This window comes from Streptomyces sp. NPDC019396, from assembly GCF_040632375.1.
Classification (GTDB): Bacteria; Actinomycetota; Actinomycetes; order Streptomycetales; family Streptomycetaceae; genus Streptomyces.
Genome location: NZ_JBEYBS010000023.1, coordinates 56,557 through 113,453, shown reverse-complemented (window position 1 = coordinate 113,453; position 56,897 = coordinate 56,557). Strand labels below are relative to the sequence as shown.

The following is a 56,897-nucleotide window of genomic DNA, read 5'->3' as shown; positions in this document are numbered from 1 at the left end:
TCGGCGCTCGACCCCGCGGCAGCCGAAGAGGTGCTGGCCGTGCTCCAGCGGCTGGTCCATGACCTCGGCACGACCGTGCTGATGGCAGAACACCGGCTGGAGCGGGTGGTGCAGTACGCCGACCGGGTCGTGCTGCTGCCCTCACCGGGCGCGGCTCCGATCACCGGCTCCCCCGCCGAGGTGATGGCGCACTCTCCCGTGCACCCTCCGGTGGTGGCGCTCGGGCGGCTGGCGGACTGGGAGCCCCTTCCTCTTTCTGTACGTGACGCCCGGCGGCGGGCGGGAGAGGCGGGAGGGCTGCGGGAACGGCTGGCAGGGATGAGTCCGTCCCAGGCTCCATCGGCTGCCTCAGCCGACGAGACCGTCGCCGGTCCGGTCACCGGCTCCGTCACCGGTCCCGTCACGAGGTCCGTCTCCGAACCTGCCGCCGAACCACTCCCCGAGCCCCTCGCCGCGGCGCCGGGAACCACCGGGCTGCGCGGGGTGCTCGCCCGGCTGCGGACCTCCGCCACGCCCAAGGCGCCCGCCCGCGCCCCGGGCTCCGCCGCACACCGCGCCACCCCGGGCCCCGCCGCCGCCCTCGTCACCGCCCAGCGGCTCTCCGTGCGCCGTGGCCGCGTGGAAGCGCTGCGTGACGTGCGCTTCGCGATGGGCCCCGGGGAGACCGTCGCCCTCATGGGCCGCAACGGCGCCGGGAAGTCGACGCTGCTCGGGACGCTCGTCGGGATGATCGAGCCCGCGTCGGGCGAGGTGCTCGTCGGGGGGCGCGTGCCGCACCGTACGCCCGCCCCTGAGCTGATCCGCGAAGTTGGCCTGGTGCCGCAGGAGCCCCGGGACCTGCTGTACGCGGACACCGTGGGCGCCGAATGCGCCGCAGCCGACGTGGACGCGGGCGCCGAGCCCGGGACCTGCCGGGCGCTGGTCTCCGCCCTGCTGCCCGGCGTACGGGACGACACGCACCCCCGCGATCTGTCCGAGGGACAGCGCCTGGCGCTCGCCCTCGCGCTGGTGCTCACCGCCCGGCCCCCGCTGATCCTGCTGGACGAACCGACCCGTGGCCTGGACTACGCGGCGAAGACCCGTCTGGCGTCCGTGCTGCGCGGTCTGGCCGCCGACGGCCACGGAATCGTCATGGCGACGCACGATGTGGAGCTGGCGGCCGAGCTCGCGGACCGTGTGGTGATCCTCGCGGACGGTGAGGTCGTCGCGGACGGTCCGACCGCCGATGTGGTCGTGTCGTCGCCCGCCTTCGCACCCCAGGTGGCGAAGGTGCTCGCTCCGGGCCCCTGGATGACCGTGGCCCAGGTGGGGGCCGCCCTGTGACCGCGCCCCGGACTGCCCGCACGAACCGCGTGCGAGCCACCCACGCCATGCGGCTCGGGCCCCGTGCCATCGCCGCGCTCGCCCTGGTCAGCGCCCTGGGAGTGGTCGCCTTCGGCTGGCCGCTGCTCGCCGGCGCAGGGTCAGGGCTGACCGCGCACGCCCAGGACGCGCCCTGGCTCTTCGCGGCGTTGCTGCCGCTGCTCGTGGGGGTGGTCGTCGCGACGATCTCCGACGGGGGCGTCGACGCGAAGGCCGTGGCGATGCTCGGGGTGCTCGCGGCGGTCGGCGCCGCACTGCGCCCCCTCGGTGCGGGGACGGCGGGCCTGGAGCCCATGTTCTTCCTGATGGTGCTGAGCGGCCGGGTGCTGGGGCCGGGCTTCGGCTTCGTGCTCGGGTCGGTCACGATGTTCGCGTCCGCCCTGCTCACCGGCGGGGTGGGGCCCTGGATGCCGTTCCAGATGCTCGCGATGGGCTGGTTCTCGATGGGGGCGGGGCTGCTGCCCGGCCCCGCCCGCCTCAGGGGCCGTGCCGAGCTGCTGATGCTCGCGGGATACGGTTTCGCCGCGGCCTTCGCCTACGGCACGATCATGAACCTGTACGGCTGGACGATCGTGCCCGGCCTGGCCTCGGGCATCTCCTTCCGGCCGGGCGACCCTTTGCACGAGAACCTGGTCCGCTTCCTGGCCTACTGCCTGACCACCTCGCTCGGCTGGGATCTGGGACGTGCGGTCCTCACCGCCGTACTGACGCTGACGATCGGCGCCACGCTCCTCAAGGCGCTCCGGAGGGCGACACGGCGGGCCGCCTTCGAGGCCCAGGTCACATTCGAGGCCCCGGAAAACCCCTCGCAGGGGTGAAGCAGCCCACAGGACCAAAGTCCCGAAACTACCCGTCTTCGTAGCCATTGCCCGAGGACGGGTTTTTTGCCGACACGACCACTGAGCTGCATATAAAACCCATATGTCTACTTAGGGACTTTGGTCCCGTACTCACCCTTCCTACTCGTATGTGGTAGGTGAGCCCGGTCACGGCGCAGGCCTTCAGCCCCCGGTTACAACTGTTCCCGTCGCAAGGCGCCGCAGGGCCTCGAGCCCGGCACACAGCCACACTCGGCCCCGCGCTTCGTGACCGCCACGCCCCCGACGTTAGGTATCGCCTTGTCTCGCTCGCTGTTCACCCGCTTCGCCGCCCGCAACAAGTCCGTCGTCGCCGGCACCGCCGTGCTCCTCGGTGCGGTCGGTGCGGTGATGGGGACGACGACGACGGCTTCCGCCGCGCCTTCCACCCCGAAGGACATCGCCAAGCAGATGATGTCCACCGCCGAGTTCCAGTGCTTCGACAAGATCGTCACGCACGAGTCCAACTGGGACCACACCGCCACCAACGCCTCCTCCGGCGCCTACGGCCTGGTCCAGGCTCTGCCCGGCTCCAAGATGGCCAGCGCCGGCGCCGACTGGAAGACCAACCCCAAGACACAGATCAAGTGGGGTATGGACTACATGAAGGAGCGCTACGGCAGCGCCTGCGACGCCTGGAACTTCTGGCAGGCCAACCACTGGTACTAAGCCACTGGCCGGGCGCAAGGCCACGGGAGCAGGGCGCGACTGACGTCGCAGGGCCCCGGAGCGACGACCACCGTCGCACCGGGGCCCTGTTCCCGTTTCTGCCCGGATTCCGCGACCCTGCCTTCCGGGCCGGGCCCGGTTCAGAAGCCCTGATTCCGTGCTCAGAGCCGCTGGATGATCGTCCCCGTCGCCAGCGCACCACCCGCGCACATCGTGATCAGCGCGAACTCCTTGTCCCTGCGCTCCAACTCATGCAGCGCCGTGGTGATGAGCCGCGCCCCCGTCGCGCCCACCGGGTGCCCCAGCGCGATGGCCCCGCCGTTGACGTTGACCTTCTCCAAGTCCTGCTCGAAGACCTGGGCCCAGCTCAGCACCACCGAGGCGAACGCCTCGTTGATCTCCACGAGGTCGATGTCGGCCAGCGACATCCCCGCCTTCCCGAGCACCGCGCGGGTCGCGTCGATCGGCCCGTCCAGGTGGTAGTGCGGGTCCGCCCCCACCAGCGCCTGGGCGACGATCCGCGCGCGGGGCCGCAGCTTCAGCGCCCGCGCCATCCGCTTCGACGCCCACATGATCGCCGCGGCCCCGTCCGAGATCTGCGACGAGTTCCCCGCCGTGTGGATCGCGGTCGGCATCACCGGCTTCAGACCGGCCAGTGCCTCCATCGAGGTGTCCCGCAGCCCTTCGTCACGATCCACGAGCCGCCACATCCCCTGCCCCGCGGCCTGCTCCTCCTCCGTGGTGGGCACCTGGACCGCGAAGGTCTCGCGCTTGAACCGCTCCTCGGCCCAGGCGACACCCGCCCGCTCCTGCGACAGCAGCCCCAGCGAGTCGGCCCGCTCCCGGGTCAGCCCGCGGTTGCGCCCGATGCGCTCGGCGGCCTCGAACTGGTTGGGCAGGTCGACGTTCCACTCGTCCGGCCACGGCTTGCCCGGACCGTGCTTCGACCCGCTGCCCAGCGGTACGCGCGACATGGCTTCGACACCGCAGCTGATACCGATGTCGATGACCCCGGCCGCGATCATGTTCGCGGTCATGTGTGCGGCCTGCTGCGACGAACCGCACTGGCAGTCGACGGTCGTCGCGGCGGTCTCGTACGGCAGCCCCATCGCCAGCCAGGCGTTGCGGGCCGGGTTCATGGACTGCTCGCCGGCGTGGGTCACGGTGCCGCCGACGATCTGCTCGACGCAGTCGGCGTGGATGCCGGTGCGGCCGAGCAGTTCACGGTAGGTCTCCCCCAGCAGATACGCCGGGTGCAGATTGGCGAGCGCGCCGCCGCGCTTGCCTATGGGTGTGCGTACGGCTTCGACGATGACGGGTTCCGCGGCCATGAGCTCGTCCTCTCCTCACGCCCGGCGGAGGTCGTCCCGGTGCCCCCGCAGGGCGACTGACGCACAGCGAAGAACTAGTACGCGTTCTAGTTCTCCGTTCAGTGTCGTGAGACTTACCCCCGGTACGCAAGGGTCTTGCACGGCTCCGGCCGGACTCGACCCACCCACGGCCGATCCCCGAGCGCAACAGTTCCCGCCGTATGCCTTGCCAGTTGCGGAGCCCGTTACTACCTTGCCGACAATTCTGATGGATCGTCAGATGCTGTCGGGCCGTTCGTCAGACACTTGCCAGACCGTTCGTCAGACCATGGAGCCGCCCCATGTCCTGTCCAGCGCTGCCCGAAGGGTTCGACGCCACCGACCCCGACCTCCTCCAGAATCGCATCCCCTTCCCGGAGTTCGCCGCACTGCGGCAGACCGCGCCGGTCTGGTGGTGCCCGCAGCCTCGCGGCATAACCGGCTTCGACGACGAGGGCTACTGGGCCGTCACACGGCACGCGGACGTCAAGTACGTCTCCACGCACCCGGAGTTGTTCTCCTCGACCGAGAACACGGCCATCATCCGCTTCAACGAGCACATCAACCGCGACCAGATAGAGGCCCAGCGGCTCATCATGCTGAACATGGACCCGCCGGAACACACCCGGGTCCGCCAGATCGTCCAGCGCGGATTCACCCCGCGTGCGATGCGCGGCCTCGAGACGGCACTACGCGAGCGGGCACAGAAGATCGTCGACGAGGCGAAGCGGGGCGCGGGAGCCGACGGCCGCTTCGACTTCGTCACCAGCATCGCGGTCGAACTCCCCCTCCAGGCCATCGCCGAACTCATCGGTGTGCCCCAGGAGGACCGGGCCCGGATCTTCGACTGGTCCAACAAGATGGTGGCGTACGACGACCCCGAGTACGCCATCACCGAGGAGATCGGCGCCGAAGCGGCGATGGAGCTGATCGGCTACTCGATGAACATGGCCGCCGACCGCAAGCAGTGCCCGGCCAAGGACATCGTGACCCAGCTCGTCGCGGCGGAGGGCCAGGGCAACCTGTCATCCGACGAGTTCGGCTTCTTCGTGCTGCTGCTCGCCGTCGCGGGAAACGAGACCACCCGCAACGCCATCAGCCACGGCATGCACGCGTTCCTCACCCACCCCGAGCAGTGGGAGCTCTACAAGCGCGAACGCCCGGTGACCGCCGCCGAGGAGATCGTCCGCTGGGCCACGCCGGTGGTCTCCTTCCAGCGCACGGCGACACAGGACACCGAACTCGGTGGCCAGAAGATCAAGCGGGGTGACCGGGTCGGACTCTTCTACTCGTCGGCCAACAACGACCCGGAGGTCTTCGACCGCCCCGAGTCCTTCGACATCACCCGCGACCCGAACCCGCACCTCGGCTTCGGCGGTGGCGGCCCTCACTTCTGCCTGGGCAAGTCCCTCGCCATCCACGAGATCGACCTCATCTTCAACGCCGTCGCCGACACCCTGCCCGGCCTCCGTCTCGCCGGCGACCCGCGCCGACTGCGCGCGGCCTGGCTGAACGGCATCAAGGAACTCCAGGTCAGAGTGGTCAGCTCCTGAGCCGCCGGGCACGTCGCCCGGTCCGCCCAGCCGACGCGTACGGACGCGAGAGCGGGTCCCACGCGTGTACGCACGAGTCCCTCGGCACGTACGGGCGGCAGGACGGCCCTGGCGTAGAGGACGTCACGGCACGTCAGGAGGGCAAGGGGGTGCCCTCCTCCAGGTGGTTCGGCTCTTCGGGCTCCAGGGATGCGGCCCGCACCCGAGCACGGTCAGGACCTCGACGGCCACGTGCCGCCGCCACTGCGCTCCGTGCCGTGCATGCGTGGCGAGCCGTGCATGCGTGGCGTGCCGTGCCGTGCCGTGCGTCCACACGATTCGCGATACGCATGTGTCCTGGGGGACGGCGCGTGGCGGTCGCCCCGACGGATTGTCAGTGGGCTGTGCTGAGATGAATCGCGGCTGAAGGAGCCGATGAAACGCGGGGATCGGGGGCGTGTGATGACGCACGTAGAGGCTGAGCTGCACAAGCCTCAGCAGCGGTGGGAACGACCGGCGGGGGCACTGGACTCGGTGCCCTCACCGCGTGCGCCGGCCACGCCGCACCGGGCCAGGCAGCGGGCCGCGCTCAGCGCACTCGATCTGCTGCTGTCGCTGGCGCCTCCCGGCGCGCCGCTGCCCGACGACCCAGGCAGCCTGCGCTATCTGGCCCGGCACGACCACGACGACGCCCCGGGCCTGGAGACTCCCGACTGGCTGATCGAGGCGTGCGAGGCCCATGGGATCGAGCCGGAGGGCGGCTGGTGCGGAGCGCCCACCAGGGAAGGGGCGCGGGAGACCAGGCCGCAGAGCTGCGCGAGCTGTGAGTCGACCGTGGAGAGCGCGTACACCCACGGGATCCTCAGCCCGGAGGACCTGCTGGACATCCTTCCTGCGCATCTGCTGCTCGCCCTGCCGCACAACTGGCGGCGGCGGGCCTTCGCCGGTGCCTGGCGCCGGGTCGTCGCCGGACACCTGGAGCGGGAGCTGGGCGCGGACACGGACGCCTGGCTGCGGCTCGCCGCGGCGGCGACGGAGGCCGAGCGGTCGGGGCGGACCTCCCCGGACCACCGGTGCGGGTCCGGCGGGGGTCCGGGTGGCGGGGCGACCTGGCCTGAGCTCGTCGCCCGTTCCCGTACGGGCGCCCCGACGGCGGCCGACCCGGCCGACGGCATCGCATCCGCCGAGGGCCTACCACCGCGGACCCCCGCACCGGCGACCCCCGAGGAGGCGCTGAGGCTCCTCGGGCATGGCAACCACCTGTGGAGCTGGCCGGCCGGCACACTGCTGTGCCTCGCGGAGCCCGAGGTGATCGCCGCCCTGCTGCCGCGGCTCGGACCCGACGCCCCCTGGCTGCTCGCCGCGTATCTGCTGCGCCACGACCGGACTCCGCCGGCCGCGTTCGAGCAGCTGCTGAAGCTGCGCGATCCGGCGGCGTTGCGGGTGCTGGCGACGCAGTCGCGCTGGCTGAGCGACGCGTACGCTGCCCGGCTGGCCGACCTCCGCGACCCGGAGGTGGACCTGGCTCTGCTGCGCAACAGCCACCGGAGCCACCTCCTGCTGAGCATCGCCATGCGGCCTGGTCCGCTGGTCCCCGTGCTGCTCGGGGCGCTGCGGTCCGATCCGGCCGCCCTGCCGCCCGGGGGCACCCTCTGGCTGCGGTCGACCGAACCCGACCTCATCGAGGCGGTGTTCGCCCGGACGGGCGGGCAGCTGAGCCTCGCCCAGCAGCTCGTCGGCTGCCTCAACCTGCTGCGTTCCGGGGGCCCCCGACGGCTTTCGGCGCTGGTGACCGCCGGTCACCTGGGCCGCGCCGCCACCCGCCTGTGCCAGAAGGCCCTGGCCGGACCCGACCCGCTTGCCGTCATCCGCGCGCGAACCGCGCTCGAACTGTCAGCGGCGAAGCTCGCCAAACGTCTGCGGCTGTGCGAGCGCCCGTGGGACACGGCCGAGGTGCTCCGCAGACTGGCGGCCGAGCCCGACTGGGATGCCCTGGAAGCCGAGCACAAGCGCGATCCCCTCCCCCACTGGGACCAGGTGGTCAACCTCCCGGATGCACCGCTCGCACTGAAGCTGCGTCATGCGCGGCTGCTTCCGGAGCCGGCCCACGACAGGCTGCCGCTCAGCCTGGAGCTCACACGGGCCCGGCTGCGGCACGGTGTGGGAGGACCCCACCACCAACCGCTGACCCGCCAGCTCGACGTCCTGCTGGAGGCGGGTCACCTGTCAGGCCACTACCTCGTCCACGAGGCCGCCCCGGCCACGCTGGTGCTGTGGTACCTCAACGCGGCGCTGCGCCGGGCCGACGCACCGGCCCGGATACCCGCCGCCGTGGAAGCCGCCGCCGCCCTGGTCCGCGACCGGCTCGGTACGGACCGCGAGGCCTGGCGCAGGGTGACCGCCCGGCTCACCGAGCGCGATCCGGACTGGGATCCCCTGGCACCGGTCGCCTCCCTGCTCACTCCCTGACCACTCTCCCCGTGACACACCACCTAGGGTTCAGATCATGACCACGACGTTCAGCGAGCCGTTCCTCCGTCTCACCGAGCAGCACGCGGCCTGGGGCGCCGAGCAGCTCGACGTGCTCAACGAGTACCTGCCCATGGGCGACTGGAGCGCGGATCTCGGGCAGTGCCTCTATCGTCAGGGCGGACGCGGGCTGCGGATATCGCTGCTCGGTACGTTTGACACCAACGAGCAGTCCTGGCTGTGGTCCTGGGCGAACCCGGGCTTCCAGGACACACCGGTGGTCGCCGCTGCCGAGCGGCTGAGAGAGTACGGACAGGCTTACGGGCTGCCCGAGTTCGCCGAGGAGCTCGTCCCGCTCTCCGGGCACGCCGATCCCCGGATCGCGGCCGAGACCCTGGCCTTCACCGCGATGGGGGTGCTCGGGGCACCCGGCTACATAGGGGTGCAGGCGAGCCCCGACGCCCGGGCCTACTTCCTCCCGGACGACCCCCGGGTCCCGCGGGCCGTGCCGAGCGCCGTCACGCTGCCGCGCGTGCTGCTCACCGGCGCTCAGCTGCTGGGGCGTTCCGCGCGCAGGGTGGTCGAGGGCTACTTCGCGCACCACGGGCTGCCGCAGCGAGCGACGGGGGACCAGATCAGCGCGGGCCTCGCCGACGGCGGCGCGGTCGACGTGCTGTTCGACGCCGACGACCGTATCGCCGAGGTGAAGGTCAACACCGGCGGAAATCCGGTGGCTTGAGGCGGCTGGGCGGTGGTTCCATGCCCGTCGTGACTTCTCGTGATCATGACGACGACACCCCACCACCACAGCGGCTGCTGGACCGGATCGAGGGCTACTACGACGCGGTACCGCGCACTTCTGCCCGCGCCGAGGACTTCGGCGCGCTGACCCTCTTCGTCAGGGAGGGGCAGGGCTGGCCCTTCTACGCCCGCCCGACCCTGGGCAGCGGCGCCGTGCCGAACGCGGACGACGTGGAGCGGGTGCGTGCCCGGCAGCGGGAGCTGGGGGCGCCGGAGAGCTTCGAGTGGGTGGCCGAGACCGCGCCTGGGCTGCGGGCAGCGGTCGAGGCGGCGGGGCTCGTCGTCCATGAGCACCCGTTGATGGCCCTCGCCGGCGACACCGTGGCCGGCCCGGCCCCTGTCGGCGCCCGTGTGCGGATCATCGGCCCGGAGGATCCGGTGCTGCCGAGCGCTCTGGCCGTGCCCCACCTCGCCTTCGCGGAACCGGGCACGGGCATCGGTACCGCCGGCGCCGACGAGCTCGCCCAAGCGGCGCGGACCGCCGCGGGCGATGGCACGGTGGAGCGCGTGACCGCCCGGATGCGGGCGGGGCTGACCGTCGTCGCGGCGGCGGTGTCGGAGAGCGTGGCCCTGTGCTCGGGCCAGCACCAGCCCGTGGGCGAGGTCACCGAGGTCGTCGGTGTGGGCACACTGCCGAGCGCCCGCCGGCGCGGCCTGGGCATCGCGGTCACGGCGGCTCTGGTGGAGGACGCACGGGCGCGGGGCGTCAACACGGTGTTCCTGTCCGCCGGGGACGAGGACGTGGCCCGGATCTACGCCCGGGTGGGCTTCCGGCACATCGCCACGGCGCTGATCGCGGAGCCGCCCGCGTAGGACTGCGCGACCGCGCCACGTGGACATCGTCACCCTCCGCTGCCGAATGCGCGCACACAGCCGATTGATCGACTGGCGGAGCCGGGACCGCGGGCGGATCCTGACTGGACGCGGCGATCCACCCGAGGGGGCGCCGGGACAGCCGGTCCCGGCGCCCCCTCGGGCCGTGAGCCGTGATCCATTCGGCGTCGTCGCGGTAGGTTTCCCGTATGACTGACAGCCAATGGAACGCCGTGGACGCCTACTTCACCGAGCACCTCTCGCCGAACGACGAGGCACTGTCGGCGGCGGTCGACGCGAGCAGGGCGGCCGGCCTGCCCGACATCGCGGTCGCCGCCAACCAGGGCAAGCTGCTGCACCTGCTCGCCGCCGCCCAGGGCGCCCGGAAGATCCTGGAGATCGGCACCCTCGGCGGCTACAGCACCATCTGGCTCGGCCGCGCGCTGCCCGCCGACGGACGGTTGGTCTCGTTGGAGTACAACCCCGGCAACGCCGACGTGGCCCGGGCCAACATCGCACGTGCGGGCCTCGACAAGATCGTCGAGGTGCGCACCGGCGCGGCACTCGATTCCCTCGCGCGCCTGGAGAGCGAGGACGCCGGCCCGTTCGACTTCTTCTTCATCGACGCGGACAAGGTGAACAACCCCAACTACGTGGAGTGGGCGGTGAAGCTGGGCCGCCCGGGCAGCCTGATCGTCGTGGACAACGTGGTCCGCGGCGGCGAGGTGGCCGACGGGTCGAGCGAGGACGAGGCCGTACGCGCCACCCGCCGCATGGTCGAGCTGGTCGGCGAGCACCCGAGGCTCAGCGCCACGGCGGTGCAGACGGTGGGAGCCCGGAGCTACGACGGCTTCCTCCTCGCCCGGGTGCTGGACTGACCGTCCACCCGGCCGACCGCCGGTGCCGTCCAGTGGCACCGCCGACCTCCTGTTCGCGGCGCCCCGCGAACCTCCTCACGCCGCTGTGAACGGCGGATGTGACGGATGTAGGAGACTGCACGCATGTGATCAAGGCCAGGCGCGGTGCCCGGCCGGTGATTTCCGAGAGGTGTCATGTGCCCAGCGTGGTAAAGATCAACGTCCTCACCGTCCCGGCCGAGCAGCGCGAGACCCTGGAGAAGCGTTTCGGGGCCCGTGCGGGCATGGTGGAGTCCTCCGACGGCTTCGAGTGGTTCGAGCTGCTCCGCCCCGTGGAGGGCACCGACCAGTACCTCGTCTACACGCGCTGGCGTGACGAGGAGTCCTTCCAGGCCTGGATGGAGGGCCCGATGAAGGCCGCCCACCAGGGCGGCGGCGAGGGTGGCGAACGACCCCGCCCGGCCGCGAGCGGATCCGAGGTCTGGTCCTTCGAGGTGGTCCAGCAGGCTGCTCCCAAGAAGGACTGACCCACCAGAGCCTGGTTTCCGGGCCGCTTCCGGGCCGCTTCCGCGGCGCGGGGGCGGCCCCGGAACCGTTCGCTCACGAATGCGGCGTGCCGTAGTGGCGGGAGAACTGCTCCATGGCGAACGGGTCCTCCCCTGGAGGCCCGTACGGGGGCGCCTCCTTGATCTGCTTCTTCGTGCAGTCGACATACACGATCCGCTCGTCGGCATCGATGCGCGTGATGACCCCGGCCGGCAGCAGGGCGTGCTTGGTGAAGATCCAGTGCCCCGTGTCGACCACGATGTACGACCTGCCCACGTCCTCCGAGTGCTCGCCGATCGTGCCGATCTCGCCTTCGCCGGAGAAGGCGGCCTCGACGGCGAACCCGACGAGACTCGTCCCCGGGCGATGGCCGGATTCGGCCGAGTGGGCCCAGATGTGGTGTTCCATAGCGTGCCTCCGGGCGGTGGGATACCCGTTCTCTGCGTCTACCCGTGGTGTACCCGATATTCGCTCGCCATGCAGCGCGGGCCGGATTACACAGAGCGCATGACGAACTGGTCCGTACACCCCGAACGCTTCGACACCGCCGATGCCACCGCCCTGCGCCGCGACTACTACGACGAGGTCGCGAGCCGCTACTGGGGGCGTCCGGCGACGGCGGCGGAGGTCGACGAGGGGCTGGCCGGGGACGGTGTGGAGCGGCTGGCGGGGCCCACCGGGGCGTTCGTCCTGGGGCGGTACGGCGAAGAGGCCGGGCAGAGCGCGCCGGCCGGCGAGGCGGGTGCGTGCGGCGGTGTGCTGCTGCTCGACGCGGACACCGCCGAGCTGACGCGGGTGTACATCCGGCCGGGACTGCGCGGTACGGGCGGCGGTGGTTTGCTGCTGGGCGCCCTGGAGGACGCGGCCCGGCGGCTGGGCGCGCGGCGCATGGTGCTCAATACCCGGCTGGATCTGGTAGAGGCTCGGGCGCTGTACGCGCGTCACGGGTACGCGGAGATACCGGCGTACTGCCAGGGGCCGTACATGGAGGTCTGGTACGGCAAGGAGCTGTGACACGGCTGCCCCGGCAGCCCGACTGCCCGGCACGGCGGCGCGCACGGCTCCGTCTCAGGGCGGCGGATCAGTGCGGCGGACGCGGCGGGCGGTCGTAGTGCCACGCCTCGTGGTCGCGGTGCGGCTCGCCGCTGTACGGGCGCTCGCCGTCGGAGCCGCAGAGTTCGGCGGTGAGCTCCTTCAGCAGCAGCGCCAGATCCGTGGGCCGGTCCGGGCCCCACCAGTCGCCGAGCAGCCGGGCCAGGGACTCCTCCCTGGCCGCCGACAGCTTCGCCGTCGCCTCGACGCCCTTCTCCGTCAGCATCAGCGACATCCCCTCGCGCCGGGCCAGCCCCCGCTCCTCCACCTGCCGCGAGGCCTCGGTGATCGCCTTGATCGGCACGGCGGTGACGTCGGCGAGCCTGGACGGTTCGACCATTCCGTGCCGCCTGATCCGCAGCAGCAGCCAGCTCGCCGCCGGGGACAGATCGAGCCCGGCGACCCGGGTGATCTTCACGTAGATCGCCCGGCGTCCCTCCCGGGATCCGAGCACCGAAAGCGCCCGGGCGCACTCGTCGTACGAGGAGCGCTCGACGGGGTTGGAGGCCAGGGTCTCGGTGCCCTCCGGTGCGGTGACCGAGCCGCGCAGCTTGTCCTCCTTCAGACAGCAGGCGAACACGAAGGCGATCAGGACGATCGGGGCCGCGTACAGGAACACGTCCGTGATGGCGGTCGAGAACGCCTGCAGCGCCTGCGGCCGCATCGCGGCCGGGAGTTCCGCGATGGTGCGCGGATCGGCGGCGAGCTGGTCGGGGGTGGGTCCGGTGCCGGGCGGCAGCGGGTGGGCGACGAACGCGTTGGCGAGCCGCTCGTTGAGCAGGTTGTTGAAGATCGTGCCGAACACGGCCACTCCGAACGACGCGCCGATGGACCGGAAGAAGGTCGCACCGGAGGTCGCGACGCCGAGGTCCTGGTAGGTCACGGCGTTCTGCACGGCCAGCACCAGCACCTGGATGACCATGCCGAGCCCGCAGCCGAACACGAAGAAGAAGATGCCCGACTGCCAGACCGGTGTGTCCACCTGGAGCTGGTGCAGCAGGAGCAGTCCGAGCGCGGTCAGCGCGGTGCCGAGCACCGGGAACACCTTCCAGCGCCCCGTACGGCTGACGATCTGACCTGACGCCGTGGAGGTGAGCAGCAGCCCGGCGACCATCGGGAGCATGTGCACCCCGGACATGGTGGGGGTGACGCCCTGGACCACCTGGAGGAACGTCGGCAGGAAGGTCATCGCGCCGAACATGGCGAAGCCCACGATGAAGCTGATCACCGAGACCAGGGTGAAGGTGCGGATCCGGAACAGCTTCAGGGGCAGTACGGGTTCGGCCGCGTCCCGTTCGACGTGGATGAAGAGCACGAGGAGCACGACCCCCAGCACCGCGAGTCCGACGATCTGCACAGAGCTCCAGGCCCAGGTGGTGCCGCCGAGTGAGGCGACGAGCACGAGGCAGGTGGCGACGGCGGCGATCAGGAAGGTGCCCGGGTAGTCGATGGTGTGGTGGGTGCGGCGGGCCGGGATGCGCAGCGCGACCGCGATGACGAAGAGGGCGACGATGCCGACGGGCAGGTTGATGTAGAAGACCCAGCGCCAGCTCAGGTGCTGGGTGAACAGCCCGCCGAGCAGCGGCCCGAGCACGCTCGTCACGCCGAAGACCGCGCCGAACAGCCCCTGGTAGCGCCCGCGTTCGCGCGGAGAGACGATGTCGCCGACGATCGCCATCGACAGCACGATGAGACCGCCGCCGCCGAGGCCCTGGAGGGCGCGGAAGACGATGAGCTGGGTCATGTCCTGGGCGATTCCGCACAGCGCGGAACCGATGAGGAAGATGACGATCGCGATCTGGAAGAGCCTCTTGCGGCCGTACTGATCACCGAGCTTGCCCCACAGGGGGGTGGCGGCGGTGGCTGCCAGCAGATACGCCGTGACGACCCAGGACAGATGCTCCAGCCCGCCGAGATCGCTGACGATCGTCGGCAGCGCGGTGGAGACGATGGTCTGGTCCAGGGAAGCGAGCAGCAGGCCGAGCAGCAGCGCGCCGATCGAGACGAGCACGCTCCGGTGGCTGCGTTCCGCGCCGGCGCCGGGTGTCGGGCCGGGATTCACGGCCGGGCTGGTCAGATCCCGCGCCATATGACCTCCTCAGGTCCGGTCCACCGGGTCGCTCGCCCTCCCCTCTGCTCCCGCACGTCCCATCGTGGCGGTTCCGTCCCGTTATGGCCTGCTGAGGCTGCGCCCAGGGGCGCGGGAGCTGGACACGGGCTGCATAATCGCTGGCAGCTCAAGGGGAGGGGACCCACGATGACGGGACGCGTCTGTCCTGAATGCGGCGACGCATCGCCGTCACGGAGATGCGGCTGCACGGTGCGCGCCGAGCGGGCGGCGGAGCGCACGGCGGAGATCGCCGCGGCCGAGGACTTCGATCCGCTGCGCATCCGCCCGTATGTGACGCTTCCGGCCCCGCGCAGGTCGGGCCCGGACAACCCGCCTTCGAGCAGTTTCGGCGGCTTCCGCGAGTTCGACACGCAGGAGATACCGCGGATCACGCACGAGTACGAGATCCCGGGCGCGGGCATGGCCGGCTTCGCCACCCGGTACGAGGAGCCCGTTCGCCGTCGCGGCCCCGGAGCGCTCATCGCCGCAGCCGCCGCCGTGGTCGCTCTGGGCACCGGGGCGGCGTTCGCCGGCGGACTGTTCTCCGGCGGCCAGAGCGAGCAGGACCAGGCGCTCCCCGACATCGAGAGCATGGCGCCCTTCCTGAGCGCGGCCCCCAAGGGTCCCTCGTCCGGCACGCCGTCGGCTTCGAAGAAGCCGGGCAGCTCCCCGTCCGCTTCGCTCTCGGCGCTTTCGGCTTCTCCTTCGGCTTCCGCGTCGACCGCCCCATCACCCTCCGCGTCCGCGGCCCCGGGCTCCGGTGCCTCCGCGTCCCCGTCCGTCACGGCATCCGCCGCCCCCCTGGCGTCGCGGGGCCCCGCCTCACCCGCCACGCCGGTCACCCTCCAGCGGGGCGACAGCGGCTCCGAGGTCGTCGAGCTCCAGGAGCGCCTCGCTCAGTACGGCCTCTACGACGGCCCCTCGGACGGCCGGTTCGACAATCACGTGGAGTGGGGCGTGGCGTACTTCCAGGCGATCCGGGGCATCACGGCCGACGCCCAGGGCGTCTACGGGCCGACGACCCGTGAGGCCCTGGAGGCCGAGACGCAGTATCCGTCCGGCAACGACTGGGACGACGACTGGAACGGCGGTAATGGCGGGGGGCACGGCCACTAGCGGCGGCCTCAGAGTCGCCTCGTCACCGCACACGCCAACCCCGTCTCCCTGGCTCAGGGGGGCGGGGTTGGCGTTTGGCCGCCATCTTTTGTATCGTGAAAGAACAAAGTGGTTCCCGCCCGTACTCCCTGACCGGCGGGCGGGGACCGCTCTGTCTTCCTTCGCGTTCCCTACGCGCCCGGAGCTGGAGTACGCCGATGCCGGCCACCCACACCCCGTTCACCCACACCCCGGCCGCCCTGAGCGCCCGAGCCCTGCTGCTCGACATGGACGGCACCCTCGTCAATTCGGACAGCGTCGTGGAGCGCGTCTGGCGCGACTGGGCCCTCAGGCACGGACTGGACCCCGCCGCAGCGCTCAAGGTCGTCCACGGCCGCCAGGGCTACGCCACGATGGCCCTCCTGCTGCCGCACCGCCCCATGGCCGAGAACCACGCGGAGAACCGCGAGCTGCTCGCTCTGGAGACCGCCGACATGGACGGGGTCGTCCCGATCGCGGGCGCCCCGGGCTTCATGAAGGCCATCGCGGACCTGCCGCACGCGCTGGTCACCTCGGCGGACGAGCCCCTCGCCCTGGCCCGGATGGGCGCGGCGGGTCTGCCCGTGCCACCGGTGCGGGTCACCGCGGAGTGCGTCGGTGCGAGCAAGCCGGACCCGGAGGGGTTCCTCAAGGGTGCGGCTGAGCTCGGCTTCACTCCGGAGGACTGCGTGGTCTTCGAGGACTCCGAGGCGGGTATCACCGCGGGCCGCGCCGCGGGGATGCGGGTCGTCGGGGTGGGCCCGCGCGCGGGTGCGTTCGCGCCCGACGTGCACGTGGCGGACCTGAGCGGGGTCGCGGTCACCGCTGGCCCCCGCGGCGCGTTCACGCTCACTTTCGCCTGAGTCACTTTCACCCCGGCCCGCCCGACGGCCCCGGGCGAGGCCCTGAGTCGAGGACGGACAGCCCGCACGGGCACCCCCGGACACCCGCTGGACGCCCCGGACGCCCGGGTACGCCCCCACGCGCGGCGGTCACCCCGCGACGGCCTCGTACAGGCTGAACCCCGCCAGCGCGAGCATCAGCCCCGCCGCCACCTTGGTGATCAGCCGCAGCGGCACGTACTTCATCAGGGTCCGCCCGCCCACGATGCCGAGTCCCGCCACCGCCCACAGCGCCAGCACCGCGCCGAGGCCCACCGACAGCGGGTTGTCGTACCGGGCAGCAAGGTTCGCCGTCATGATCTGGGTCAGATCACCGAACTCGGCGATCAGGATCAGCATGAATCCGGCCCCTGAGACCTTCCAGAAGGACTGGCCCGCCGGGGCCTTGATCTTCTCCTCGTCCTCGTCGCCCTTCTTCAGCAGCAGCATCGCCGCGCCCGCGAGGAACAGGATCCCGACGACCGCCTGCACGAGCCGGTGCGGCAGCAGCGTCAGCACGCTGCCCGCGGCGATCGCCAGCATGACGTGCACGGTGAACGCCGCCGCGACTCCCGCGAAGACATACGACGCCTTGTAGCGCGCGCCGAGCATCAGCCCGGCCAGGGCGGTCTTGTCGGGGAGCTCGGCGAGGAAGACGACGCCGAAGGTGATCGCCAGGATCGTGAAGCTGAGCACAGATGCGGTCCTCTGTCGGTGGGGCTCCGCCGCACCGAGGGGACCTGACCTGTCCGGGTCGTTCCGTTTCCGGGGTCGCTTCGGCACGGCAGGACCCCTGAGTGGTCACGGGTCACTGCTGGCCGAAGGTCTCGCTGGCGGGCCGCGCTGGGCGGCGGTCGCCTCCGGGCGCCGGCCGAGGCGAGCTCGGCAGTATGTCGACGTTCCGGCGAAGAGCTACTCCCCTTCCGCTCCTGACAGGGTACGCGACGCCCCCGGCGTCCGAGGAGGGCGCGGTTCCCGGTGCAGCAGCCCCCGCGCCACCAGCTCGAGCACCAGCGCCACCGCGATCGCCTGCACCGCCATCAGCCCCACCAGGACGAACAGCTGCACCGCCCCCGCCTGAAGCGGTGAGGCACCGCCGAGCAGCATCCCGACGAAGGCCCCCGGGAGCGTGACCAGACCCACGGTCCTGGTCTGGTCGAGGCCCGGCAGCAGCGCGTCGGACGCGGCGTCCCTGGCCACCTCCATCCGGGCGTCGCGGTCCGGCAGCCCGACGGCCATCCCCGCTTCCACCTCGCCATGGCGGTGCGCCAGCTCGTCGAGGGCCCGCCGTCCTCCGAGCACGGTCGCGGTGAGCGCCCCGCCGATGAGGATCCCGGTGACCGGGATGAGCGTGATGCCCTTGACCGGGACGAGCCCGGTGAGCAGCAGCACCGCGACGACGGGCACGACACCGGCACCGATGGGCAGTGCCGCGCGCCACCAGGTGCCGTTCGGGGTGATGCGGCGCCCCGCGGTGCGTACGGCGACGGCGTACATCAGCAGCAGGAAGGCGAGCAGCAGGGGGACGGCCCGCACCACCCAGCCGATGAGGAACGAGACCGCGGCGAGCTGCACCGCGGCCCGCAGCCCGGCGACGGCGATCTCGCGGGAACGGCGCGGGCCGAGGTGGGCGAGCGCCGCGACGGTGGCGGCGGCGACCAGGAGCCCGGCGAGTACGACTCCGAAGGTGACGTCGACCGACAGCAGCACGTGTCAACCCTAAGTGGGACAAAGCGATCTGGCGGCCTGTCAATCCGGCGACTGGACCCCTTGATCTGACGTGTCCATGTCGCCACTCTGTTACCTGGCGCCCACATTGCCGCAATCCGCGGGCGCCACGATGTCCCGGGTCCTGCCCCGCAGCAGGGTCCGGAAAACCCTCAATACCCCCCACTTCCACGGGAGTTCGCATGTCCGGTGTCTACGCGCGTCGCGTGTCACGTGCCACCGTCCTCGCCGCGTCCGCCGCGCTCGCCTGCGCCACCACACTGCTCACCGCCCCCGCGGCCAGCGCCGCTCCGCCCACCCCCGTCAGCGCCGCCACGGCCCGTTCGTACCTGGCCCAGCTGACGGTCAAGGCGGAAGGTTCCTCCACCGGTTACAGCCGCGACAAGTTCCCGCACTGGATCACCCAGTCGGGCTCCTGCAACACCCGCGAGGTCGTCCTCAAGCGCGACGGTTCCAACGTCGTCACGGACTCGAGCTGCGCCGCGACCAGCGGCAGCTGGTACTCCCCGTACGACGGCGCCACCTGGACCGCGGCGTCCGACGTGGACATCGACCACGTGGTGCCGCTGTCCGAGGCGTGGCGTTCGGGCGCCAGTGCCTGGAGCACCTCCTCCCGGCAGTCCTTCGCCAACGACCTCACCCGCCCTCAGCTCATAGCCGTCACCGACAACGTGAACCAGGCGAAGGGCGACCAGGACCCGGCGGAGTGGATGCCGTCGCAGTCGTCGTACGAGTGCACCTACGTCCGGATGTGGGTGCATGTGAAGTACTACTGGAAGCTGTCGGTGGACTCCGCCGAGAAGTCCGCACTGCAGTCGGCCCTCAGCTACTGCTGAGGTTCCCGACCGAGGTCCGTGGGCACCGAGGTCCGTGGGCATGGGCCGAGGCCTGTGGTCATGAGCCAAGGCCGGTAGCCGTAAGCCGAGGCCCGCGGTCCCGATCCGAGGCCCACGGCCCTTACCTCGGACCCGCGGCGCCTGACCCAGGGTCCTCAGCACGGAACCGCGCTACCCTCCCCCGTCGTTCTTCCGTACCGTACGGGGCGGCGACGGAGGAGGGCACGCATGGCAGCCGGGCTGCGCCTTGGACCACTACTGCGGCATGTCGACTGGGAGACGGCCGACCGCGCGACCGTCTGGGTCGAGGCCGACCGGCCCTGCACGGCCGAGGTGCGCTGCGAGACGTCCGGGGCCGGGGGCTCGGCCCGTACGTTCCAGATCGAGGGCCACCACTACGCGCTCATCCCGGTGACCGGGCTGACTCCCGGGTCGTCGACGGCGTACGAGGTGTTCCTGGACGGCCGCCGGGTGTGGCCCCTGGCGGACACCGAATTCGCGGAGTTTCCGCCGAGCACCATCCGTACGCCCCCCATGGGCGCGGACGATGTCCGGGTCACGTTCGGCTCCTGCCGCTGGGCGGCGCCGCCGGCCGATGAGCACGACCCGATCGGCCCGGACGCCCTGGACGCACTCGCCGCACGGCTGGCCTTCGACCCCACGGCCGAGCGCCCCGACGTGCTCATACTCCTGGGCGACCAGGTGTATGCGGACGCCACGTCCAAGGCGACCCAGCAGTGGCTGGCGGCCCGCCGCGATCTGAGCGAACCGCCGGGGGTGGAGGTCGCGGACTATGAGGAGTACACCCGGCTCTACGACGAGTCCTGGCTGGACCCCGAGGTCCGCTGGCTGTTGTCCACCGTCCCCAGTCTGATGATCTTCGACGACCACGATGTGATCGACGACTGGAACACCAGCGCCGCCTGGCTCGCCGAGATGCGCGCCACGGCATGGTGGCGGGAGCGCGTGGTCAGCGGGCTGATGTCGTACTGGGCGTACCAGCACCTGGGCAACCTCTCCCCCGCCGAGCTGGAGACCGACGAGGTGTACGCCGCCGTCCGGGAGACCCCCGACGGGACCGACGCCCTGCGGGCCTTCGCGGCGCGCGCGGACAACGATCCGGCGTGTGTGCGCTGGAGCTACCGGCGCGATTTCGGCCGGACCCGGGTGCTGATGGTCGACACCCGCGCGGCCCGCGTCCTGGACGAGGACAAGCGGGCGATGCTCGACGCCGAAGAGGCGCGCTGGCTGCGCGAACAGGCCCTCGACGGGAAGGCCCTCGCCGGGGAGTCCGTCGAGGGGGAGGCCGCCGCAGAGGAGGCCGGGACACCCGGCCCGTACGACCATCTGCTCATCGGGACCTCGCTGCCCTGGCTGCTGCCACCGGCCATCCATGACGCCGAGAGCTGGAACGCGGCGCTGTGCCGCGGCGAGCGGGGCCCGCGCTGGGCCCGATTCGCCGAGGACCTGCGAAGACGGGCGGATCTCGAGCACTGGGCGGCGTTCCCCGCGTCGTTCGACGAGCTGACCCGGCTCATCGCGGAGGTGGGCAGCGGCCCCGGGGCCCCGGCGACCGTGTGCGTACTGTCCGGTGACGTCCACCACGCCTATGTGGCGGAGCCCGTGTGGCCGGACGGGGGCCCGGACTCCCGGGTGCTGCAACTGACGTGTTCGCCGGTGCACAACGCCATCCACGCGTCGGTGCGGATGGGTTTCCGCTTCGGCTGGAGCCGGGCCGGGCGGCGGCTCGGGCACGCACTGGCCCGGCACGGCAGGGCCGGGCGGCCGGTCATCGACTGGGAGCGTACGGGCGGCCCGTGGTTCGGCAACCAACTGATGACCCTGGCACTGCGGGGGCGCGCGGCCGATCTACGGCTCGAACAGGCGCAGGCGTTCGGGAAACGGGCGGAACGCAGGCACGCGGATCGCGCCCATACGCGCATCGTGACCGTGGACGAGAGGAATCTCTCGAAAGGCCCCTGAGCCTCCCCTGATGCGCGGTACAGCACTGGCTGAATACGGCTTGAGCAGCACAAACTGGCCTGATGTTGAACTTGCAAGCATTGCTTAGGTCCGCCTAACTTGGTGTGCCGATCGGTTTCACGTCCCCAAACCGAAGGAGTCACCCCATGGCCACCAGAGCGCTTTCCTCGCGGCTGAATCAGGCCCAGCCGTATGTCCTCGGCCTGTTCCGTATCGTCATCGGCCTGCTGTTCACCTGCCACGGAGCCCGCTCGCTCTTCGGTGTCCTCGGCGCGGAGGCCGCCGGCGGCACGGCCCCGACCGGCGCATGGCCCGGCTGGTACGCGGCCCTGATCGAGCTCGTCTGCGGCAGCCTGATCCTGGTCGGCCTGGGCACCCGCGCCGCCGCGTTCCTCGCCTCGGGCGCGATGGCGTACGCGTACTTCTCGGTGCACCAGTCGGCGGCCCTGTTCCCCATCCAGAACAACGGCGAGCTGTCCGCGGTGTACTGCTGGGTGTTCCTGCTGCTGGTCTTCACCGGCCCGGGCGCGCTGGCGCTTGACGGGTTGTTCGGCGGCTCACGGGGCAAGGACGCGCAGCCCGTGAAGCGTTCGGAAACCAAGGAGACCGTCACGGCGTGACACGTTCAGGCCACACGCGCGTCCGGGCCCGGTGCACAGACACCGGGCCCGGAGCCGTTTCCGGTGTTTGTCCACCCCCTGTGGATCTCGCCCCGCAGACCCGGCGTACGCTGGGTCGCTGTCTCTGACTAGGGGAACTCGGGGAGTCCAGGTGCTCGACAGTCTGGGGCTGCTGACCGGCAGCCCATGGATCTACGCCGTGGTGGCGCTGTCCGTACTCCTGGACGTCTTCCTGCCCGTGCTGCCCAGCGGTGCGCTGGTGATCACCGCCGCGACGGCCGCCGCCGCGGGCACGGCCACTGCCCCCGCGGGCGCCGTCGGTCAGGTCCCGCCCCAGGACGTGCCGTCGCTACTTGCGCTGCTGCTCTGCGCAACCACGGCTTCGGTGCTGGGCGACCTCGTCGCCTACCGGGTGGCCTGGCGCGGCGGGGAGCGCCTGGACAGGGCGATCGCCCGGTCACGGCGGCTGTCGTCCGCGCAGGAACGTCTCGGCAAGGCACTGGCGCGAGGCGGTGGCCTGCTCGTGGTCATCGCGCGCTTCGCCCCGGCCGGCCGCTCGGTGGTCTCTCTCGGCGCCGGTGCCGCGCACCGCAGGGTCAAGGAGTTCCTGCCGTGGTCCGCCCTGGCCGCCGTGGCGTGGGCCGGCTACAGCGTCGGCCTCGGCTATGTAGGCGGCCAGTGGCTGGGGGCAACCTGGGTGGGCGTGGCGGTGTCGGTCCTCGCCCTCTTCGCGGCGGGCTCCCTGGCGGCGTACGTCATGCGACGCCCGGGGACGACGCCTCCGGCTACGTCCGCGACTCCGACGGGGACCCCGTAGCGGGCTTCCCTCCGCGCACCTCGAGGCTCCCCAGCAGGGCGAGGGTCGCCTCCGTGATCTCGTCGACGGCCCGCTCGAACACCTCCCGGTTGTGCGCGGCAGGCGCCCGGAAACCGGAGACCTTCCGCACGAACTGGAGGGCCGCTGCCCTGGCGTCCTCCTCGGTGGCCTCATGAGGGAGAACGGGCGGCCGGAGGGTCTTGATGCTGCGACACATGCCTCCAGTGTGGGCCACCGCTCGCCGGGCACACAGGGAGCGGGCGCTATGCGGCGTCCGGGACCTCTCCGTCCCGCGCCGACGCGGCTTTCACCGCCGCCGCCCACTCCACCAGCAGCCGCTGGTACGCGGCCTCGTCCACTGACGACAGCCGACCCCCGGAACGGGCCCAGAGCGCGCGGATCTCCGCGTTCACCACGGCGGCGGACCGCACGGAACCAGGCTTGCGAAGGTCGGGGGACATATACACAAGGCTACGGCTCCCCACTGACAATGGACGCCCATAGGCCACGTTGGTGACGGACACCATAGTGACGGAGGCCACGAGGTCCAGGCGGGCGACGCGTTCGCCGTCCGGTGACCGAGCCGGAAAGGGCGGCCGGGCTGTGCCGACCGCCGTCCCCGGGCGAGCGCGGTGCCGACATGGACCCTGACGGTCCCCGGAGTGTCGAGGGACGCGTGGTTCGGTGGGTCCGCCGGCAGGCAGGCGCCCCGAGGCGCCGCACACTGGCGACGAGAGCCGCCCCGAGCCCACCGTTGCGGAGGGGGCATTCGGTGTCCCTCTGAACCTGCCGGCGATGGTCCGTTCCCTCCACGGTGACGAGACGTGCGTGCGGTCCCGGCGGTCCGTCGCATACGGGCACGAGCCGCCACCGGCACCAGCGGGCCGGCCAGGGCCCTTGGCACGGCCCCTCGACGCGGTCGGGCAGAGGCGACGCGTTCTCCATCGGGTCACGACAACTCCGTTGAGCGGCCACGTGCGATGGCGGTCGGGCTCCGGCTCCACCTCGTGCAGTCCCCCGAAGGGGTGGGCTGCCCGGGTACGCACCACGATCCACCGGCCGACGCACCACGCTGAGCATGACCCGAAGGAGAGCCGCATGGTGCAGCAGCCGCCTCAGTGCCCCCAATGCCCCGCCCACCCGTCGCTCTGGAAGGACGCTTCCCGTACTGCCCCCGGTCACGAGGACCGTTGGCAGTGGTACTGCGCCGGATGCAGGAGACGATGGGCGCCGACTTCCGCGCAGAGACTGACGTTCACCCATGGGACACCGAGACGGCAGGCCGGCGCCCTGCGCTAAGCCTTGTCTCCGACGGCAAGCCGAGTGGTTCGGCGAGGACGACCTCTACCCGGGCATCCGCTCCACCCTCGCCGCGCTCGCGAGGCCGGCCCGCTGGGCCGCCGGCTCCAACGGGGGCGCTGGCGCTGAGCGAACGCGATCACTCGACAGGGCGTTCCGGGAGGGATGGCAGGATGTCAGGATGGCGACGAATCAGCCGTGGACGCACGTTCACGGTGACCTGCTGGCGGCGAAGACATCGGTGTACGACCCGAGTGGTTTTGCCTGCTCACAGCCGGTACCCGAGCCGGAGAGCGCCGAGTACGCAGCCTGCGGTTTCACACTCGACGGGTTGTCGACCAGGTTCCGCGTGGCCAGGACCACTCCGACGAAGGTCGGCCAGTTCGTCACCGTGTGGCAGCGATCCACAGAAGGCCCGATCCGGCCTTTCGATGCCGGTGACGGGGTTGATCTCTTCGTCATCAGCAGCCGCGACAGCGGCCACTTCGGACAGTTCGTGTTCCCGCGAGAGGTGCTGTGCGCGCGTGGCATCGTGTCCCGGGACGGCATCGGCGGGAAGCGGGGGTTCCGCGTCTATCCGCCGTGGGTGACCACGACCAGTCGTCAGGCTTCCAGCACCCAGGCGTGGCAGGTGAGCCACTTCCTGTTCCTCGGGGAGGGCGGGCCTGTCGACATGGCGCGCGCCCAAGCCCTTTACCACCCGTAGCTGCCGCCCCTGCCGTTCCTCGGCGGAGCCGGACCAGCAGGCTTCACCGGTGTGGGACGACGGAGTTCGCGAAAGCCCCGCCGCACGCATACAGCACAGGCCCACCCGATGCGGTGAGCCTTCGCGAATCCCCCCACACCACAGCTCCCTGGGTGTCACGATGCCCCTACAGGCAACAGCCTATGGGGGACCATGCGCAACCACACCACCGCCGCTCTCGCCGCAGCGACACTCCTGGCCTTGACCGGCTGCAACGACACCACGAGCCCGCCCGCCGGTTCGGCGCCCCGGGCCACCTCCAGCGAGGCGAACCCCGGAGAGCCCACCGACGAGAGCAAGACCAAGCAGCTCGGGAACTTCGTCGGCATGGGGCTCCAGTCCGCACAGGACAAGGCCCAGGAATCCGGGTTCTTCAGCCTCTCCTCACACGACGCCCTCGGCCGCGGCCGGAACCAGGCACTCGACCGGAACTGGAAGGTCTGTTCCCAGACACCTCAGCCTGGCACCCCGCCTCCACGAAGATCGATTTCGGGGCAGTCAAACTCGAAGAGACGTGCCCAGTCCGGGACAAGGGTGACGAGCCGCAGGCTGCCGGTGCCACGATGCCCGACTTCAGGGGCAAGTCGGTCAAGGTCGCACGCCAGACACTCGACTCGTCCACCAGCCTCACCGTCAATGACGCGTCGTCCGAAGACCGCATGGTCCTCGTCGAGTCGAACTGGCAGGTCTGCGCCCAGTCTCCGAAGGCAGGCGCCGCACTCACCGGCCAGCCCGTGACGTTCACCGTGGTCAAGTTCGACGAGGCCTGCCCCTGATCCACCCTTGAACCGGCCCGGCCGCTCACCCCCGTGGCGGCCGGGCCTTCCCACGTCGTCCGGCTGCGACCCCGGCGCTGGTGGCCGCATCAGGCAACGTGCGCCTCACTGATGGAGCACGGAGCGGTAAATCGGTGGGGTGGGTGCGGGGGAAACTGCCACGATCAGCGGAATGGGTGCATTGGATGCAGTGGCAGGCAGGGTTGCCGGCGGGGCCACCGTGACGTTCCGTCCCAGCGGCTCCTCGATGGTCCCGCTGATACGCAGTCGGCAGCAGGTGGTCGTCGTTCCTGTCGACCCGTCGAAGCTGGAGGTCGGAGACATCGTCCTCGCCCGCGTCGCCGGGACGGTCTACCTGCACTTGGTGTCGTCGGTGGACCCCGCCAGGAAGCGGGTGCAGATCAGCAACAACCGTGGCCGCGTCAACGGCTGGACCAGCCACGAAAGGGTCTTTGGTATCTGTGTGGCAGTCGACGGCGTCACCCGGTCAGGAGTCGTGGGCAAGACGCTCGTGGCCAACTCCGGTGACTCTTCCAGAACCTGACGCTCCAGCGGCAGCGGGCCGCCAAGCGGTGCGGATGGCGGAACGAGTGCGTCGGGCTTCAGGCCGGGGGCTGTTCGCCCAGCGCAACGCGTAGCCAGTCCAACGGCCCCTGGGACAGCAGTTCGTCCGCCAGGCGCTGGCCCGACTCCGTGACGATGCGGCGGCGGCTGTTGTCGACCCACCGCTGGGCACTATCCCTGCGATCTGTATTCCAGCCCCTGGAGCATGCATTCCAGTTTGTCCGCGTCCCGCGCGCAGATGGCATCGCGCGAGTCCTTGGCTTCGTACTCCCCTACGAGGTCGCGGACCATCGACGCCAGGCTCTCGGGCATTTCGCCCACCTGGTCTGCCGTCACAGCCTGCGGGTCGGCATCGGTGGAGTGCTTCTTGCCGAGGTGGTTCACATCGCCGGTGCGGGTCTCCTGCGAGTCGTGCCACACCGCGAGGAATGCAGCGCGGGCGGGGTCGGCCCCTTCCAGTTTCGCGATAATCGACGCGATCAACGAGGTACGCCAGGAGTGTTCGGCGACTGTCTCCGGGTCGCGTACCCCGGCCATCCACCAGCCCGTGCGGCGTGTCTGTTTGAGCGTGCCCGCCTCGTACAGGAAGCGCGCCACCCCGGCCAGGTCATCAGCTACAGCTGGTCTCCTCTCATGCCTCGGCGAGGCGCATCGCGTACCGAACGTTCTCAAGCTCACGGCGGGCTCTCGCCGACAGCACTTGGCTATCCAACATCACCGGGAGTCGATCTCATAAGGCCCGGCTGCCACCGCTGGACCGCAAGAGGGCTGGGCGGATTGCGAGCAGCGCCCACAGGGTGTGGACGTTGAGGTCGACGAATCCGTGGTCAGGACTGAGCCCGCGGATGAGGTGGTACAGGAGCTTCTCTCCGGGCCAGATGCCCGGGTCTTCGGTCGCGATGAAGCTGCACGTGGGCGGGCCTCGCCGATCCAATACGCCCAGTATTCGACGCTGAGGATATGGCCCGCCAGGTGCGAGCGGGTCAGTGTACGGTGCCGTCCCACTGCCAGTCCGCGCTCCGGGGCCGTCCGGGAAGCGGGGCGCGGCCGGTACACCACAGCAGCGTGTCGGACGGGCGGTGCCCGGAGGGGGCGTTGGGGAAGAGGCGAGCCAGGACGGCGGTGCTGGTGTCGTCGGGCGGGGCCCAGGGGAAGCCGAGGGCGCGGGTGATGTCGTAGGAGTGGACGGCCAGTTCGGTAATCCCCATGGCGGCGAAACCGGTGGCGTCGGAGTGGCCCCAGGGGTGCCAGGCCCGTACGTCCGCAGCTGTGTCGCGGACGGTGGAGGTGAGGAGGGACGCGGCGATGCGGAGGCCGTCCAGGCAGGCAGAGATGGGGGCGTGGGGGTCGAGAGAAGCGAAAAGAGTGACGTAACGGTCGACGGGGCGGGCGATGAGCAGGCCCGCGTAGCCGGTCAGGCCGAGGGCGAGGTGGTCCAGGGTCTGGCGGCAGGTCCAGTCAAGGCCATGGGCGAGGCGCGACCAGTCCTGGTCGGCTCCCTTCTGGAGGGCGGCCAGGCAGTCGTCGGTGGCGGTGGCGAGCAGGTCCGTCCATCGTGGGGTGGTAGCCGGAGGGGCCGGCACGGGAGCGGTGGTGGCTGTCGGGCCCATGGTCATTTGCTGTCCGCCGGGTTCTTCAGGACTTCGATCACGCTCGCGTAGCTGTCGGAGCCGTGGCCTGCGGCCCGGGTCCGTTCCATGGCGGCTTTGAGGAGTTCGGGCAGGGCGTTGTCGATGCCGCGGGCCGCCGCGGCGTGGAGGAGATGGTCGATGGCCGCGATCTGTACGTCGACGGTGGCGTCGTCGCCCGGGTAGTGGCCGGCGTCGACCTGGGGCGCGTAGGTGGTCAGGAAACCGGCCACGGCGCTCAGCCAGCGGATCGCGACGCGGGTAAAGGCCGTGGCCTCTGTCTCCTCCGCGCCGACCAGTGCAGTGCCGTGCAGCCAGCCGGTCATGGTGGACCACATCAGGCCGAGCAGGGCGGCATCGTAGAGGGAGGCCAGGCCCGGGTCCGTGCCCAGGTGCAGGGGGTCTCCCAAGGACGCCAGTGTCGGACGATGTGCTTCGAAGACGGTGTCTGAACCGCTGTAGAGGAACATCCTCTCGGGGTTGCCGACCCCCGGCGGGGTGGTCATGATCGCGCCGTCCAGGTAGTCGGCGGCATGTGAGCGGGCCCATGCGGCGGCTTCGTGGGCCTGCTCCGGGGAACCGGAGGTGAGGTTGACCAGAGCCTTGCCCGCCAGGGAGCCCGCGGCGGGGTCGAGGGCGAGGTGCAGTGCTTCGTAGTCCAGTACGCAAGCGATGATCAGCGGGCTCGCAGCGATCGCCTCTTCGGCTGTCGCGGCCAGCTGGGCGCCTCGGTCGACCAGCGGCTGCGCTTTGTGCGCCGAACGGTTCCACACGGTGGTCGCGTGGCCCCGCTCCAGCAATACGGTGGCCAGCGCCGAGCCCATCGAGCCCAATCCGATGACGGTCACGGCCGAGCGATCGAAATCCATGCCTCAACTCCCTGTCTGTCCCGCACCTGGCGGGTGATCACGTACGCACCACGCTCGCAGCGTGCGGCGACCGGGAACAGTGACACCGGTGACGACAACCACCAAATTCCTGCCATACGCTGCGAGGCATGAGTGCTGGTTCTGTCGCCGTGGTCGTGACCGAGGAGATCGGGGTCCCCTCATGGGACCTGTACGAGTTGAGCATCCCCTGCACCGTCTTCGGGAAGCCGCAGCCCGACCTGGCCGACCCCTGGTACGACCTGCGGCTGTGCAGTACGCAGGAGCCCCTTCAGGACGGTCCCGCGAACGGAACCGGACTGTCACTGCGGACCCGCTACGGACTCGACGACCTTGTCAGCGCCGACACGGTCATCGTGCCCTCGGTACCCGACCCCTGCGTCGACGAGGGCAGACCGCTGCCCCAAGAGCTGATCACGGCCCTGCGCCACGCCTACGACGCAGGCGCCCGCATGGTCTCCCTGTGCACCGGCGCCTTCGCACTCGCCGAGGCGGGGCTGCTCGACGGCCGCCGAGCCACCGCCCACTGGATGCACACCACTCAACTGGCCGCGCGCTACCCGAAGGTACAAGTCGACGACTCGGTGCTGTACGTGGACGACGGCGATGTGCTCACCAGCGCCGGCCTGACCGCCGGACTCGACCTCTGCCTCCATCTGGTACGCCGCGACCTGGGCCCGCATGTCGCCAACCAACTGGCCCGCCGCATGGTGGTGCCCGCTCACCGGCCCGGCGGCCAGGCGCAGTTCATCGACCTGCCCGTACCCGCCACCGACGACAGGGGCCTGGCCCCCGTACTGGATTGGGCCCTGGCGCACCTCGACCAACCACTGACGGTCGAGGGCCTGGCACAGCGGGCCGCGGTGAGCCCGCGCACTCTCTACCGGCGACTCCAAGCAGCCACCGGAGCGACTCCGCTGCAATGGCTCCTCAGCCAGCGTCTGCGACGGGCCCAGAGCCTACTGGAATCGACAGACCTGCCGATCGCCAGGATCGGGGAACTGAGCGGCCTCGGCACAGCGAACAACCTCCGCCACCACTTCCTCAAACAGATCGGGGTGTCGCCGAGCGACTACCGACGGGCCTTCCCTCGGACGTAGCAGGCCACGACACCCGGGATGCGGGCCTCCCAGGACCACGCAAGAGCCAGTCGCCTCTGATGCCGAGTGACTCGAGTAGCGCCCCGGCCCGACCGTACATCGTTCGCGGTCCACGACGAGTGGGCTGATTTCGAGTTCATAAACACCGGCAAAAACGGCGCGCCCCGGGGCATGAATTCGCAGAACCCGCTGCGGACGCCTGCGACGACAGAACCCGAAGCCCGAACGATGCGCACCTCAGGGGCTCACCGTAGATCAGGGCAGTCGGAGAGGAAAAGTCTGGCGATTCACGCCCACTGGAGAGCGAGTAAACGCAGGAGAAGAACAGCGGCGCACCCCCGCGCTCAAATAGATGCATTCGAAGTTAGCATTACAATCACATAAGTCTCTGATGCTCCGAATACGCTCTGTTGGTGACGGAATTCATCGGGTTGAATCAGATTCAGGCGGGACGGACCGCCTAGATCAATCGATCGTCTGGATCTCCGATCCGTCAGGATCAATCGATCCGTCGGCAACTCGCTCCGGGTGGCCGGTCCCTACACGAGGAACAGCAGACCATCCCGGCGAGACGCGGACCGTTCCCCCGTTCGAGGCCTGCCTCACGGCTTCGTGACACCCCACTCGCCCACCACAACCGACCCCGCTGCGCACGCTCGAAGCGCTGTGTCAGCCCATCGGTTCCACCCCCTCGGCTTCGCATCCCGCCGCTAATGCCCGGGACGTGCCGTGAAGCCGCTGACTCGTACCACACACGGTCAGCCGCACGCCTCCTACCACGGGAGCACCACGAGCTAAAGGAGACCCGCCATGGCAACTCTCACCTCGCTGACACCCACCCAGAGCCACAACGGCATCACTCTCACCCTCACCGGCACGGGCCTGTCGGGTACGACCAAGGTGAACTTCGGCACGAAGAAGATCAACCCCGCCACGGTCGGCGCCACCACTGTCACCGTCGTCATCCCGGTGCTGTGCCCCGGTCAGGTCAACGTCAGTGTCAGCGCGGGGACTTCGACCAGCAACTCGCTGTCGTTCTTCTATATCGATCCCCCGGCACCCACCGGCCTCAGCGCCAGCAACGGTCCGGCGACCGCCACTTCCCTGAGTGTCTACGGCAGCGGTCTGCTGACCGCGACCGGGGTGACGTTCGGTGCCGTTGGCGCCGGCACCGCGCTGACGGTGCTGTCGGACAGCGAGCTGACCGTCACCTGCCCCGCGCACGGCGCCTTCGGCGGTGCAAGCTTCGACACGGTCGACTGCACCGTCACCACCGCCGGAGGCACCAGCATCTCTCTCGGCGCCCCGACCCAGTACACCTACTACGACGCCCCGACCGTCACCAGCCTGGCTCCCACCTCAGGTCCGGTCGGTTCGGACACCACTGTCACCGGAACGAACCTGGTGGATGTCAGCACCGTGACCTTCACCCCAACGGGCGGCGGTGCCGCGGTCGAGGCCGACTTCTCGACCTTCTCCCCCACCACGCTGGTCGCCACCGTCCCCCCGGGCCTCGCCACGGGCACGTACGACGTCCGGGCCACCACCCCGGGCGGCCAGACCGCGATCGTCGCCGGTGACGTGTTCACCGTCATCTGACCTCCCTGCCCCGCCGGCTCAGCGCCAACGGGTCGTCAGTACCTCCCCGGCCGGTCGGGCACAAGCTGACGACCGCCGAGTGTGAACCCGCTGCGCCCTGGCCGACGCACGTCAGCCGGGGCGCAGCACCCTGAGCAGCGCAGGAAGGAACAGGTCTCATGGCTCCGGTAGTGAGCAGTCTCAATCCCAACACGGGACCGACCGCGGGAGGGACCGCGGTGACGATCAACGGCAGCGGCTTCACCGGGGTCACCGCCGTGAGGTTCGGAACCGTCCCGGCCGCTTTCACGGTGATCAGCACCAGCCAGATCACCGCCACCTCACCGGCGGGCTCCGGGACGGTCAACGTCACCGTCGTGGCGACTTCGGGCACGAGCAACGGCGTCGCCTACACCTACGTCGCAACCCCGGTGCTCAGCTCCCTGGCACCCGGCCGCGGCCCGACCTCGGGGGGAAACACGGTCATCCTCACCGGCAGCGGCCTGTCAGGGGCCACCGCAGTGAAGTTCGACGCGAGTCCGGCGGCCATCATCGGCAACACCTCCACCCAGGTCACCGTCACCGCGCCGGCGGGGCCGGCGGCCCCCGCCGATGTCACAGTCACCACGCCGGGCGGTGTCAGCAATCCATTGCCCTACTTCTACATCCCGGCGCCGGCCATCAGCGAGGTAGGCCCGGACAAGGGCCCGCTCGCCGGCGGAAACTCCGTCACCATCACCGGCAGCAACCTGACTCTCACCAGCATCGTCCGCTTCGGAGCCAGTACGGCCACCAGCGTCAGCATCGGCTCCGACAGCCAGGTCACCGCACTGGCCCCCAGCGGATCGGGCACCGTGGCGGTCACCATCACCACCCCGGGCGGCACCAGCACAAACGGGCTGGGAAACGCCTACTACACCTATCTCGCGAACCCGTCCCTCAGCAGCCTCACCCCCTCATCGGGCCCCACTCTCGGCGGAACCATCGTCACCATCACCGGCAGCAACCTGGCCTACGCCGACGAAGTGCGCTTCGCGGGCGTTCCGGTGCCCTTCGCCACGGTGTCCAACACCCAGGTCGTCGCCATCGCCCCCGCAGGGACTGCGGGAGCGGCGACGGTTGTCGTGCGCACCCCGGCAGGCACCAGCCCAGGCCTCCCGTACCAGTACGTCACTTGAACCAGTACTCACCGAACCACGGCACCGCCCTGGCACGCACGAGCCCGGTGGCGGCCGTCGCCGATGGACACCCCAGCAGCCACAAGCCAAGTTGCTCCGCCGCGGTGACGGCCATTCAGGTTGTAGTCGGATACACGCGAGTCTTGCCTATTTTATGACGGTATGCAGTAAGTGTGGCTCGTCGTGGGCCGGCCGCGGACCTGTGCCGCGGCCGGTTCCGTCCCTCCCGCACGCCTGATGCGACGTCTGCCCGCGGGATGCTGTGTAGAGAGGTGGACCGGGCATGATTCCTGGGGTTCGGACGGATCGTCACCGGCGCCCGCTAACCGGCGGGCGGGCAGCAGCCCGCACCGCACCGGGCCCTGTGGGCCGCATGGCGGCCGCCCTGGTCGCCTTGGTCCTGGCCGTCCTCTCCACGGTCCTGCACCCCCAGGTCCGGGCGACGGCCGCCGAGCCCGTCCCTCCCGGGACCTACGCCTACGTCACCAACCAAGTCGACAACACAGTGTCCGTGATCGACGTCGCCAGTCCGGCCTCTCCCGTTGCCGGCAGCCCCGTGCCGGTCGGCTCCGGACCGGTCAGAGTGGCACTCGCCCCCGACGGCGCCAAGGCCTACGTCACCAACCAGAACGGCAACACGGTGTCCGTGATCGATACTGCGACCAACACGGTCACCTCCACCATCCAGGTCGGGGCGCTCCCCGTCGGTGTCGCCGTCTCACCCGACGGCACCAAGGCCTACGTCACCAACGCGGTCGACGGCTCCGTCTCGGTGATCAGCACAGCGACCGACGAGGTCACCACCACCATCCCGGTCGGCGCCGCACCGCTCGCGGTCGTGGTCTCCCCGGACGACACGAGGGCTTACGTCGTCAATTCGAGCAGCGACAACGTGTCCGTGATCAACACCGCGACAAGCCAGGTCACCACCACCATCCCGGTCGGCGCGGCGCCGTTCGGGGCAGGGATCACTCCCGACGGCACGAGGCTCTACGTCACCAACTCGATCGGCGGTTCGGTGTCGGTCATCGACATCGGGACCAACCTGGTCACCGCCACCATTCCGGTCGGCACCGGACCGCTCGATGTCGCGATCACCCCTGACGGTACGAAGGCCTACGTCACCAACGGCAACGACAACACGGTGTCGGTCATCAGCACAGCCACCGACCAGGTCACCACCACCATCCCGGTCGGCACCGGACCGCTCGGGGCCGCGATCACCCCTGACGGCACGAAGGCCTACGTCACCAACGGCAACGACAACACGGTGTCGGTCATCGACACAGCCACCGACCAGGTCACCACCACCATCCCGGTCGGCACCGAACCGCTGGACGCCGCCTTCGGCACCGTGCGCGGCGCGGCCATCCCGACCACGACCACGATCGCCTCGAATCCCCTTCCATCCACGTGCCGTCAACAAGTGACCCTCACCGCGACCGTGTCCGGCGCAGGCGGCGATACCCCAGCCGACGGGGCGGTCACCTTCTTCGACGGCACCACCGCCCTGGGCACCGTCCCCCTCGGTGATGGCAGGGCCGTCCTCGTCATCCCCGCCCTGCCCCTTGGGGAGCACTCCCTCACCGCCCGCTACAACGGCGGCGCGACATACGCCGAATCCACATCCCCCGTCCTCGTCCACATCGTCGTGCCGAACGACTGGACAGGCCATTGCGAGGACCGTCCTGCCCCGCCGGACCGCCCGGACTACGGGGGCAACCCGTACAAGCCGGGCCGTCCTGACTACTCGGACCACCCGCACCGTCCTTACCACTCGTACCACCCGAGCCGTCCTGACCACGGCCATGGGGCGGGACACCGCCCGACAGACTGATGCCCACAGCACTGAACGCGCGGCGACCACCGGCCGACGGAGCCGGTGGGAGAAGCAGCCCCGGACCGACCGCCTCCTCGGCCTGCCCGGCCCCGTTCGAACGGTGCTGACCGGGTCCAGCGGACCTGCCCACACACGACGAAAGGGCCTCTGCACGTGTTTCCACTGGTCAGAAGCTTTGAGGGGCAGACGAGTCGGGCTGTACGCCGGCTGTCACCCGCAGACCTCGTGGTCGCCGGGGAAAAGGCAACCCATCTATTGATTCCCAATCATGTTTGTCAAGCGGTCTGGTGACGTGGTGTGAGTCGGTCAAGCCGGTGCGTGATCGCTTGACAAACATGATTGGGAATCAATGCTCCGATCTTCTGCCGGACCGTCCAGAGGCAACGGACCAAGAAGGGGGCGCCCTGAGGGAAGCTGTCCGACTCCGCGTCCAAGACCATGATCGACACCAGCCGGGGGAAGGCGCCGGGACCGCCCGGTGTCGGCAGCATCCAGACGTCCTCGACCTCGAAGTCGGGGGTGAGCTCGTGGATCCGCCAGGGACGCTACGTGTGCGCGGTGTTGGGCAGTTTCATTCGTGAACCTCCGGGACTGGTGGCAGGTTGAGCACGCCTCGGACTGCTCTTTCGGCGAGTTCGACGTCGTAGGGGGCGTGGCCGGCGAGCGAGATCCCGACCGCTTCGACGATGCCGAGATAGGCCGATGCCGTCTCGGCGGGCGGCGGCCCTGGCGGGATGGCCCCGCTGCTGCGCCCGGCGGCGATCAGCCCGGCGCAGTCGGCTTCGAGCCGGTCGACGATGTCCGTGATCGCCTGGCCGACGGGATGGTCCTGGCCCGCGAACTCGACTCTCAAAGTCATCATGATGTTGGCAACGTCGCGGCGGCAGTAGACGGCGTGGCCCCGCGCGAGCGCCAACAGCGCCTCGACAGGGTCGGATTCAGCAGCGACAGGACGGCCCACCTCGGTCTCCCAGGTCTCCTCGACCCACTTCACCACCGCGAGCGCCAGTTCCTCTTTGTTGGCGAACAGGTGATACAGGGCGCCGCGCGTATAGCCCGCCTCGCCGGCCACGCGGTCCAGGATCAGATTGGCGTACCCGTACGTGGACAGCCCGCGCGCCGCGGCCTCCAGCAGAGCGGCCCTGGTCTGGGCCCGCCGGTCTGCCTGCGTCCGGCGAAGCCCCTCCGGCTTACCGGTCATCACCATCCCACCCTCTTACATACGTACATGCATGTAGGTTAACATCGTTGTGCCACTGAGCAGTCAAACCGCAAGGGGAGGCCGTATGAACGTCGAACCAGGGCGTGACTTGAGCGTGGGCATGGCTTCCTTCCCCGCCGTCCGCCAACAGCAGCCGGTCCCGGAGCGGATCCGCACCCTCAGCACCATGACCGATTCCGACTACGTCGATCTCTTCACCATGAGCGGCGGGCAAACGAACAGCTCACCGGACCAGTGGGCGAGAGTCCTGTTCGAGGATGTGGCGGGCCGTGCGGGGCAGTTCATCTGGCGCGCACTGCTCGGCCTGCGGCTGACAGCGTCACCTGACCGGGTGGCCGGATGGCGGATCGCCGGCCGCGGCGACGACTGGATCAGGCTCGAAGCCTGTTCCTGGCACCTGACCGGGCACCTCGTCGTCCAGGCCGATGACGAACGGGTCTCGCTCGCCACGTTCATCCGCTACGACCGCCCGGTGGCCTCGCGCATCTGGCCACCGCTGGCCAGGTGGCACCGCAAGCTCGCCCCCGATCTACTGCGCGACGCACACCGGCGCATCAGCCCCCGTTCCACCCGGACGGACGAATAGTTACCTGCCTCTCATAGCTCAGCTGACAACAGAGCCGGCTGGGAGGTGCTCTCAATCGGCCGTCGCATCCGCCCCATTCCTGAGAATGCCGTACGGTTTTGAAGCGTCGGCACCTGCTTTGTAAGCCTGGCATCGGCCGCGCAGCGGCCTTGGCTGGCCAACGGACGGATTACGGACTGCGGCTTACCGAGCTCGCTGACACCGCCGCACGCCGCCGTTGACCGTGGCTGACTGCTCGATCTGGCACGCGGACCGTCGACACCTGCCTTGTAAGTTCGCCCGGACGCCCTATGCCGCTGGCGCTCCCCTGGCAGCCCGTCTGCAAGGAACCGCACAAGGCTCCTCTGATCGCGGGCGTTGATGTCAGCTGTAGATGTCACTCCGCCGGACCGACGCGACACGCGTCGGGGCCGTTTGTCAGATACCGAAATCCTGCGGGGGCAGGCCGAGCACCGAGCACGCCTCGCGCAGGACCTGCTCCTCGGCCGGTGCGACGAAACCGTCCGCACCGGCAACGACGAACCCGGTCTGCACGACCGCCCTGGCCTCCGTCGGCTTCTTCGCCGCCTTGGCGATCTCCTGCATGGCCTCAGCCTTGCCCTGCTGGAAGTTGAACGCCAGCTGGTCGACATGCTTGTTGAACCGCTGCCGCAACTGGTCGGACGGGAAGTTCTGCAGAACCTCGTTGTTCAGGATGAGCGATTCCACATGCTGCCGCTCCGCCGGGTCGACCTGCCCGTCGGCAGCCGCGACCAGAGCACACATCGCCATGCTGGCGTCTCGGTAGGCGCCGCTCTTCAGCTCCGCCTTGAGGGACGTGAGCTGGGACTTGAGCGTGTTCACCAGCTGAGCCCGCGATCCGCCGGTGGACCCCGCACCCGGTCGCCCGTGTCCGCCGGCGCCCCGCGTCCCCTGCGGCTGCTGCAGACTCTTGGCCTGGTCCTTGATCCGATCCCACATCGCCACGCGTGCCACCTCGGCTTCTGCCTGTGTCATTCCGGTCGTCCGCGCGCATTCACGCGTCCTCCCCCCAACGCCTCCCGGCAACCCGAAGTTCCTCAGCCGGTCGATCGACGCCCAGTGCGCCAACTGCAGCCGTCAGGCGTGGGGGACCAGTCCCGTTGATGTGAAACGTTCATGTCAATGCCAGCCTTGATCGGCTGGAGGCCCTTCTCCGGTGGGCGTGGACGGTTTCGAACCGCCGACACCTGCTTTGCAGGTTCGACCGGTTGGCCCGGGCGCCTGCGGTGCCGTCACAGCCCTGCGGCACAGCGACCGCACGGCCATGCGCTGGTGCGCCTACGTTGCCGCTGCGTCCGCCACTGCAACCCACGAGCAAAGGCACTCCGTGTGCCGGCCCCTGTCAGTGGACATCCGCTGATGAGGCTCTTCGAATTTCCCCACCCGTCGCTCCGGTGCTGGCCGGCCTGCTCCCTTCGATTCTCCACGCTGGAACAGGCGGTGGGTACACCGATGGCGTGAACGGAGTTCGCCGCTGGGCAGGTTGGGGAGGAGAGCAGCCATGTACGGCCTACCTGACAAATAGCCATCTGGCGGGTTCGTGGGACCAGGAGCGCGGCCAGGGGTCGGCCTCGACGCAGAACCGCCGGCATGCTGGATACGGAGAGCGAGCCGGTCGGCGGTTGCCCGGCTGCCGATGTACTCGTCTCTGATCGTGCGGAGATCGTGAGTTCGAGCTCTGACCAGGTAGACGGTCGGCTCGGCGACGCCCCGAGGCCGCCTCGCGGGTTTGACCGGGTGCCGCGACTGACGAACCTGGCGAGGAGTTGTGCCCTACCGGCTCGGGGCGCGGCCAACCGCCCCCGCTACGTCCTACTCCTCCGGCTCCCAGGCGCGGAGCAGGTCGAGAAGCCCTGCGTCTCCGTCAACGTGCAAGGAGCCGGCCGGGATACGGTCGTACAAATAGAGGATCAACTCACTGGCCGTGCCATGGATGGAGACGCCGGCTGCGTCCGAGTCCTCGCTGGTCGCAGCAGTGGCGGTGATGCGGGTGGAGCGTGCGCCGTCGCCGTCGACCGTGAGGCGCCAGGAGCGGCCCTCGGCGGTGCGGAAGTCGAAGGCCGTGGGCTTGTGCGGCCAGGCGCTGGGCGACGCGACGCAGGTGAACAGGAACTCCTCGACACCGTCGAGGGCGACCGCGGCCGGCAGCGGCTGGGGGGCGCCCGTGGCGAGCTGGGCGTCGTAGGTGTGCACCGCGCTCTCCTGGACCCGGTGCCGGGCGACTCCGCCAGAGGTCCGCGGCGTCTGCAAGTCACTCCACCACGCCCAGCAGCGGGCGTCCGGGCCCGCCTCCCGCAGGGTGCTCAGCAGAAGCTGCGTCGACGCGGCCAGCCAGGCCAGCAAAGCCTCACGCTCCCGCGGCACTTCCAGAGCGGCGCGCGCAGCGGCGGCCTCGGCAGGGGGAGCGTCGGCAGGGCCCGCTCCGACGATGGCGGCCCAGAAACGGTCTCCCCCACCCAGGTGCTTCACCAGATCGAAAAGCGTCCACTCGGGGCAGGTCGGCACCTGTGCGTCGAGACTGGGCGCGGCGCCGACCGCAGCGCGGAAGGCGGTCGACCGTTCATCGATCAGTCGCAGCAGGTCAGGGAACTCGAGGTTCTTTTCCACGCCGGATGTCTATCACCGTGCTCCGATGATCGGACAGCGATTTTCACAGTCGCCGCCGGTTGGCCATTGCGGACGTCGTCCTCGCCTCCGGGTGGAGCGGGACCGCCCTCACCGCGGGCGACGTGCCGCCGGACCCTACGGGGACGGTCTACTCCGGCCTGCGATGCACGCGCAGGCGCGACAGTGCGCAGCCGCGCATGTTGCACGCGTGGCCAGCAGTCGACCGACAAAGACCAACTTGCGCTTCGCCCCGGCGCCGCGGCCGCGAGGCAAGCACCGCCTGATGACGTTCGTGCCACAACGGGCCAACCTCGGCAACGAGTTCAGCAATCACCGCGGGCGTCAGCCCCGTGATCTGCCGACACCGGATGATCCCTGCACGTGCCCGGTTCCCCACCACACAGGCCATGATCAACGATCAAGGGTCCGACGCGCCAACGCCAACCATGCACGAACTTGTCAGGGAACGAGCAAGGCCCAGGCTTCCGGTTCTATTACCCGTGACCTGGACCTTCGTCGTCTTCACGACTGGTGGGCGCGGACGGTTTCGAACCGCCGACATCTGCTTTGTAAGAGCAGCGCTCTACCCCTGAGCTACGCACCCGGAACGAGGCAACAGCGTACATGGCACATGGGTGGGTGCCGCAAACCAGATCGGCTCCCCCGGCGGGGAGAGGTGGCGAGAGAAGCGGGGGGTAACCCCACCACGCAGCCGGTGGGCCGCCGGATCGTGCGGTGCGAGGGGGCCTCCTACCGTGGGGCATCGCAGTTCGGAGCTCTGGGGGACGAAAACCATGGACACACGCCGCACCGGCACCCGCACCCGTACCCGCGCAGCCCTTGGCGTCGTCGGCGCCGTGGTCGTCGCGTTCGCTGTCACCGGGTGTGCCGATGCCGAGGACGGGGTGGTGGAACGGAAGACGTTCGCGTTCGGTGGGAAGGAGCTGGTCATCGAGGCCAGGGGCTCCTCGGTGGAGCTGGTGCCTGCGGATGTGGCGGACGTGGAGGTCGAGCGGCGGGTCGACGGGTGGGTGTTCGTCGGGAACGGGCCGGAACCTGTGTGGGAGATGCGGGACGGGACGCTGACGCTCGACGTGAAGTGCGAGGGCCTGGCGGCCGACTGCGATGCCCGGCATTCGGTGAAGGTGCCGCGCGGGGTCGCCGTGACCGTGCAGGGGGACAACGGGAGTGTGAGCGCGAGCGGGTTCGAGACGGCGCTGGCGCTGCGGGCGGACAACGGGGAGGTGACCGTGCGGGACTCCGGTGGGCCGCTGGAGCTGACCAGCGACAACGGGGAGATCACCGGGGAGCGGATCACGTCCTGGACGGTGTCGGCCCGGTCGGACAACGGCTCCGTGAGCCTCGCCTTCGCCGAGGATCCGAGCCTCGTGGACGGTGAGAGCGACAACGGCGAGATCACCATCGAGGTGCCGGGGGCGCAGGCGTATCGCGTGACGGCCTCGGCGGACAACGGGGACACCTCGGTCGACGTGCGGCAGGACGGCCGGAGTACGCATGTCATCAACGCGAAGAGCGACAACGGCGAGATATCCGTACGAACTGCGAACTGACGGGCTCGTGTGTTCGTCCATACCTGGTGGGAGAATGAACCGGTAGGGCGGACACGGCACGGGAGAGGGATGTGAGGGCGACACACACACGGGCGTACGCCGGAGCGAAGGCCCATGCGAGTGTCGCGCGCGATGTGCTCGCGCTGGTGCTGTGGCCTGTGCCGTTGCTGGTCGTGGCTGCCGCGGCGCTGCCCGCGTCGCTCTCCGGGGGCGGTACCCGGCGCTGGTTCGGCGGGCGGGCGGAGAGTCAGCGGGCGGAGGCGCAGGCGGCGAAGGACGACGCGGCCGCCGCGTTCTACGAGCTGGACACGGCCCAGCGGGATCTGCGGATCTCCATCGAGACGATCACGGCTGTGGACAGCTCGCCCGGTGCACGCCGGGTCGGAGAGGAGTTCGCCGCGCTGGGCCGTCGGATCGACGAGGTCAGCCATGGGTACATCACGGCGGTCGACGCGCACGATCTGGACCGGGACGACCTCGATGCCTCCGTCGCGGCCCGCGCCCGTGGTGAGCTGACCAGGGCCAAGGACGAGCTGGTACGGGTCAAGGTCGAGCTCGACCGGTTCGCGCAGGGGCTCGGGCCGCTGCTCGACACGGCGGAGACCCAGCTGGCCAGGCTCGCGCCCGCGGTGGAGCGGGCCCGGCAGGCGCTGCTGGGGGCGAGCAACGCACTCGACGCGGTGCGCGGATCCGGGCTGCGTGCCGACGATCTCGCGGCGCGGCTGGCCTCTCTGGCGCCCGAGCTGACGAAGCTGAACGAGGGGGCGGGGCGGCACGGGGTGACGGAGACGTTGCAGCGGGCGGACCGGGTCGTACGGGACGCGGAGGCGGTACGGGGTGAGGCGGAGCGGCTGCCCGAGCGGGCCGCCGAGATCGACAAGCGCCTGGTGTCGCTGCGGACCAGGGCTCAGGCGCTGACCACCCGTGCGAGCGGTGTCGAGCCCGTGCTCAGTGAGCTGCGCCGCCGTTACAGCGCTGCCTGCTGGCAGGACCTCCAGCCCGTGCCCGCCCAGGCCGTCGAGCATGTGAGGATGGCCGAGGAGAAGCTCACGGAGGCCGCCAAGGCGCGCACCGAGCAGCGCTGGCCGGATGCGACGGCTCTTCTGGGGACCGTCCGGGCCCTCCTGAACAGCACCGACGAGGCCGTTTCGGCGGCGGGTGACCGTCTGCGGCGGCTGGACGCGGTCGCGAAGGACCCGAAGCAGGAGATCGAGCGCACCCGGTTCGCGATCCGCGACGCCCAGCGGCTCGCGATGCAGGGGCGCTCCACGCCCGACCCGCGGCACGCCAGGCCGCTGGACGAGTCCGTGGCCCGGCTTGACCGTGCCGTCGCCGGTCTTGAGGGGCGTCACCCCGACTACTGGCACTTCCTGACCGAGACGGAAGCGGTGCGGGGGGCCGTGACCCATGTGGTCGAACAGATCCGCGAGGAGCGCGGCGGCGGGGCGTGACGGTCCCTGCCCCGTGCCGGGCTGATTTGTCGGGGCCTGAATGCGGGCGGATGCTGTAGGGAGCATGGAGGAACGTACGTACGGCCGAAGGGGGCCGATATGGCATCCACTCACGTGCAAGGGACCTCGCAGCACAAGGGCGGCATCCGCGTCGTGCTGGACGAGCATCTGCCCGCCGACCACCGCCTGAGCAAGGTCTACCGGGTAGGCGCCGGTGTCATGGGGCTGGTCCTCGTGGCTTTCGGGATCCTGGGCCTGACCCACAACATCGGCTTCTTCGACATCGGCGACTCGACCGTCGCGGGACTCAACACCAACGGCGCACTGAGCGTGCTGTCCATCCTGGTCGGACTGCTGCTCTTCGCCGGCATGATCGTCGGGGGGAACTTCGCCTCCACGCTGAACATGGTGCTCGGCATCCTCTTCATCCTGAACGGCTTCATCGGCCTGGGAATGCTGGACACCGAGGTCAACTTCCTGAACTTCAAGATCCAGAACGTGATCTTCAGCTTCATCGTCGGGATCATGCTGATGTGGTTCGGGATGTACGGCAGGGTCGGCAGCGCCCTCCCGCACGACAACCCGTACTGGAAGGCCCGCCATCCCGATGAGGCGGCGGCAGAGGAGCGGCTGCGCCGGGAGCGGCAGGGCCAGGGAACCGGCCGCTAGTCTGTGGGGCATGCCCCGTTACGAGTACCGCTGCCGCACCTGCGAAGACACCTTCGAGCTGAGCAGGCCCATGGCCGAGTCCGGCGACCCGGCCGCCTGCCCGGCCGGGCACGGCGACACCGTCAAACTGCTCTCCGCCGTCGCCGTGGGCGGCACGAGCGCGTCCGCCTCCGCCCCCGCGGGAGGCGGGGGCGGAGGCGGCGGCTGCTGCGGCGGGGGCTGCTGCGGCTGACGCGCGGGCCCGCCAGGTCCGTATGGAGCGCCAGGGCGGTACGGAGGCCTACAGCGCCACGGGCGTCTGTGCCGTGCCGGGTGCCGTGCCCGGCGCCGGTACGGTGGCGCGCTCCGGCGACGGCGACGGCTCCGCCGCCCGTGCGGTCAGAAGGCGCAGGATCTGCTCGCCCGCCAGGACCCCGGATTCCGGGACCACGGTGACATGCGGTGCCGTCCAGCCCGTGTCGGCGAGCTCGCCGTGGGACGGGCGGAAGGCGTGGTCCGCGGCCATCAGCAGGTCGGCGTCGAGCAGCGAGTCACCCGCGGCCAGCACCGCCTCCGCGCCCGTGCGTCGCGCGAGCTCGCGGACCGCCGCGCTCTTGGTGAGCGGCCTCGGCACCGCGTAGATCTTGCGGCCCTGGAGCGAGACCGTCCAGCCCCTCGGCTCCGCCCAGGCGGCCAGTTCCTCGATCCACCCCTCCGGGAGCAGCGCACGGTCGACCACGAGGTACGCGAAGAGCTTCTCGGCGACCCGTTCCTTGAGCAGCCACGCGGGACCGGCCGTGGCCCGCAGATGGGCACGGACCTCGTCCAGGGAGGCGCACTCGCCCGCGAGCCGGCTCGTGACGGTGCGCTGCCAGTCGGGGTCGGAGACCCCGTCGACGAGCAGATGCCCGCCGTTGGCGCAGATCGCGTACTTCGGCGCGGGTCCCGGGAGGCGGATGCGCCCGTACTGCTCGCGGGTCCGGGTGGTGGTCGGGACGAACACCGAGGTGCGGGCGAGTTCGGTGAGCAGGCCCACGGCGGTCTCGGTGAGATACGACAGGGGCTTGTGCTTGTGCGTCTCGACGCACAGCAGACGGGGTGCTTCCGGGTCCGGCATGGTGAGCTGGAGCGCAGCCGCGGAATAGATCAGCGTGCGGTCGAGATCGCTGGCGACGAGGTGCTTCACGGAGCGGCCACCGCCTTGCCGTCGGTGCCGGTCGCCCCGCGGGTGAACCGGGGGTGTATCAGCCCCACACAGGTGTACGGCAGGTCGTCCGCCTCCTCGACGGGTACCCCGCGATGCTCGGCCAGCAGGCGTACGTGGTCGAGGTCCGCGCCCGCTCCCCGCTTGGCGAGGATCTTCCAGGGCACCCGGCGCAGCAGCACCCGCGTGGTCTCGCCGACTCCCGGCTTCACCAGGTTGACGTCGTGGATGCCGTACTCCTCACTGATGCGCTCCACGGCCGCCCAGCCCGCCCAGGTGGGTGACCGGTCGGCCGCGAGCAGCTCCTTCACCTCGGCGTCCACGGCGTCGGCGACCTCGTCGAAGCGGTCCGAGACGGTGTCCAGGAAGTGGCCCGAGACATCGGCTCCGGCCAGCTCGCGATAGAACTTCGCGCCGTGGAAGTCGTCCGGGCCGACCAGGTCGGCGCGCAGGACCGTACGGGAGACCAGTCCGGACACCGTGGAGTTGAGGCAGGCGGAGGGGATGAGGAAGTCCTCGCGGGTGCCGTAGGTGCGGACGCAGCCGCCGGGGTCGGCGAGCACGGCGATGTCCGGGTCGAAGCCGTCGAACTCGCTGATCGCGGCGGCCAGCTCGCGGGTGATGGCGCCCTTGCCGGTCCAGCCGTCGACGAACACGACATCGGCCGGGTCGTGATGGGTGGCGAGCCAGCGCAGCGCGTTGGCGTCGATACCGCGGCCCCGCACGATCGAGACGGCGTAGTGCGGCAGGTCCAGGCCGTGCCGGCCCAGCGCCCAGCGGCGCATCAGTACCCCTATGGGGGTCCCCGCGCGGGCCAGCGAGACGAGTACCGGACGCGGTGATCTCTCCGCGAGCACGGTCTCGGTGACCGTGCCGACGGCGCGGGCGATCCGGGCTGCCGAGGTGTCCAGCGCGGCGCGGAAGAGCTGCTGGTATTCGGGGCTCGGCTGGTACTCGACCGGCAGCGACTCGGCGTAGTGGGCGCCGCCGCTCTGTATCGCCTCCTCGCGCTCCTCGGTGGGGGCCTCGAGATCGACGTCCGAGAGGTCCTGGAGCAGCCAGCCGACCTCTTCAGGGGCGTAGGAGGAGAAGGCGGGGCCGCGCAGGGGCTCGGGGAGCATGGGTTCCTTTCCGGGAATTCCAGCGGCGGGAACGTAACTGGGGACGACGGCGAGCACGACCTGCGGTATGTGTGCCGAGAGCTGTGCCAGCAGGCCGTCGGGGGCGTGCAGCCCGGGAGTGTCTGCGGCCGAGTCGACGACGGCCACGACCGCGTCGAAGGCGCCACCGGCCACGTTGTACGCGTACCGCTCACCGGGGCCGTCGGCCGGGTCGTCGTGGGCGGGGAAGGCCAGCTTGCTGCGTATCGCGTAGCCGGGGTCGTCCAGGGCGAGCACCGGGGAGCGGGTCGTGGTCGAGTACCGCACCTCGCAGCCGCCGCGCTCCTCCAGGGCCTGGGCCAGCCGCAGGGGCGCGTACATCAGCTCCTCGAAGCCGAGGACCAGCACCCGGCGCCCCGCGGCCGCCGGGCCGAGCGCGTCGGCGACACGGGCCGCCATGGCGGGCAGGGCGGCCTCCAGCGTGGCGCGCTGTGCCTGGGTGAAGCCGTGCCGGCCGCCGTCGGGCACCGCCGCCGGCCAACCGAGGTCCACCCGTGTGCAGCTCCGGCCCGTGGCCACCGGCTCACAGGCCAAGGATTCCTGCTCGTACTCGGCGACCAGCGCCTGTCCCCGCTCCAGCACGTCGTCCGGCATCCGTGCCGTGCCGGTGGCCATGGCCACCACATCGATCCGGGCGCCTATTCGCTCCCCGAAGTCCGCCAGACGCTGGGTGTCGGCCGCCGAGCGCATATCGACCAGGGCGACGACCACGTACCGCGTGCGCGGGTGGCGCTCGTGCAGGTCGCTGATGGTGTTGAGCACCGTGTTACCGGTGGAGAACTCGTCGTCGACGAGGACGAGCGGGCCCGCGCCCGCGAGCAGCCGGGGGTCCTCCGGGAGCAGCAGATGGGAGGTGGCGTGGGAGTGGGACTCCTCGAATCCTCCCGCCCGTGCGACACCGGCGACAGGGCGGCGGGTGGAGTGCAGGTAGGGCGCGAGGGCCAGTCCGTCGGCGACCGCGTGGCCGAGGCCGGTCGCGGTCTCCGCGTACCCGAGCACCAGGGACCGCGCGGCCTCCTCGTCGCCCAGCAGCGCGCGCACCCGCGCGCCGAGCGCGAACGCGTGCCCGTACACGGTCGCCGGGCTCTGCGGCACATGCTTGCCGAGGACCTGCGAGACCAGCAGATGCGCCCGCTTGGGGTTGCGCCGCAGGGCCATGCCCAGCATGTCCTTGAGCCCGTCGTCACCGACGAGCTCGACTCCCAGCCGCTGGGCGACCCAGCTACCCGACCACACCACTGCCGTACCGCTCTCCTCTGTCGTCTCTGCCATCTCTATCGTCTCTGACGTCTTCTCCATCATCGGCCAGCGTCACCGGCGCCGGTCGGCGGCAGCCCAGTGGCAGCCGTAGCCGGCATCAGCCGGCCAGTCCGGCGGTGAGCAGCTCGACGAAACCGACGTCCTCCCGGGCGACGCCGAACGCCTCCGCGCGCTGGAGCGTGCGCTCGGCCCAGGCCCGGTGCGGCTTCACCTCGTTCATCTTGTTCGTGTAAGCGGAACGCAGCACTCCGCCACCTCCCCGCTCCGGGCGGAGAATGTCCTGGGCGTCGCTGAACTCCTCATGGCTGACGACCGACAGCGCATGGACGGGAAGCACATGGGAGGGATGGATGCAGGTCTTGCCGAGCAGTCCGTTGGCGCGGTCCAGCTCGATCTCCCGGAGCAGTCCGTCGAGGTCGTGCTCGATCAGGGTGGTACGGAGCTCCTCGGCCCGCACCTCCAGGAAGGGACTGCGGCGCAGCTGGGGCTTGAACATGCGCTCCTGGCGGGGGAAGTACTCCCACACCGGCCCGGTGATGGTGTAGCCGGTGCCGTCTGAGCGGCCCAGCACATTGACCACGTCCGCGATGACATGCGCGACGATCTTGACGTCGTAGGCGGTCATGTCGGGTGAGCGGCGCAGTCCGTACGCGGAGCAGAAGTCGGTGACGCCGAGGCGCAGCGCCAGGACCCGGTCCCGGTACTTGTCGACGGTGCGGGCTATTCCTGCCAGAGTCTCCGCCCTGCTCTCCAGGTGCAGCAGCTCGGGTGATTCCAGCACCGGCATCGCGTAGAGCCGCCGGCCGGTCACGGACTCGGCGCCGCTGAGCGCGTCCAGGAAGGCTCCGCCGCGCTCCTCGGTGAATTTCGGCAGGACGAATCCGGACAGCAGCCCGGCCGAGGCGCCGAGGCGCCCGACGAGGTCGGGGATCTGGCCGGGCTCACGGACCCGGATGAACAGCAGCGGCACGTCGGCGCCCCGGGCCGCGAGGTCCGCGAACTGGCGGACGAGGTTCTCCTCGGCGTCCGGCACATCGGCGTCGTCGATGGAGTCCTCCAGGCAGAGCACCATGGACACGACACCGCGCGCACTCTGCTTGAGGATGTCGTCCGCGAGCCGGGGCCTGGTCGCGGGACTGTACAGCGTGGCCCCGAGCGCGGCCGAGAGCAGCCGCGCGGGAGCCTCGGCCCCGAACTCCGACGGCTCTTTGTGGAACAGTTCCTTCCGCGCAGTAGCCGGGATGTGCCCGAAATGACGCATATGTATCCCCCCGTACTGCCGTTGCGGCCCCATCAGGTGATCGGCCGGTAATAGTACGTAGGTGCAAGTGTCATGAGTTACCCGCGCGCATGAAAACAAGGTAACCAGGAAGTTCGTCCGGCTGCGCAGTGTGTCCGGCTGCGCGGGTCGTCCGGCGCGCTCCCTGTCCGTCCCCGACTCAGACTGCCCGCGTATCAGGCTGCCCATGCCCGGCGCGGCCCCGGCGTTGTCCGCGCGGGGGGCGGGAAGGCAGGATTACGGTCATGACGCACGCGATGATGAAGGGCTCCAACGTACCGCTCGGAGCGACGGCGGTACGGGCCGTACTGCGCTGGTCCCCCGGCCCCGGGGTGCCCGATGTGGACGCATCGGCCCTGCTGCTCGGCACCGACGGCCGTGTGCGCTCCGACGAGGACTTCGTCTTCTACAACCAGCCTCGGCACCCGTCCGGGCTGGTGCGGCTGATGCCGAAGAAGCGGGCGGCGGACGGGATGACCGACACCGTCCAGGCGGATGTCGGCTCGCTCGACCCGTCGGTGGACCAGGTGGTGCTGGCCGCCTCGTCGGACGGCGGCAGCTTCGCCGGAGTCCACGACCTGCGGGTCGCGCTCTACGACGCGGGGCAGGCCGAGGCAGAGGCCGAGCCGCTGGCGGTGTTCGACGTGCGGGCGGAGACCGGCGAGGAGACCGCGATCATCTGCGGCGAGCTCTACCGGCGCGGGGACGGCTGGAAATTCCGTGCGGTCGGGCAGGGGTATCCCACCGGGCTGATCGGTCTGGCGACGGCCTTCGGTATCTCGGTGGACGACACGGCCGGGCCGGAGCCGGCGGCGCCCCAGGCGGAGCAGCCGTCGGTGCCGTCCCAGCAGAGCGCCGGCGACCAGGACGCGACGCGTGCGATGCCGACCCCGCCGATGCCCGCATCGGCTCCCACCGCCCCCGCGTACGGCTATCCGCAGCAGCCGCAGTCCGGGCCGGCCTACGGCTACCCCCAGCCGGTCCCGCCCGCGACGGGGCCCGCGTACGGCTACCCGCAGCCGCCCCAGCCGTCGGCGCAGCCCGCGTACGGCTATCCCCAGCCGGCCGCAGCGGCTGCGCCCGCGCCCGACCCGAACTTCCGGCTGCCTCCGATGGGACCGCAGTTCATCCGGTAGGTGTGCAGGTCTCGGCGCACCGCGAGGGATCTCGGCGCACCGCGGTGGATCCCGGTGCGCCACGGTGCGTCCCGGAGTCCCGGGGGGCTCCAGGGCCTCAGACCTCTCAGGTCTTGGTCTTGTAGCCCCGTCCCCACTGGAGGCCCCAGCCGTACAGCCGGTCCAGCTCGGCCTGGAAGCCGTAGACGAACTTCACCTCGCGGCGCACGATGAGCTCGCCCTTCACGTTCTCCAGCGAGAACACCGCGCAGGAGCGTGCCTGCGGGGCGCGCTCCTCGAGCTCGATCTCTACCCGGGGCCCGTTGCCCGGGTACAGCGTCACCTTCGCGTGCGTACGGTCGAAGGCCGGGGTCTGGTCGTAGATGTAGACGAAGAACAGCAGGCGCTTGATCTGGTCGCGGTGGTCGAGGTTGACGAAGAGCGTCTCACCGGATGGCGCCCCGAACCGGTCGTCGCCGCTGAGCCTGACATACGGGGCTTCGTTCAGGCTGCCGAAGAAGCCGCCGAGCGGCTGCACCACGCCCTTGCTGCCGTCCATGAGCTCGTAGAGACAGCCGAGGTCCAGGTCCACATTGACCACACCCTGGGTGTGCGCCTGGACCACCTCGGGCTTGAAGAGCTTGAACGGGTGGCGCAGCAGTCGTCCGCTCTGCCGGGAGCGGCCCTCGATGTCGGAGGTGCGCATCCGCCAGGACAGGTTCACCCGGAGGTTCCCGGTGATGGCGCCCTGCTTGCTGAGTGAGACCTGCGGATGCCGCCTGGTCAGCTGGATGGAGTTGGTCGCAGCGCTCCCGGAGTCGAACTGCGCCGCCGCACCGCCCCGCCACCATCCGTCCAAGAGACCCATGCCCCACCCCTGACTGCCGGCCGTCTGACTGTCATCGCATGCCACGCGGGGCGGCCCGGAGGCCGTGTCGCCTCCTGGCCGCCCCGCTGAGAGCGTTCCTCAATCCCCGGGCCGCCACACTTCCGCGCGGGCCCGGGCACGTAGAGCCTGTCCAAGGGCCCCGTCCGGGCGGACGGGGGCTACTGGGCCGGCTCCTTCTCCTTCGTCCCCTCGGCTTCCAGCGCCCTGTTGCGCATCACGGAGGAGAGGAAGGAGGCGGCGATCAGCACCACACCGATGAGGCCGGTGATGATCTCGCTGATCTGGTGCTCGATGGTGATGAGCAGGATGACGGCAAGTGCGCCGATGGCGTAGTGCGCGCCGTGCTCCAGGTAGACGTAGTCGTCCAGGGTTCCCTGGCGGACCAGGTAGACCGTGAGGGACCGGACGTACATGGCGCCGATACCGAGGCCCAGGGCCATCCAGAAGATGTGGTTGGTGATGGCGAAGGCACCGATGACGCCGTCGAACGAGAACGACGCGTCGAGCACCTCCAGGTAGAGGAACAGGAAGAAGGCGGCCTTGCCCGCCAGGCCGACGGCGGAGACCTGCTTGCCCTCGGCCCTGGCCTTCTCCTCCTCCTCCTGCTCGCGCTCCTCCTCTTCCTCGAGCTTGTCCTCGAAGTAGCCGGAGAGCCCGCCGACGATCAGATACGTGATCAGACCGGCGACACCGGCGAGCAGCACGGTGGCGGACTTGTCCGCGTGGCCCGTGCTGGTGTGGGCGTGGGTCGCGAAGGTCATCGCGGTGATCAGCAGGGCGATCAGGGCGATGCAGACCGACAGCATGTCGACCTTGCCGAGCTTGGCCAGCGGGCGCTCGAGCCAGGCGAGCCACTTGATCTCCCGCTCCTCGAAGATGAAGTCAAGGAAGATCATCAGCAGGAACATGCCACCGAAGGCGGCGATCGCCGGGTGGGCGTCGGTGACCAGCGCCTCATACTGCTCGGGCTGCTCCAGGGCGAGGTTGACGGCCTCGATGGGGCCGACCTTGGCACTGATGGCGACGATGGCGACAGGGAAGACCAGCCGCATACCGAAGACCGCGATGAGAATGCCGACGGTGAGGAAGATCTTCTGCCAGAAGGCATTCATCTTCTTCAGGATTCCGGCGTTGACCACCGCGTTGTCGAAGGACAGCGAAATCTCGAGGACCGAGAGGATCAGAACGATCCCGAACGCCTCCCACCCCCACTGCCAGGCGGCGAATGCGAGGCCGAGCGCCGTGATGGCGAACGACCAGCCGAAAGTTCTCAGGACCACTGCTATCCCATCGGTTTGTACGGACCCCGCGAGAACGCTCTTCCCCCGCGCCGCGCCCGGCTTTACGAAACGTTGACCCCGAAGTCTAGAGCGATGCCCCGAAGTCCCGACGCGTACCCCTGCCCCACCGCGCGGAACTTCCACTCGCCCCCGTACCGGTAGAGCTCACCGAAGATCATCGCGGTTTCGGTGGAGGCGTCCTCGCTCAGGTCGTAGCGGGCCAGCTCCTGACCGTCCGCCTGGTTCACCACGCGGATGAAGGCATTGCTGACCTGGCCGAAGGTCTGGCCGCGGTTGTCCGCATCGTGGATGGAGACGGGGAAGACGATCTTGTCGCAGTGGGCGGGAACCTGGGACAGGTCCACGATGAGCGACTCGTCGTCGCCGTCACCCTCGCCCGTGAGGTTGTCACCGGTGTGTGTGACCGAACCATCCGGGCTTGTCAGATTGTTGTAGAAGATGAACCATTCATCACCGAGCACACGGCCGGACTGGCAGAGCAGTGCGCTGGCATCGAGGTCGAACGGCGCGCCGGTGGTGGAGCGCGCGTCCCAGCCGAGCCCGATCAGGACCTGGGTGAGGTTGGGTGCGGCCTTGGAGAGGGAGACATTGCCTCCCTTGGCGAGCGTGACGCCCATGACGTGAGTCCTCCCCTTGGATGTGCGGTTGTGCAGGCGCGGGCGCGTCCGGCGCCGCACGGATGGTGTGCGGCGCCGGACACGGCACGGAGCTTCCGCCGGCTGTGTGGCACCGGCTGTGAGCTGTCGGCTCAGACGTTGACGCCGAAGTCCTGCGCGATGCCGCGCAGGCCCGAGGCGTAGCCCTGGCCGATGGCCCGGAACTTCCACTCCGCGCCGTTGCGGTACAGCTCGCCGAAGACCATGGCGGTCTCGGTGGAGGCGTCCTCGCTCAGGTCGTAGCGGGCCAGCTCCTGGCCGTCCGCCTGGTTCACCACGCGAATGAACGCGTTGCGCACCTGGCCGAAGGACTGCTGACGGCTCTCGGCGTCGTAGATGGAGACCGGGAACACGATCTTGGCAACGTCGGCCGGGACCGACGCGAGGTTCACCTTGATCTGCTCGTCGTCACCCTCGCCCTCACCGGTGAGGTTGTCACCGGTGTGCTCGACGGAGCCGTCGGAGCTCTTGAGGTTGTTGAAGAAGACGAAGTTCCCATCGATGGCGACCTTGCCCTCGGCGTTCGTCAGCAGGGCGCTGGCGTCGAGGTCGAAGCCGGTACCGGTGGTGGTGCGGACGTCCCAGCCCAGACCGACGGTGACCGCCGTCAGGTTGGGGGCGGCCTTGGTCAGCGAGACGTTGCCGCCCTTGCTGAGGCTGACTCCCACGAGTCCTCCCATGTAGATGTCAGGGGCAGCGCCCCCGTCGTGCGATGGCATCGGATCAACGACTGGATCCTAGTGACGGGTTCCCCACCGAAACCAGACACATCGACCGATGAGGTCAGAGCGCGTCGAGCGCCTTCACGTAGTCATGGAGATCCCTGGCGTCGGGCAGGTCGTTGACCACACTCCAGCGCACCACGCCCGACTTGTCGATGACGAAGGTGCCGCGCACGGCACAACCCTTGTCCTCGGCGAAGACGCCGTAGGCCCGCGCCGCCTCGCCGTGCGGCCAGAAGTCGGAGAGCAGGGGGAATTCCAGCCCCTCCTGCTCGGCGAACACCCGCAGGGTGTGCATCGAGTCGGTGGAGACGGCGAGCAGCTGGGTGTCGTCGTTGACGAACAGCGTCATCTCGTCGCGGAGCGCGGCGAGCTCACCCGTGCACACTCCGGTGAAGGCGAACGGATAGAACACCAGCACCACGTTCTTCTCGCCGCGGAAGCCGGCCAGGGTCACGGTCCGCCCGTGGTTGTCCTTGAGTGTGAAGTCCGGGGCCTCGCTGCCGAACTCGATCGCCATGTGCGCTTCCCTCTTCCTTCTCCGGTCCGGCACGGGCGGGTCCCGGACCGGATGGCGGACAGCCTACGCAAAAGGCCCCTGCCGACGGCCATCACGGTCCGTCGGCAGGGGCCCTGCGGGTGGGGCTTGGCTCAGCGCTTGGACTTCGCCGCCTTGGGCGTGACCAGCCTGCTGCCGGTCCAGTCCTTGCCCGCGTTGATGCTCTTGGTCTGGGAGAGACCCGCGGTCTGGGCTGCCTCGTTGATGTCGCTGGGCTCGACATAGCCGTCACGGCCGGTCTTCGGCGTCATCAGCCAGACCGTTCCGCCGTCATCGACCAGACCGATGGCGTCCACCAGTGCGTCCGTGAGGTCTCCGTCCTCGTCGCGGAACCACAGCAGGACGACGTCAGCCACGTCCTCGTAGTCCTCGTCGGCGAGTTCCTGGCCGGTGACAGTCTCGATGGCCTCACGGAGCTCCAGCTCGACGTCATCGTCGTAGCCGATCTCCTGGACCACCTGTCCGGGCTCGAACCCCAGCTTCGCTGCCGGGTTGGTCCGCTCCTCCGCGTGGTCCGCGGTCGCGCTCACGGCTTGCCTCCTGATCTTGTTCGGAAAATGCTTCAGCCGCGCGCGTACGCGAGGCATTGGCCGTAGTCCACACGGGCGGGACGGATCGCGCAAGTACCCGGCCGCCGAGACCGCCGAAACGGTGACGATTGCGGCCGTCCCGCCTCAACTCCAGACACCTCTGCCACGAGGGGCTGCCGGACCGTCCTACCCTCTTCGCCACCTTTGTACGCTTCCGCAGCGCCCGTCCGCCAATCGGGGACGCATGGTTACTCATCGGTAGAGATGACGTAATTGCTCCCGGGGTACACGATGGGGAGCGGTGTCACCCGCGCAGCACAGCAGCAGCACACCCAGCGACATCCCCAGCAACCGAAGAGCGAAGGAACAGCGTGGCTTCCGGATCCGATCGCAACCCGATCATCATTGGCGGCCTGCCGAGCCAGGTCCCGGATTTCGATCCGGAGGAGACCCGGGAGTGGCTCGACTCCCTGGACGCCGCCGTGGACCAGCGCGGCCGTGAACGGGCCCGCTATCTGATGCTGCGCCTGATCGAGCGGGCTCGCGAGAAGCGTGTGGCCGTGCCCGAGATGCGCAGCACGGACTACGTGAACACCATCGCCACCAAGGACGAGCCGTTCTTCCCCGGCAACGAGGAGATCGAGCGCAGGATCCTGAACGCGACCCGCTGGAACGCCGCGGTGATGGTGTCCCGTGCCCAGCGCCCCGGTATCGGCGTCGGCGGCCACATCGCGACCTTCGCCTCCTCCGCCTCGCTCTACGACGTGGGCTTCAACCACTTCTTCCGCGGCAAGGACGAGGGCGACGGCGGCGACCAGATCTTCTTCCAGGGCCACGCCTCCCCCGGTATCTACGCGCGCGCGTTCCTGCTGGACCGGCTGAACGAGACCCAGCTCGACGCCTTCCGCCAGGAGAAGTCCAAGTACCCGAACGGGCTGTCGTCCTACCCCCACCCGCGGCTGATGCCGGACTTCTGGGAATTCCCGACCGTGTCGATGGGTCTCGGCCCGCTCGGTGCGATCTACCAGGCGCGGATGAACCGCTACATGGAGGCGCGCGAGATCGCGGACACCTCCAAGTCGCATGTCTGGGCGTTCCTGGGCGACGGCGAGATGGACGAGCCGGAGTCGCTGGGCCAGCTTTCCCTGGCCGCCCGTGAGGGCCTGGACAATCTGACCTTCGTGGTCAACTGCAACCTCCAGCGGCTCGACGGCCCGGTGCGCGGCAACGGCAAGATCATCCAGGAGCTGGAGTCGATCTTCCGCGGTGCGGGCTGGAACGTGATCAAGCTGATCTGGGACCGCACCTGGGACCCGCTGCTGGCCCAGGACCGGGACGGTGTGCTGGTCAACAAGCTGAACACCACGCCCGACGGCCAGTTCCAGACGTATGCCACGGAGACCGGCGACTACATCCGCCGGCACTTCTTCGGCGAGGACCACCGGCTGCGGGCCATGGTCGAGAACATGACCGACGCCCAGATCCTGCACCTGGGCCGCGGCGGGCACGACCACAAGAAGATCTTCGCGGCCTACTCGGCGGCCCGCGCCCACAAGGGCCAGCCGACCGTGATCCTCGCCCAGACCGTCAAGGGCTGGACGCTCGGCCCGAACTTCGAGGGCCGCAACGCGACCCACCAGATGAAGAAGCTGACGGTCGACGACCTGAAGGGCTTCCGCGACCGGCTGCACCTGCCGATCACGGACGCACAGCTGGAGAGCGGTCTGCCGCCGTACTACCACCCGGGTCGCGACTCGGAGGAGATCCAGTACATGCACGACCGCCGTCAGGGCCTGGGCGGGTACGTCCCGACCCGGGTGGTGCGGTCGAAGCCGCTGGCGCTGCCGGACGACTCTGCGTATGCGGCAGTGAAGAAGGGCTCGGGCCAGCAGTCGATCGCCACGACCATGGCGTTCGTCCGGCTGCTGAAGGACCTGATGCGGGACAAGGAGATCGGCAAGCGGTTCGTGCTGATCGCCCCGGACGAGTACCGCACCTTCGGTATGGACTCCTTCTTCCCGAGCGCGAAGATCTACAACCCGCTCGGCCAGCAGTACGAAGCCGTGGACCGCGAGCTGCTGCTCGCGTACAAGGAGTCGCCGACCGGCCAGATGCTGCACGACGGCATCTCGGAGGCGGGCTGCACGGCCTCGCTGACCGCCGCCGGTTCCGCCTATGCCACGCACGGCGAGCCGCTGATCCCGGTCTACGTCTTCTACTCGATGTTCGGTTTCCAGCGCACCGGCGACCAGTTCTGGCAGATGGCCGACCAGCTCGCGCGCGGCTTCGTCCTGGGCGCGACCGCCGGACGCACCACCCTGACCGGTGAGGGCCTTCAGCACGCCGACGGCCACTCCCAGCTGCTTGCCTCGACCAACCCGGCCTGCGTCGCCTACGACCCGGCCTTCGGCTTCGAGATCGCTCACATCGTGCGGGACGGCCTGCGGCGGATGTACGGCTCCGATGCCGAGCACCCGCACGGCGAGAACGTCTTCTACTACCTGACCGTCTACAACGAGCCGATCCAGCACCCGGCCGAGCCCGCCGACGTCGACGTCGACGGCATCCTCAAGGGCATCCACCGCTTCAAGCAGGGCGAGGCGGGCCAGATCCCGGCGCAGATCATGGCGTCCGGTGTCGCGGTGCCCTGGGCCGTGGAGGCTCAGCGGATCCTCGCCGAGGACTGGAACGTACGGGCCGACGTGTGGTCCGCGACCTCCTGGAACGAGCTGCGGCGCGAGGCCGTGGCGGTGGAGCAGCACAACCTGCTCCACCCGGAGGAGGAACAGCGCGTGCCCTATGTGGCGCAGAAGCTCGGCGCCTCCGAGGGCCCGTTCGTGGCCGTGTCGGACTGGATGCGGTCGGTGCCGGACCAGATCGCACGCTGGGTGCCGGGCCGCTACACCTCGCTGGGTGCTGACGGCTTCGGCTTCGCCGACACCCGCGGTGCCGCTCGCCGCTACTTCCACATCGACGCCCAGTCGATCGTGCTGGCGGTGCTCACCGAGCTCGCCAGGGACGGCAAGGTGGACCGCTCGGTGCTGAAGCAGGCCGTGGACCGCTACCAGCTGCTCGATGTGGCGGCCGCCGACCCTGGCGCGGCCGGTGGCGACGCCTAGGACCTGACCGCGAGGGGGCGGCGCGCAGAAATACCACGGCGGGTGGGGACGGTGCCTGGCACCGTCCCCACCCGCTTTTCCGATCCTCTGCCTACGATGCGCGGCATGAAGGAACGCACGGCGCAGATGCGCTGGGAAGCTCGCATGCAGGGCCCACTTCTGGGTCTCGCGCTGGCGTTCGGGCTGGCGTACGCCGTGCCGATCGTGGCACCGGACGCCAGGCCCTGGGTGCACCAGCTGTGTCAGACGGTGGAATGGGTGGTGTGGGGCGCCTTCGCCTGCGACTACGTCGTACGGCTGGCCCTGGCACCGTACAAATGGCTCTTCATCCGCAAACACCTCCTTGATCTCCTGGCCGTGCTGCTGCCGCTGGTGCAGCCGCTGCGGCTGCTGCGCGTGGTCGCCACTCTGCTGCTCGTGGGCCGGCGGGCCAGGATGGCTCCCCAGATCACGCTGACCACCTATGTGGCGGGCGCCGTGGTGGGGCTGATGATGTTCGGCTCGCTCGCGGTGCTTCATGTCGAGCGGAACGCACCGAACGGCAACATCAAGACGCTGGGCGACGCCGTGTGGTGGTCGTTCACGACGATGACGACCGTCGGTTACGGCGACCACGCGCCGACCACGGGCCTGGGTCGGGTGCTGGCGGTGGGTCTGATGCTGTCCGGCATCGCCCTCCTGGGTGTGGTGACGGCGAACATCGCGGCATGGTTCATCGCCCGCTTCGAGCGGGACGACGCGGAGGAGCGCCGTCAGACGGCCCTCCTTGAGGCTCTGACCAGGGAGGTCGGCCATCTGCGAGCCGAGGTGTCACGGCTGTCGGAGACGATGGGGGCGGTCGAGCCGTTGGATCCCGCCCCGCTGGCGGCCGACCGGACTCCCGAACCGGCTGCCGGGCCCGCACCGACCCGCACCGGATCTGAGCTGGTCCAGTGAGGTGACCGCA

Annotated in this window: 51 protein-coding genes, 1 tRNA gene and 2 pseudogenes (1 of these 54 running past the window's edge); 31 read left to right on the top strand and 23 right to left on the bottom strand. The window is 70.0% G+C overall.

Going from position 1 to position 56,897, the window contains the following annotated elements:
• The 3 genes from ABZ532_RS24770 to ABZ532_RS24760 form a co-directional block, all read left to right on the top strand.
• Positions 1–1,323, top strand: partial view of an ATP-binding cassette domain-containing protein gene (locus ABZ532_RS24770; protein ID WP_361287736.1) — the 3' portion only. Its footprint begins 507 nt before the window's first position; 1,323 of the gene's 1,830 nt are visible here — the last part of the coding sequence; the start codon falls outside the window, past its left edge; it ends in the stop codon at positions 1,321–1,323.
• 47 nt (positions 1,324–1,370) lie between these two features.
• A complete protein-coding gene (locus ABZ532_RS24765) occupies positions 1,371–2,180 on the top strand; it encodes an ECF transporter S component (protein ID WP_361287775.1) in 810 nt (269 codons plus the stop codon).
• 300 nt (positions 2,181–2,480) lie between these two features.
• Entirely contained in the window at positions 2,481–2,888 is a 408-nt protein-coding gene (locus ABZ532_RS24760) for a transglycosylase SLT domain-containing protein (RefSeq protein ID WP_361287733.1), read from the top strand.
• Between the two features lie 161 nt (positions 2,889–3,049).
• Here ABZ532_RS24760 and ABZ532_RS24755 read toward each other — a convergent pair whose 3' ends face one another.
• Positions 3,050–4,219 carry a steroid 3-ketoacyl-CoA thiolase gene (locus tag ABZ532_RS24755; RefSeq protein WP_361287730.1) on the bottom strand — a complete coding sequence of 390 codons (1,170 nt, stop codon included), beginning with the start codon at positions 4,217–4,219 and terminating at the stop codon, positions 3,050–3,052.
• Between the two features lie 320 nt (positions 4,220–4,539).
• On the opposite strand from ABZ532_RS24755, the gene ABZ532_RS24750 reads away from it, so the two are divergent.
• The 6 genes from ABZ532_RS24750 (at position 4,540) to ABZ532_RS24725 (ending at position 11,236) form a co-directional block, all read left to right on the top strand.
• Positions 4,540–5,790 (top strand): cytochrome P450, encoded by a 1,251-nt coding sequence (locus ABZ532_RS24750; RefSeq protein ID WP_361287727.1) that lies wholly within the window; start codon positions 4,540–4,542, stop codon positions 5,788–5,790.
• Between the two features lie 441 nt (positions 5,791–6,231).
• Complete coding sequence (locus ABZ532_RS24745) at positions 6,232–8,238, top strand: hypothetical protein (RefSeq protein WP_361287724.1); 2,007 nt, start codon at positions 6,232–6,234, stop codon at positions 8,236–8,238.
• A 37-nt stretch (positions 8,239–8,275) separates the two neighbouring features.
• Positions 8,276–8,977: a DUF6882 domain-containing protein gene (locus tag ABZ532_RS24740; protein ID WP_361287721.1), complete on the top strand. Its 702-nt coding sequence runs from the start codon at positions 8,276–8,278 to the stop codon at positions 8,975–8,977.
• A 29-nt stretch (positions 8,978–9,006) separates the two neighbouring features.
• On the top strand, positions 9,007–9,852 hold the full coding sequence (locus ABZ532_RS24735; protein ID WP_361287718.1) for a GNAT family N-acetyltransferase: 846 nt from the start codon (positions 9,007–9,009) through the stop codon (positions 9,850–9,852).
• Between the two features lie 209 nt (positions 9,853–10,061).
• Entirely contained in the window at positions 10,062–10,730 is a 669-nt protein-coding gene (locus tag ABZ532_RS24730; RefSeq protein ID WP_361287715.1) for an O-methyltransferase, read from the top strand.
• A 176-nt stretch (positions 10,731–10,906) separates the two neighbouring features.
• Complete coding sequence (locus tag ABZ532_RS24725) at positions 10,907–11,236, top strand: antibiotic biosynthesis monooxygenase (protein ID WP_361287712.1); 330 nt, start codon at positions 10,907–10,909, stop codon at positions 11,234–11,236.
• Between the two features lie 73 nt (positions 11,237–11,309).
• On the opposite strand, the gene ABZ532_RS24720 is transcribed toward ABZ532_RS24725, so the two are convergent.
• Positions 11,310–11,663 carry a PRC-barrel domain-containing protein gene (locus ABZ532_RS24720; RefSeq protein WP_361287709.1) on the bottom strand — a complete coding sequence of 118 codons (354 nt, stop codon included), beginning with the start codon at positions 11,661–11,663 and terminating at the stop codon, positions 11,310–11,312.
• A 99-nt stretch (positions 11,664–11,762) separates the two neighbouring features.
• Here ABZ532_RS24720 and ABZ532_RS24715 point away from each other — a divergent pair, with 99 nt between their 5' ends.
• The gene (locus ABZ532_RS24715) at positions 11,763–12,269 is read left to right on the top strand and encodes a GNAT family N-acetyltransferase (protein ID WP_361287706.1); all 507 of its coding nucleotides are present in this window, start codon (positions 11,763–11,765) and stop codon (positions 12,267–12,269) included.
• Positions 12,270–12,336: 67 nt separating this feature from the next.
• Here the strand turns inward: ABZ532_RS24715 and ABZ532_RS24710 are convergent, their stop codons facing one another.
• Positions 12,337–14,436, bottom strand: coding sequence for an MFS transporter (locus ABZ532_RS24710; protein ID WP_361287703.1), 2,100 nt, complete (start codon positions 14,434–14,436; stop codon positions 12,337–12,339).
• 231 nt (positions 14,437–14,667) lie between these two features.
• Here ABZ532_RS24710 and ABZ532_RS24705 point away from each other — a divergent pair, with 231 nt between their 5' ends.
• A complete protein-coding gene (locus tag ABZ532_RS24705) occupies positions 14,668–15,573 on the top strand; it encodes a peptidoglycan-binding domain-containing protein (RefSeq protein WP_361287700.1) in 906 nt (301 codons plus the stop codon).
• 197 nt (positions 15,574–15,770) lie between these two features.
• The gene (locus ABZ532_RS24700; protein WP_361287697.1) at positions 15,771–16,454 is read left to right on the top strand and encodes an HAD-IA family hydrolase; all 684 of its coding nucleotides are present in this window, start codon (positions 15,771–15,773) and stop codon (positions 16,452–16,454) included.
• Between the two features lie 129 nt (positions 16,455–16,583).
• Here ABZ532_RS24700 and ABZ532_RS24695 read toward each other — a convergent pair whose 3' ends face one another.
• Positions 16,584–17,168 carry a TMEM165/GDT1 family protein gene (locus tag ABZ532_RS24695; protein WP_361287694.1) on the bottom strand — a complete coding sequence of 195 codons (585 nt, stop codon included), beginning with the start codon at positions 17,166–17,168 and terminating at the stop codon, positions 16,584–16,586.
• A gap of 216 nt (positions 17,169–17,384) precedes the next feature.
• Positions 17,385–18,182 carry an ABC transporter permease gene (locus ABZ532_RS24690; protein WP_361287691.1) on the bottom strand — a complete coding sequence of 266 codons (798 nt, stop codon included), beginning with the start codon at positions 18,180–18,182 and terminating at the stop codon, positions 17,385–17,387.
• Between the two features lie 200 nt (positions 18,183–18,382).
• On the opposite strand from ABZ532_RS24690, the gene ABZ532_RS24685 reads away from it, so the two are divergent.
• The 4 genes from ABZ532_RS24685 (at position 18,383) to ABZ532_RS24670 (ending at position 22,456) form a co-directional block, all read left to right on the top strand.
• Positions 18,383–19,036 (top strand): HNH endonuclease family protein, encoded by a 654-nt coding sequence (locus tag ABZ532_RS24685; RefSeq protein WP_361287688.1) that lies wholly within the window; start codon positions 18,383–18,385, stop codon positions 19,034–19,036.
• 228 nt (positions 19,037–19,264) lie between these two features.
• On the top strand, positions 19,265–21,019 hold the full coding sequence (locus ABZ532_RS24680) for an alkaline phosphatase D family protein (RefSeq protein ID WP_361287685.1): 1,755 nt from the start codon (positions 19,265–19,267) through the stop codon (positions 21,017–21,019).
• 146 nt (positions 21,020–21,165) lie between these two features.
• Positions 21,166–21,639, top strand: a complete 474-nt coding sequence (locus ABZ532_RS24675) for a DoxX family protein (protein ID WP_361287682.1) — start codon at positions 21,166–21,168, stop codon at positions 21,637–21,639.
• A 151-nt stretch (positions 21,640–21,790) separates the two neighbouring features.
• Entirely contained in the window at positions 21,791–22,456 is a 666-nt protein-coding gene (locus ABZ532_RS24670) for a VTT domain-containing protein (protein ID WP_361287679.1), read from the top strand.
• On the opposite strand, the gene ABZ532_RS24665 is transcribed toward ABZ532_RS24670, so the two are convergent.
• Together ABZ532_RS24665 and ABZ532_RS24660 are read right to left on the bottom strand one after the other, a co-directional pair.
• Positions 22,425–22,673: a DUF2277 domain-containing protein gene (locus ABZ532_RS24665; RefSeq protein ID WP_361287676.1), complete on the bottom strand. Its 249-nt coding sequence runs from the start codon at positions 22,671–22,673 to the stop codon at positions 22,425–22,427. The genes ABZ532_RS24670 and ABZ532_RS24665 overlap by 32 nt on opposite strands.
• Before the next feature lie 46 nt (positions 22,674–22,719).
• On the bottom strand, positions 22,720–22,917 hold the full coding sequence (locus ABZ532_RS24660; protein WP_361287673.1) for a hypothetical protein: 198 nt from the start codon (positions 22,915–22,917) through the stop codon (positions 22,720–22,722).
• Between the two features lie 1,019 nt (positions 22,918–23,936).
• Between ABZ532_RS24660 and ABZ532_RS24655 the strand changes: the two genes are divergently transcribed.
• From ABZ532_RS24655 to ABZ532_RS24645, 3 genes and pseudogenes are all read left to right on the top strand, one after another.
• Entirely contained in the window at positions 23,937–24,461 is a 525-nt protein-coding gene (locus tag ABZ532_RS24655) for a MepB family protein (protein WP_361287670.1), read from the top strand.
• A gap of 192 nt (positions 24,462–24,653) precedes the next feature.
• Positions 24,654–25,276: pseudogene (locus ABZ532_RS24650) on the top strand (PASTA domain-containing protein).
• A gap of 172 nt (positions 25,277–25,448) precedes the next feature.
• Entirely contained in the window at positions 25,449–25,820 is a 372-nt protein-coding gene (locus tag ABZ532_RS24645; protein ID WP_361287667.1) for a S26 family signal peptidase, read from the top strand.
• Positions 25,821–25,878: 58 nt separating this feature from the next.
• Here the strand turns inward: ABZ532_RS24645 and ABZ532_RS24640 are convergent.
• The 3 genes and pseudogenes from ABZ532_RS24640 to ABZ532_RS24630 form a co-directional block, all read right to left on the bottom strand.
• Positions 25,879–26,512: pseudogene (locus tag ABZ532_RS24640) on the bottom strand (HD domain-containing protein).
• A gap of 311 nt (positions 26,513–26,823) precedes the next feature.
• Positions 26,824–27,450 carry a maleylpyruvate isomerase N-terminal domain-containing protein gene (locus tag ABZ532_RS24635; protein ID WP_361287664.1) on the bottom strand — a complete coding sequence of 209 codons (627 nt, stop codon included), beginning with the start codon at positions 27,448–27,450 and terminating at the stop codon, positions 26,824–26,826.
• Positions 27,451–27,452: 2 nt separating this feature from the next.
• Positions 27,453–28,337 (bottom strand): NAD(P)-binding domain-containing protein, encoded by an 885-nt coding sequence (locus ABZ532_RS24630; RefSeq protein ID WP_361287661.1) that lies wholly within the window; start codon positions 28,335–28,337, stop codon positions 27,453–27,455.
• Positions 28,338–28,465: 128 nt separating this feature from the next.
• Between ABZ532_RS24630 and ABZ532_RS24625 the strand changes: the two genes are divergently transcribed.
• From ABZ532_RS24625 to ABZ532_RS24610, 4 genes are all read left to right on the top strand, one after another.
• On the top strand, positions 28,466–29,455 hold the full coding sequence (locus ABZ532_RS24625) for a helix-turn-helix domain-containing protein (protein WP_361287659.1): 990 nt from the start codon (positions 28,466–28,468) through the stop codon (positions 29,453–29,455).
• An 810-nt stretch (positions 29,456–30,265) separates the two neighbouring features.
• Complete coding sequence (locus tag ABZ532_RS24620; protein WP_361287656.1) at positions 30,266–31,054, top strand: IPT/TIG domain-containing protein; 789 nt, start codon at positions 30,266–30,268, stop codon at positions 31,052–31,054.
• A gap of 158 nt (positions 31,055–31,212) precedes the next feature.
• Complete coding sequence (locus ABZ532_RS24615; RefSeq protein ID WP_361287653.1) at positions 31,213–32,211, top strand: IPT/TIG domain-containing protein; 999 nt, start codon at positions 31,213–31,215, stop codon at positions 32,209–32,211.
• A 373-nt stretch (positions 32,212–32,584) separates the two neighbouring features.
• Positions 32,585–34,048 (top strand): Ig-like domain repeat protein, encoded by a 1,464-nt coding sequence (locus ABZ532_RS24610; protein WP_361287650.1) that lies wholly within the window; start codon positions 32,585–32,587, stop codon positions 34,046–34,048.
• A 574-nt stretch (positions 34,049–34,622) separates the two neighbouring features.
• Here ABZ532_RS24610 and ABZ532_RS24605 read toward each other — a convergent pair.
• Positions 34,623–35,252, bottom strand: a complete 630-nt coding sequence (locus ABZ532_RS24605; protein WP_361287647.1) for a TetR/AcrR family transcriptional regulator — start codon at positions 35,250–35,252, stop codon at positions 34,623–34,625.
• An 85-nt stretch (positions 35,253–35,337) separates the two neighbouring features.
• Between ABZ532_RS24605 and ABZ532_RS24600 the strand changes: the two genes are divergently transcribed.
• Positions 35,338–35,859: a hypothetical protein gene (locus ABZ532_RS24600; protein ID WP_361287644.1), complete on the top strand. Its 522-nt coding sequence runs from the start codon at positions 35,338–35,340 to the stop codon at positions 35,857–35,859.
• A 417-nt stretch (positions 35,860–36,276) separates the two neighbouring features.
• Here the strand turns inward: ABZ532_RS24600 and ABZ532_RS24595 are convergent, their stop codons facing one another.
• From ABZ532_RS24595 to ABZ532_RS24585, 3 genes are all read right to left on the bottom strand, one after another.
• Positions 36,277–36,825 (bottom strand): TerB family tellurite resistance protein, encoded by a 549-nt coding sequence (locus ABZ532_RS24595; RefSeq protein ID WP_361287772.1) that lies wholly within the window; start codon positions 36,823–36,825, stop codon positions 36,277–36,279.
• A gap of 867 nt (positions 36,826–37,692) precedes the next feature.
• A complete protein-coding gene (locus tag ABZ532_RS24590; protein ID WP_361287641.1) occupies positions 37,693–38,487 on the bottom strand; it encodes a maleylpyruvate isomerase family mycothiol-dependent enzyme in 795 nt (264 codons plus the stop codon).
• A gap of 529 nt (positions 38,488–39,016) precedes the next feature.
• Positions 39,017–39,091 (bottom strand) — tRNA-Val (locus ABZ532_RS24585).
• Positions 39,092–39,281: 190 nt separating this feature from the next.
• Between ABZ532_RS24585 and ABZ532_RS24580 the strand changes: the two genes are divergently transcribed.
• From ABZ532_RS24580 to ABZ532_RS24565, 4 genes are all read left to right on the top strand, one after another.
• Positions 39,282–40,058, top strand: a complete 777-nt coding sequence (locus ABZ532_RS24580) for a DUF4097 family beta strand repeat-containing protein (protein ID WP_361287638.1) — start codon at positions 39,282–39,284, stop codon at positions 40,056–40,058.
• A 71-nt stretch (positions 40,059–40,129) separates the two neighbouring features.
• Positions 40,130–41,509 (top strand): hypothetical protein, encoded by a 1,380-nt coding sequence (locus ABZ532_RS24575; protein WP_361287635.1) that lies wholly within the window; start codon positions 40,130–40,132, stop codon positions 41,507–41,509.
• Positions 41,510–41,608: 99 nt separating this feature from the next.
• Positions 41,609–42,178, top strand: a complete 570-nt coding sequence (locus tag ABZ532_RS24570) for a DUF4383 domain-containing protein (protein ID WP_361287632.1) — start codon at positions 41,609–41,611, stop codon at positions 42,176–42,178.
• A 10-nt stretch (positions 42,179–42,188) separates the two neighbouring features.
• Positions 42,189–42,410, top strand: a complete 222-nt coding sequence (locus ABZ532_RS24565) for a zinc ribbon domain-containing protein (protein WP_361287629.1) — start codon at positions 42,189–42,191, stop codon at positions 42,408–42,410.
• Between the two features lie 48 nt (positions 42,411–42,458).
• Here ABZ532_RS24565 and ABZ532_RS24560 read toward each other — a convergent pair whose 3' ends face one another.
• The 3 genes from ABZ532_RS24560 to ABZ532_RS24550 all read right to left on the bottom strand — a co-directional run bounded on the left by ABZ532_RS24560 (position 42,459) and on the right by ABZ532_RS24550 (position 47,042).
• Positions 42,459–43,343, bottom strand: coding sequence for an HAD family hydrolase (locus ABZ532_RS24560; protein WP_361287626.1), 885 nt, complete (start codon positions 43,341–43,343; stop codon positions 42,459–42,461).
• Positions 43,340–45,793, bottom strand: coding sequence for a phosphoribosyltransferase (locus ABZ532_RS24555; protein WP_361287623.1), 2,454 nt, complete (start codon positions 45,791–45,793; stop codon positions 43,340–43,342). Before ABZ532_RS24555 ends, ABZ532_RS24560 begins: the two co-directional genes overlap by 4 nt.
• Before the next feature lie 85 nt (positions 45,794–45,878).
• Entirely contained in the window at positions 45,879–47,042 is a 1,164-nt protein-coding gene (locus tag ABZ532_RS24550; RefSeq protein ID WP_361287620.1) for an HpcH/HpaI aldolase/citrate lyase family protein, read from the bottom strand.
• A gap of 263 nt (positions 47,043–47,305) precedes the next feature.
• On the opposite strand from ABZ532_RS24550, the gene ABZ532_RS24545 reads away from it, so the two are divergent.
• Positions 47,306–48,196 (top strand): TerD family protein, encoded by an 891-nt coding sequence (locus ABZ532_RS24545; RefSeq protein WP_361287617.1) that lies wholly within the window; start codon positions 47,306–47,308, stop codon positions 48,194–48,196.
• Positions 48,197–48,302: 106 nt separating this feature from the next.
• Here ABZ532_RS24545 and ABZ532_RS24540 read toward each other — a convergent pair whose 3' ends face one another.
• From ABZ532_RS24540 to ABZ532_RS24515, 6 genes are all read right to left on the bottom strand, one after another.
• The gene (locus tag ABZ532_RS24540) at positions 48,303–49,043 is read right to left on the bottom strand and encodes a Tellurium resistance (protein ID WP_361287614.1); all 741 of its coding nucleotides are present in this window, start codon (positions 49,041–49,043) and stop codon (positions 48,303–48,305) included.
• A gap of 179 nt (positions 49,044–49,222) precedes the next feature.
• Positions 49,223–50,344 (bottom strand): DUF475 domain-containing protein, encoded by a 1,122-nt coding sequence (locus ABZ532_RS24535; RefSeq protein ID WP_361287611.1) that lies wholly within the window; start codon positions 50,342–50,344, stop codon positions 49,223–49,225.
• Positions 50,345–50,406: 62 nt separating this feature from the next.
• Positions 50,407–50,982 carry a TerD family protein gene (locus tag ABZ532_RS24530; protein WP_361287608.1) on the bottom strand — a complete coding sequence of 192 codons (576 nt, stop codon included), beginning with the start codon at positions 50,980–50,982 and terminating at the stop codon, positions 50,407–50,409.
• A gap of 131 nt (positions 50,983–51,113) precedes the next feature.
• Positions 51,114–51,689, bottom strand: coding sequence for a TerD family protein (locus ABZ532_RS24525; protein ID WP_361287605.1), 576 nt, complete (start codon positions 51,687–51,689; stop codon positions 51,114–51,116).
• 115 nt (positions 51,690–51,804) lie between these two features.
• Entirely contained in the window at positions 51,805–52,263 is a 459-nt protein-coding gene (locus ABZ532_RS24520) for a peroxiredoxin (RefSeq protein WP_361287602.1), read from the bottom strand.
• A 131-nt stretch (positions 52,264–52,394) separates the two neighbouring features.
• Positions 52,395–52,832 (bottom strand): DUF3052 domain-containing protein, encoded by a 438-nt coding sequence (locus ABZ532_RS24515; RefSeq protein WP_361287599.1) that lies wholly within the window; start codon positions 52,830–52,832, stop codon positions 52,395–52,397.
• A 371-nt stretch (positions 52,833–53,203) separates the two neighbouring features.
• Between ABZ532_RS24515 and aceE the strand changes: the two genes are divergently transcribed.
• Positions 53,204–55,951 (top strand): pyruvate dehydrogenase (acetyl-transferring), homodimeric type, encoded by a 2,748-nt coding sequence (aceE, locus tag ABZ532_RS24510; RefSeq protein WP_361287596.1) that lies wholly within the window; start codon positions 53,204–53,206, stop codon positions 55,949–55,951.
• Between the two features lie 105 nt (positions 55,952–56,056).
• Positions 56,057–56,887 carry a potassium channel family protein gene (locus tag ABZ532_RS24505; RefSeq protein ID WP_361287593.1) on the top strand — a complete coding sequence of 277 codons (831 nt, stop codon included), beginning with the start codon at positions 56,057–56,059 and terminating at the stop codon, positions 56,885–56,887.
• Positions 56,888–56,897 lie beyond the last annotated feature (10 nt).

Excerpts from the sequence above, each read along its gene's own strand:
- ABZ532_RS24765 (WP_361287775.1), top strand. The coding sequence starts at position 1,371 with ATGCGGCTCGGGCCCCGTGCCATCGCCGCGCTCGCCCTGGTCAGCGCC.
- ABZ532_RS24755 (WP_361287730.1), bottom strand. The coding sequence starts at position 4,219 with ATGGCCGCGGAACCCGTCATCGTCGAAGCCGTACGCACACCCATAGGC.
- ABZ532_RS24750 (WP_361287727.1), top strand. The coding sequence starts at position 4,540 with ATGTCCTGTCCAGCGCTGCCCGAAGGGTTCGACGCCACCGACCCCGAC.
- ABZ532_RS24745 (WP_361287724.1), top strand. The coding sequence starts at position 6,232 with ATGACGCACGTAGAGGCTGAGCTGCACAAGCCTCAGCAGCGGTGGGAA.
- ABZ532_RS24740 (WP_361287721.1), top strand. The coding sequence starts at position 8,276 with ATGACCACGACGTTCAGCGAGCCGTTCCTCCGTCTCACCGAGCAGCAC.
- ABZ532_RS24730 (WP_361287715.1), top strand. The coding sequence starts at position 10,062 with ATGACTGACAGCCAATGGAACGCCGTGGACGCCTACTTCACCGAGCAC.
- ABZ532_RS24720 (WP_361287709.1), bottom strand. The coding sequence starts at position 11,663 with ATGGAACACCACATCTGGGCCCACTCGGCCGAATCCGGCCATCGCCCG.
- ABZ532_RS24715 (WP_361287706.1), top strand. The coding sequence starts at position 11,763 with ATGACGAACTGGTCCGTACACCCCGAACGCTTCGACACCGCCGATGCC.
- ABZ532_RS24710 (WP_361287703.1), bottom strand. The coding sequence starts at position 14,436 with ATGGCGCGGGATCTGACCAGCCCGGCCGTGAATCCCGGCCCGACACCC.
- ABZ532_RS24700 (WP_361287697.1), top strand. The coding sequence starts at position 15,771 with ATGCCGGCCACCCACACCCCGTTCACCCACACCCCGGCCGCCCTGAGC.
- ABZ532_RS24685 (WP_361287688.1), top strand. The coding sequence starts at position 18,383 with ATGTCCGGTGTCTACGCGCGTCGCGTGTCACGTGCCACCGTCCTCGCC.
- ABZ532_RS24680 (WP_361287685.1), top strand. The coding sequence starts at position 19,265 with ATGGCAGCCGGGCTGCGCCTTGGACCACTACTGCGGCATGTCGACTGG.
- ABZ532_RS24675 (WP_361287682.1), top strand. The coding sequence starts at position 21,166 with ATGGCCACCAGAGCGCTTTCCTCGCGGCTGAATCAGGCCCAGCCGTAT.
- ABZ532_RS24665 (WP_361287676.1), bottom strand. The coding sequence starts at position 22,673 with ATGTGTCGCAGCATCAAGACCCTCCGGCCGCCCGTTCTCCCTCATGAG.
- ABZ532_RS24660 (WP_361287673.1), bottom strand. The coding sequence starts at position 22,917 with ATGTCCCCCGACCTTCGCAAGCCTGGTTCCGTGCGGTCCGCCGCCGTG.
- ABZ532_RS24655 (WP_361287670.1), top strand. The coding sequence starts at position 23,937 with ATGGCGACGAATCAGCCGTGGACGCACGTTCACGGTGACCTGCTGGCG.
- ABZ532_RS24645 (WP_361287667.1), top strand. The coding sequence starts at position 25,449 with ATGGGTGCATTGGATGCAGTGGCAGGCAGGGTTGCCGGCGGGGCCACC.
- ABZ532_RS24635 (WP_361287664.1), bottom strand. The coding sequence starts at position 27,450 with ATGGGCCCGACAGCCACCACCGCTCCCGTGCCGGCCCCTCCGGCTACC.
- ABZ532_RS24630 (WP_361287661.1), bottom strand. The coding sequence starts at position 28,337 with ATGGATTTCGATCGCTCGGCCGTGACCGTCATCGGATTGGGCTCGATG.
- ABZ532_RS24625 (WP_361287659.1), top strand. The coding sequence starts at position 28,466 with ATGAGTGCTGGTTCTGTCGCCGTGGTCGTGACCGAGGAGATCGGGGTC.
- ABZ532_RS24620 (WP_361287656.1), top strand. The coding sequence starts at position 30,266 with ATGGCAACTCTCACCTCGCTGACACCCACCCAGAGCCACAACGGCATC.
- ABZ532_RS24615 (WP_361287653.1), top strand. The coding sequence starts at position 31,213 with ATGGCTCCGGTAGTGAGCAGTCTCAATCCCAACACGGGACCGACCGCG.
- ABZ532_RS24610 (WP_361287650.1), top strand. The coding sequence starts at position 32,585 with ATGGCGGCCGCCCTGGTCGCCTTGGTCCTGGCCGTCCTCTCCACGGTC.
- ABZ532_RS24605 (WP_361287647.1), bottom strand. The coding sequence starts at position 35,252 with ATGACCGGTAAGCCGGAGGGGCTTCGCCGGACGCAGGCAGACCGGCGG.
- ABZ532_RS24600 (WP_361287644.1), top strand. The coding sequence starts at position 35,338 with ATGAACGTCGAACCAGGGCGTGACTTGAGCGTGGGCATGGCTTCCTTC.
- ABZ532_RS24580 (WP_361287638.1), top strand. The coding sequence starts at position 39,282 with ATGGACACACGCCGCACCGGCACCCGCACCCGTACCCGCGCAGCCCTT.
- ABZ532_RS24570 (WP_361287632.1), top strand. The coding sequence starts at position 41,609 with ATGGCATCCACTCACGTGCAAGGGACCTCGCAGCACAAGGGCGGCATC.
- ABZ532_RS24565 (WP_361287629.1), top strand. The coding sequence starts at position 42,189 with ATGCCCCGTTACGAGTACCGCTGCCGCACCTGCGAAGACACCTTCGAG.
- ABZ532_RS24555 (WP_361287623.1), bottom strand. The coding sequence starts at position 45,793 with ATGGCAGAGACGACAGAGGAGAGCGGTACGGCAGTGGTGTGGTCGGGT.
- ABZ532_RS24550 (WP_361287620.1), bottom strand. The coding sequence starts at position 47,042 with ATGCGTCATTTCGGGCACATCCCGGCTACTGCGCGGAAGGAACTGTTC.
- ABZ532_RS24545 (WP_361287617.1), top strand. The coding sequence starts at position 47,306 with ATGACGCACGCGATGATGAAGGGCTCCAACGTACCGCTCGGAGCGACG.
- ABZ532_RS24540 (WP_361287614.1), bottom strand. The coding sequence starts at position 49,043 with ATGGGTCTCTTGGACGGATGGTGGCGGGGCGGTGCGGCGGCGCAGTTC.
- ABZ532_RS24530 (WP_361287608.1), bottom strand. The coding sequence starts at position 50,982 with ATGGGCGTCACGCTCGCCAAGGGAGGCAATGTCTCCCTCTCCAAGGCC.
- ABZ532_RS24520 (WP_361287602.1), bottom strand. The coding sequence starts at position 52,263 with ATGGCGATCGAGTTCGGCAGCGAGGCCCCGGACTTCACACTCAAGGAC.
- ABZ532_RS24505 (WP_361287593.1), top strand. The coding sequence starts at position 56,057 with ATGAAGGAACGCACGGCGCAGATGCGCTGGGAAGCTCGCATGCAGGGC.